This window comes from Microcoleus sp. AR_TQ3_B6, from assembly GCF_036702785.1.
Lineage (GTDB): Bacteria > Cyanobacteriota > Cyanobacteriia > Cyanobacteriales > Microcoleaceae > Microcoleus.
Window position 1 is genome coordinate 59,077 of the sequence record NZ_JAUBVJ010000013.1, and the last position, 57,671, is coordinate 116,747.

Annotated in this window: 46 protein-coding genes (1 of these 46 running past the window's edge); 29 read left to right on the forward strand and 17 right to left on the reverse strand. The window is 47.0% G+C overall.

Annotation, left to right across the window (positions count from 1 at the left end; translation table 11 throughout):
• Positions 1-82: 82 nt before the first annotated feature.
• Positions 83-259, forward strand: coding sequence for a hypothetical protein (locus QUB56_RS09250; protein ID WP_332954854.1), 177 nt, complete (start codon positions 83-85; stop codon positions 257-259).
• Here QUB56_RS09250 and QUB56_RS09255 read toward each other — a convergent pair.
• The gene (locus tag QUB56_RS09255; protein WP_332954855.1) at positions 246-1,622 is read right to left on the reverse strand and encodes a cytochrome P450; all 1,377 of its coding nucleotides are present in this window, start codon (positions 1,620-1,622) and stop codon (positions 246-248) included. The genes QUB56_RS09250 and QUB56_RS09255 overlap by 14 nt on opposite strands.
• Positions 1,623-1,760: 138 nt before the next feature.
• Entirely contained in the window at positions 1,761-2,366 is a 606-nt protein-coding gene (locus QUB56_RS09260) for a hypothetical protein (RefSeq protein WP_332954856.1), read from the reverse strand.
• 830 nt (positions 2,367-3,196) lie between these two features.
• Between QUB56_RS09260 and QUB56_RS09265 the strand changes: the two genes are divergently transcribed.
• The 10 genes from QUB56_RS09265 (at position 3,197) to QUB56_RS09310 (ending at position 13,030) form a co-directional block, all read left to right on the forward strand.
• Positions 3,197-3,763 carry a COP23 domain-containing protein gene (locus QUB56_RS09265; RefSeq protein ID WP_332954857.1) on the forward strand — a complete coding sequence of 189 codons (567 nt, stop codon included), beginning with the start codon at positions 3,197-3,199 and terminating at the stop codon, positions 3,761-3,763.
• A 140-nt stretch (positions 3,764-3,903) separates the two neighbouring features.
• Positions 3,904-4,197 carry a hypothetical protein gene (locus QUB56_RS09270; protein WP_332954858.1) on the forward strand — a complete coding sequence of 98 codons (294 nt, stop codon included), beginning with the start codon at positions 3,904-3,906 and terminating at the stop codon, positions 4,195-4,197.
• 31 nt (positions 4,198-4,228) lie between these two features.
• Positions 4,229-4,396, forward strand: a complete 168-nt coding sequence (locus tag QUB56_RS09275; protein ID WP_332954859.1) for a hypothetical protein — start codon at positions 4,229-4,231, stop codon at positions 4,394-4,396.
• Positions 4,397-4,502: 106 nt separating this feature from the next.
• Positions 4,503-5,699: a transposase gene (locus tag QUB56_RS09280; RefSeq protein ID WP_332954860.1), complete on the forward strand. Its 1,197-nt coding sequence runs from the start codon at positions 4,503-4,505 to the stop codon at positions 5,697-5,699.
• 126 nt (positions 5,700-5,825) lie between these two features.
• Positions 5,826-7,064, forward strand: coding sequence for a COP23 domain-containing protein (locus QUB56_RS09285; protein WP_332954861.1), 1,239 nt, complete (start codon positions 5,826-5,828; stop codon positions 7,062-7,064).
• Positions 7,065-7,259: 195 nt separating this feature from the next.
• Positions 7,260-9,500: a phosphoketolase gene (locus tag QUB56_RS09290; RefSeq protein WP_332954862.1), complete on the forward strand. Its 2,241-nt coding sequence runs from the start codon at positions 7,260-7,262 to the stop codon at positions 9,498-9,500.
• A gap of 79 nt (positions 9,501-9,579) precedes the next feature.
• Positions 9,580-10,176, forward strand: a complete 597-nt coding sequence (locus tag QUB56_RS09295) for a Uma2 family endonuclease (protein ID WP_332954863.1) — start codon at positions 9,580-9,582, stop codon at positions 10,174-10,176.
• Positions 10,177-10,339: 163 nt separating this feature from the next.
• Positions 10,340-11,464 carry a DUF262 domain-containing protein gene (locus QUB56_RS09300; protein WP_332954864.1) on the forward strand — a complete coding sequence of 375 codons (1,125 nt, stop codon included), beginning with the start codon at positions 10,340-10,342 and terminating at the stop codon, positions 11,462-11,464.
• Positions 11,464-12,123, forward strand: coding sequence for an MAE_28990/MAE_18760 family HEPN-like nuclease (locus tag QUB56_RS09305; protein WP_332954865.1), 660 nt, complete (start codon positions 11,464-11,466; stop codon positions 12,121-12,123). The genes QUB56_RS09300 and QUB56_RS09305 overlap by 1 nt, the downstream gene beginning before the upstream one ends.
• Positions 12,124-12,631: 508 nt before the next feature.
• Complete coding sequence (locus QUB56_RS09310) at positions 12,632-13,030, forward strand: Uma2 family endonuclease (protein ID WP_332954866.1); 399 nt, start codon at positions 12,632-12,634, stop codon at positions 13,028-13,030.
• A gap of 128 nt (positions 13,031-13,158) precedes the next feature.
• On the opposite strand, the gene QUB56_RS09315 is transcribed toward QUB56_RS09310, so the two are convergent.
• The 3 genes from QUB56_RS09315 to QUB56_RS09325 all read right to left on the reverse strand — a co-directional run bounded on the left by QUB56_RS09315 (position 13,159) and on the right by QUB56_RS09325 (position 18,052).
• Complete coding sequence (locus QUB56_RS09315) at positions 13,159-13,977, reverse strand: methyltransferase domain-containing protein (protein ID WP_332954867.1); 819 nt, start codon at positions 13,975-13,977, stop codon at positions 13,159-13,161.
• A gap of 223 nt (positions 13,978-14,200) precedes the next feature.
• Entirely contained in the window at positions 14,201-16,162 is a 1,962-nt protein-coding gene (locus QUB56_RS09320; protein WP_332954868.1) for a cation:proton antiporter domain-containing protein, read from the reverse strand.
• Between the two features lie 600 nt (positions 16,163-16,762).
• The gene (locus QUB56_RS09325) at positions 16,763-18,052 is read right to left on the reverse strand and encodes a GH25 family lysozyme (RefSeq protein WP_332954869.1); all 1,290 of its coding nucleotides are present in this window, start codon (positions 18,050-18,052) and stop codon (positions 16,763-16,765) included.
• Positions 18,053-18,156: 104 nt separating this feature from the next.
• On the opposite strand from QUB56_RS09325, the gene QUB56_RS09330 reads away from it, so the two are divergent.
• From QUB56_RS09330 to QUB56_RS09345, 4 genes are all read left to right on the forward strand, one after another.
• Positions 18,157-18,651: a DUF427 domain-containing protein gene (locus tag QUB56_RS09330; protein ID WP_332954870.1), complete on the forward strand. Its 495-nt coding sequence runs from the start codon at positions 18,157-18,159 to the stop codon at positions 18,649-18,651.
• A gap of 921 nt (positions 18,652-19,572) precedes the next feature.
• Entirely contained in the window at positions 19,573-20,106 is a 534-nt protein-coding gene (locus QUB56_RS09335; RefSeq protein ID WP_332954871.1) for an O-acetyl-ADP-ribose deacetylase, read from the forward strand.
• A 274-nt stretch (positions 20,107-20,380) separates the two neighbouring features.
• A complete protein-coding gene (locus tag QUB56_RS09340) occupies positions 20,381-21,499 on the forward strand; it encodes a diguanylate cyclase (protein ID WP_332954872.1) in 1,119 nt (372 codons plus the stop codon).
• A gap of 43 nt (positions 21,500-21,542) precedes the next feature.
• Positions 21,543-21,734: a hypothetical protein gene (locus QUB56_RS09345; protein ID WP_332954873.1), complete on the forward strand. Its 192-nt coding sequence runs from the start codon at positions 21,543-21,545 to the stop codon at positions 21,732-21,734.
• A 468-nt stretch (positions 21,735-22,202) separates the two neighbouring features.
• Here the strand turns inward: QUB56_RS09345 and QUB56_RS09350 are convergent, their stop codons facing one another.
• Positions 22,203-22,442, reverse strand: coding sequence for a helix-turn-helix transcriptional regulator (locus QUB56_RS09350; protein WP_172186452.1), 240 nt, complete (start codon positions 22,440-22,442; stop codon positions 22,203-22,205).
• Between the two features lie 150 nt (positions 22,443-22,592).
• On the opposite strand from QUB56_RS09350, the gene QUB56_RS09355 reads away from it, so the two are divergent.
• Positions 22,593-22,724: a hypothetical protein gene (locus tag QUB56_RS09355; RefSeq protein WP_332954874.1), complete on the forward strand. Its 132-nt coding sequence runs from the start codon at positions 22,593-22,595 to the stop codon at positions 22,722-22,724.
• A 16-nt stretch (positions 22,725-22,740) separates the two neighbouring features.
• A complete protein-coding gene (locus tag QUB56_RS09360; RefSeq protein WP_332954875.1) occupies positions 22,741-22,932 on the forward strand; it encodes a hypothetical protein in 192 nt (63 codons plus the stop codon).
• 190 nt (positions 22,933-23,122) lie between these two features.
• On the opposite strand, the gene QUB56_RS09365 is transcribed toward QUB56_RS09360, so the two are convergent.
• Positions 23,123-24,139, reverse strand: a complete 1,017-nt coding sequence (locus QUB56_RS09365; protein WP_332954876.1) for a methyltransferase domain-containing protein — start codon at positions 24,137-24,139, stop codon at positions 23,123-23,125.
• A 571-nt stretch (positions 24,140-24,710) separates the two neighbouring features.
• Here QUB56_RS09365 and trxB point away from each other — a divergent pair.
• The 5 genes from trxB to rpoD all read left to right on the forward strand — a co-directional run bounded on the left by trxB (position 24,711) and on the right by rpoD (position 32,010).
• Entirely contained in the window at positions 24,711-26,081 is a 1,371-nt protein-coding gene (gene trxB, locus QUB56_RS09370) for a thioredoxin-disulfide reductase (protein WP_332954877.1), read from the forward strand.
• 167 nt (positions 26,082-26,248) lie between these two features.
• Positions 26,249-27,133, forward strand: coding sequence for an ABC transporter permease (locus QUB56_RS09375; RefSeq protein ID WP_332954878.1), 885 nt, complete (start codon positions 26,249-26,251; stop codon positions 27,131-27,133).
• A gap of 187 nt (positions 27,134-27,320) precedes the next feature.
• Positions 27,321-28,535: an AAA family ATPase gene (locus tag QUB56_RS09380; RefSeq protein ID WP_332954879.1), complete on the forward strand. Its 1,215-nt coding sequence runs from the start codon at positions 27,321-27,323 to the stop codon at positions 28,533-28,535.
• A gap of 45 nt (positions 28,536-28,580) precedes the next feature.
• Positions 28,581-29,186 (forward strand): DUF4276 family protein, encoded by a 606-nt coding sequence (locus QUB56_RS09385; protein ID WP_332954903.1) that lies wholly within the window; start codon positions 28,581-28,583, stop codon positions 29,184-29,186.
• Between the two features lie 1,657 nt (positions 29,187-30,843).
• Complete coding sequence (gene rpoD / locus QUB56_RS09390; RefSeq protein WP_332954880.1) at positions 30,844-32,010, forward strand: RNA polymerase sigma factor RpoD; 1,167 nt, start codon at positions 30,844-30,846, stop codon at positions 32,008-32,010.
• A 214-nt stretch (positions 32,011-32,224) separates the two neighbouring features.
• On the opposite strand, the gene QUB56_RS09395 is transcribed toward rpoD, so the two are convergent.
• From QUB56_RS09395 to QUB56_RS09405, 3 genes are all read right to left on the reverse strand, one after another.
• Entirely contained in the window at positions 32,225-32,377 is a 153-nt protein-coding gene (locus QUB56_RS09395; RefSeq protein ID WP_332954881.1) for a chlorophyll A-B binding protein, read from the reverse strand.
• Positions 32,378-32,503: 126 nt separating this feature from the next.
• The gene (locus tag QUB56_RS09400; RefSeq protein ID WP_332954882.1) at positions 32,504-33,916 is read right to left on the reverse strand and encodes an ATP-binding cassette domain-containing protein; all 1,413 of its coding nucleotides are present in this window, start codon (positions 33,914-33,916) and stop codon (positions 32,504-32,506) included.
• Between the two features lie 233 nt (positions 33,917-34,149).
• Positions 34,150-36,708, reverse strand: coding sequence for a DNA topoisomerase (ATP-hydrolyzing) (locus QUB56_RS09405; RefSeq protein ID WP_332954883.1), 2,559 nt, complete (start codon positions 36,706-36,708; stop codon positions 34,150-34,152).
• A 1,471-nt stretch (positions 36,709-38,179) separates the two neighbouring features.
• Here QUB56_RS09405 and QUB56_RS09410 point away from each other — a divergent pair.
• Positions 38,180-38,575, forward strand: a complete 396-nt coding sequence (locus QUB56_RS09410; protein ID WP_332954884.1) for a response regulator — start codon at positions 38,180-38,182, stop codon at positions 38,573-38,575.
• 477 nt (positions 38,576-39,052) lie between these two features.
• Positions 39,053-39,451, forward strand: coding sequence for a response regulator (locus QUB56_RS09415; RefSeq protein ID WP_332954885.1), 399 nt, complete (start codon positions 39,053-39,055; stop codon positions 39,449-39,451).
• Between the two features lie 304 nt (positions 39,452-39,755).
• Here the strand turns inward: QUB56_RS09415 and QUB56_RS09420 are convergent, their stop codons facing one another.
• The 7 genes from QUB56_RS09420 to rpsT all read right to left on the reverse strand — a co-directional run bounded on the left by QUB56_RS09420 (position 39,756) and on the right by rpsT (position 52,788).
• Positions 39,756-43,886 carry a DNA-directed RNA polymerase subunit beta'' gene (locus tag QUB56_RS09420; RefSeq protein WP_332954886.1) on the reverse strand — a complete coding sequence of 1,377 codons (4,131 nt, stop codon included), beginning with the start codon at positions 43,884-43,886 and terminating at the stop codon, positions 39,756-39,758.
• Between the two features lie 361 nt (positions 43,887-44,247).
• Complete coding sequence (locus QUB56_RS09425) at positions 44,248-46,122, reverse strand: DNA-directed RNA polymerase subunit gamma (protein ID WP_332954887.1); 1,875 nt, start codon at positions 46,120-46,122, stop codon at positions 44,248-44,250.
• A gap of 83 nt (positions 46,123-46,205) precedes the next feature.
• Positions 46,206-47,294 carry an HNH endonuclease gene (locus tag QUB56_RS09430; protein ID WP_332954888.1) on the reverse strand — a complete coding sequence of 363 codons (1,089 nt, stop codon included), beginning with the start codon at positions 47,292-47,294 and terminating at the stop codon, positions 46,206-46,208.
• 142 nt (positions 47,295-47,436) lie between these two features.
• Positions 47,437-50,823: a DNA-directed RNA polymerase subunit beta gene (gene rpoB / locus QUB56_RS09435; RefSeq protein ID WP_332954889.1), complete on the reverse strand. Its 3,387-nt coding sequence runs from the start codon at positions 50,821-50,823 to the stop codon at positions 47,437-47,439.
• Between the two features lie 58 nt (positions 50,824-50,881).
• Positions 50,882-51,298 carry a hypothetical protein gene (locus tag QUB56_RS09440; RefSeq protein ID WP_332954890.1) on the reverse strand — a complete coding sequence of 139 codons (417 nt, stop codon included), beginning with the start codon at positions 51,296-51,298 and terminating at the stop codon, positions 50,882-50,884.
• A gap of 113 nt (positions 51,299-51,411) precedes the next feature.
• Positions 51,412-52,191, reverse strand: a complete 780-nt coding sequence (locus QUB56_RS09445) for a TatD family hydrolase (protein WP_332954891.1) — start codon at positions 52,189-52,191, stop codon at positions 51,412-51,414.
• Between the two features lie 294 nt (positions 52,192-52,485).
• A complete protein-coding gene (gene rpsT, locus QUB56_RS09450; protein ID WP_332954892.1) occupies positions 52,486-52,788 on the reverse strand; it encodes a 30S ribosomal protein S20 in 303 nt (100 codons plus the stop codon).
• Positions 52,789-53,673: 885 nt separating this feature from the next.
• Here rpsT and hisD point away from each other — a divergent pair.
• From hisD to QUB56_RS09475, 5 genes are all read left to right on the forward strand, one after another.
• Positions 53,674-54,987 (forward strand): histidinol dehydrogenase, encoded by a 1,314-nt coding sequence (gene hisD, locus QUB56_RS09455; protein WP_332954893.1) that lies wholly within the window; start codon positions 53,674-53,676, stop codon positions 54,985-54,987.
• A 342-nt stretch (positions 54,988-55,329) separates the two neighbouring features.
• A complete protein-coding gene (locus QUB56_RS09460) occupies positions 55,330-55,758 on the forward strand; it encodes a universal stress protein (RefSeq protein WP_332954894.1) in 429 nt (142 codons plus the stop codon).
• A 94-nt stretch (positions 55,759-55,852) separates the two neighbouring features.
• Complete coding sequence (locus QUB56_RS09465; RefSeq protein WP_332954895.1) at positions 55,853-56,731, forward strand: hypothetical protein; 879 nt, start codon at positions 55,853-55,855, stop codon at positions 56,729-56,731.
• Positions 56,732-56,746: 15 nt separating this feature from the next.
• Positions 56,747-57,100 (forward strand): STAS-like domain-containing protein, encoded by a 354-nt coding sequence (locus QUB56_RS09470; RefSeq protein WP_332954896.1) that lies wholly within the window; start codon positions 56,747-56,749, stop codon positions 57,098-57,100.
• On the forward strand, positions 57,100-57,671 hold the 5' portion of the coding sequence (locus QUB56_RS09475; protein WP_332954897.1) for a hypothetical protein. The gene runs 34 nt beyond the window's last position; the window shows 572 of its 606 coding nt (coding positions 1-572); its start codon is at positions 57,100-57,102; its stop codon lies beyond the right edge, outside the window. Before QUB56_RS09470 ends, QUB56_RS09475 begins: the two co-directional genes overlap by 1 nt.

A 57,671-nucleotide genomic window follows, 5' to 3' on the forward strand; every position in this document is an offset into this window, starting at 1 on the left:
GAGATATCAAGAGGACTATTGCAATCACCCACTTTTGCTTTGAGGCTGTGTTTGCAAAGCTCCTAGTATTTTAGACTGAAAGTTGAAAATTCAGAGGGTGCGATCGTTACAGGTGAAGGATTATAGCTATTTATCTGTAGCGGGTGCTACAAAAAATGGTGGCATTGGCGGACGATCGCAGATTCTCCCTAAATTGTTGGCACTCAAAGCTGAAAGTTCGATCGCCCGCTGCAACTGCTGCGACTTTAAACCCCACTAGCAACAGGTTCACGCTTCTGCTGCGACATCCGCCGCCCCAGCAGGGCCATCCGCACGCCGCCGGCAGGCCCTATAGTCACCCCTCGGCGTTTGGCCTGTACGGGCTTTTTCTGGGCCAATACGAGGTCGAAATCCCGCAAAATGGTTGCCAGCACCAGTTTCATCTCCAACTGCGCCAGCGCCAAGCCGATACAGCGGCGGCTGCCGCCTCCAAAGGGCAAATACTCGTAAGGCGAGAATTGCCTCTCCAAAAACCGTTCCGGTTTAAATTGCAGGGGTTCTGGATACAAATCCTCCCGTCTGTGGGTCAAATAAATCGAGCCGAAAACAACCGTGCCCGGTTCGAGTTGATGTCCCATCAGTTCCACGGGCGTGAGAACTTCTCGCGCAAACGTCAGCATTGCCACCGGATAAATTCGCAGTGTCTCCTGACAAACTGCACTCAGGTAAGGTAAGCGGAAAATCGTCATGGGGTCGGGATTTTCCCCCAAACTGTCCAATTCTTGCAGCAACTTCTGGCGCACCGAGGGCAAGTGGTGAATCCAGTAAAACGCCCAAGCTAGGGCCGTTGCTGTGGTTTCGTGGCCTGCAAACAGCAGCGTCATCAACTCGTCGCGCAATTCTTCATTGGTCATTGGTTGCCCGTTTTCGTCGCGCGCGGCCATCATTAAGCTGAGAATGTCGGTGCGGTTGGCGTCTGGTTGCAGTCTGCGTTCTTCTATTTCGGCATAGATTAGTTCGTCAATTTTTCGCTGCCCCTGTTTCATTCGTCCCCAAGGACTCCAAGAACCCCAATCTTGCTGCATCCAGTCGAAAAATAGCATACTCGATCGCAGGGGAGAGTTGGTCATATCGAGGACTGAGGCAAGTAGTGGTCTGAGTTTTTGTAACCGCGGCCCGTCATCAAGGCCGAAGACAGCTTGCAAGATTACCCGCATGGTGACTTCCTGCATGGCGCTGCGGGCTACAAAAGGTCGATCGACCGACCACTTGCTGGCAACATCTTGAGCGATACCGCAAATTAGTTGGCCGTAATTCCGCATCCGTTCCCCGTGAAAAGGTGGCATCAATAATTGGCGCGATCGTTTGTGCCTTTCTCCTGAGACCATAACCATGGATTGTTCTCCCAGCATGGGTTTGAGAATACTATTCAGGCTGCCTGGAGCGTGAAGCGCGTTGCTGGTGAGCATCTCCTGGACAGCTTGCGGGTGGTTGATCATCACCAATGGCTCCATGTTGCCAAATTGAGCTGTGAAAATGTCGCCGTATTGCTTGGCACATTTATCCAGGTATGTCAGCGGATCGCTGATCCATTGAATTAGCTGCACAAAGCGGGGGGTTTTGGGGCCGTTAGGTAGTGTCATAGGAATTACCGGGGTTTTGGTCACAGGACTTAGCAGCATCAACAAATCTCAAAGGGTTTGAAGGTTTATTCAATCCCTCCCAAACCTTTTTTTTAAGGAGAGAAGTGCGTCAGTCCCATCTCCAATAATTTTAATAGCTTATTCTCTAACCGTGTTCAAAATGTCCTTCCCAAGCTCTGTAAAACGCACAGTTTTAATTTGCCAAGGAGCATAACTGGTTAAAGTTTGGCGCACGCCCCCGAACAAACCTAACATCTGACAACTCGACAGATTTTGCAATTTCTGCCGCGAATTTCCGGAGGCTCGCAGATCGACGGTAGCTATTCCGAGACGGCGATCGATCCTGAGCCGATAACCAACCAAACCAAGACTATCGAAAATCTGCTGCTTTAACACTTCATTAACGGCCAAAGACATTAACTGGTTGTCTGGGCCTGTAACTGTTTCCGGCTTCAGATTTTGACACAGATTGTCTACCTTATAAACCCTAACGGTGACAGCCTTCTCCGATCCTACGGAACTGCCTAAAACTGAGGCAACAGAGTTAAAGGGCTGGGGTGCTTGAGTCGATCGATCGTCAATTTGATTTCCCGTTAGCTGTAGGTGTCGCAACGGACGGGCGCTTGCTGGGCGTTGGCTCTGGTTTTCGGCCGAGTTAGCTGCATCTGAGCTAGAAAAACTGCTAGCGCCGAGCAGAATTAATCCAGTTGCTAAATACCCCAACTGTTTGCAGATACGGTTCATAGTTTTTAATACTATACGAAAGCTCAGTGTATAGAGGGGAAATTTTGGTAGTATCAAGCACTTAATCCCGAGCGCACTCACTTAGAAGTATTTCTGGCAGTACGGAGAAGAAAACAAGTTAAGAGTGCTTGTTAATACTTTTATTTTAGTGTGAGATAACGTAAGAGGGTATTACCGCTCAAGCGTCCCCCCCTGCGGTACCCGTATGTCAGCATATCCAGCTCTCGACCGAGTTCGCAAGTGATATAAAATACCTTGTCAGTTGTGTGATGTACGCTTGCAACTCGATTCATCCCAACGTCTGAGGTGCAAAGCCTCTTTCTAGTTGGCGAAAGCCTGAGTTTGATTAGAAAGCCTGAGTTTGATTAGTAGTAATCAGCACATAATTCAGACTTGGGCGCGCATTTTAAGCTCGCCTTCGGAGCGCATTCCCTGTAACGGAGCCGAAAGCCAAGTTACAGCGAATGCGCAAGTCCCGAATCATATCAGGACTTACGCATCAAGACCAAAGAAACCGGATTTTTAACCAGGGCTCACGGCTGCAACGAAGTGTTTTCGTAAAAAAACCGGTTTCTAGGCAAGTCGCGAACCAAATAATTCCGAAGTCAGCGGATCTGTAAGGACTAAGACCAACGGGCACTCTCAAATCGACTTGTAGGGTGCTCTACTACTTTGATTAGGAACCGATTATCAATGGTTTCGGATTGTATAGCACCTTACTAATTGTGACACTTGCGTCCAGGACTGTGTGATGACCTAGCGCTTCAAGGGTGTTATCACAGGATTGGGGAATTTTTGTGTCGAATCCCATCAAAAAGAGTGAAAACATCATGAAACAACAATTATGGACAAAAGTTTTGGTGGCAACAGCTTGCGCCCTCAGCGGGCTGACGGTTGCTTTTGAACCGAGTTACGCTCAGCGAGCACCGCGGGAAAGTGGATTTTGGTGCAGCACCTCAACCGGTGCGCCGGTGACGGTGTACAAAAACCCTCAAGGTGCTATAGAGCCTTGGATTGAGTGGACTTCTAATTATTTCTCCGGTTCAGGTTACGATCCGGTAACTCGCTGTCAATTAGTGAGTCAACGCCTCGAAACCTATCGCCGCCAACGGGTGCTCAAGTATATTACTGCGGGCCAGATGAACGGCCAAAATGTCATTTGCACGGCGAATCAAGTCAATGGGCGGTGTGAAAATTTGATTTATACCCTCAGACCCGGCCAAGACCCGATCGGCTCTTTGTATAATTTGTTGGCTTGGCGCCAAGGATATGTCGGGATGCCCTCCTTTGATGAAAGCAGTAAAATTCCTTACATTGATGTCACAGGAAAGCTAGAGGAAAACACTGCTGATGAGGCGCAACTACCCCCTTTTTCCCCGTTCTCGGGACTGCCTTAAAGATTGGTAAATTTTCAATCCCATCGCCAATTCCGGGGGTTGAGGTGGAAAACTTGGCGCGTCAAACAACGGTACGCATCCAGACGGCGCAATCTTCGGGTTCGGGGACGATCGTCCGGCTGTAGGGGCAAACCTATAGGGTGCTGACTAATTGGCACGTGGTGGCGATCGTCCGGGGCGATCGGACAATTGTCACCGACGACGGCCTCCTCCACCGACCGCTGGGAGTTCCGAGGCGGCTGGACGATACCGATCTGGCGATCGTTGAGTTTCTGTGTGCGATCGAGTATAAAGTAGCACCGAGCCGGCGCCGAGCCGGCAGCGGTGGGAGAGCCAGTGCGATCGGCCCGATTCCCTGCGGGTGTACAGGTGTGGGCTGTAGCGCGGGGGTTCGTAGAACTGCTGCTGCCCACATCTTTGCCTCAAGGTTCTAGCTTGGGCTATAACCTTGAGGTTAAAAGCCGTATGAGTAGCGGCCCGATTTTTAATGCCAAAGGTTTCTTGGTTGGGATGAACGGTCGAGGCAACTATCGAGATCCTGATTTTGAAGTCTATGCTTTTGAAGATGCAACTGAACCGACAGCGGAATTGTTAGAGGTGATACTAAACGGCAGTTTTATATACTTTTGGTGACATTAAAAATATATTGGACAAAAAAACACGGTTTTCTTGTCTTTCGTGGGCTGTGACTGGTAAAATAAGTATCAGAAGAAGGCAGTCCTGACTCGCTCCCCAGCCTATGTACGCCCTCAAGCTAGAACTAAAAGTCAACAATTGTGAACGTACAAGGATGGCGCGACACGCCGGTTACGCTCGATTTTGCTATAACTTAGCTCGTACCCTTTACTTGGGCGTGATGGATATCAAAGTTAGGCGTACTCGAAAAATTGCCCTCATCAAAAAAACCTTCACAAACTTCATCAAAAAAGAACCCGAATATCAATGGACTAAAACTTTATCATCCCGCGTCGATCAAAATGCTTTCATTGCCTTCAATAGCGCCCTAGAACGTTTTTTTAAAGATAGAGGTGGCTTTTCTAATTTTAAACGCAAGAAATCCGGGAACTCCTTCACTGTAGACATCAGCAATGGATCAGTATTTCTGATAGCTGGCAATCGGATAAAAATTCCTACAATGGGAACGTTTCGCCTGAAAGAAACTATCCGGTACAACTGTTGCTCTCAAACATTTACAATCAGTCGCACTGCGGATAAATGGTACGTCAGTTTTACAATAAAAGCCGACAAAATCCCCCCTTTGTATCACTCAGTCTCCGCCCCGACAGGCAGAGATTTAGGAGTTTCTACCTTTGCTACTTTGAGTGACGGTACGGTATACCAACTGCCCTATTCCCTAAAAACAGCGAAAATCAAGCTACGGAAACTACAGTACCGCAATAGAAACAAGCAATTAGGCAATAGAAAACTTGGAATTAAATCCTCGAAAAACACTCAGAAATTTTATCGAAAGCTTACCAAAAAACACGCTGATATTGCTCAGAGGCAACGACATTTCTTGCAGAAAACAACGACAGAAATCAGTCAGCAGTATGCCCACATCCGCATCGAAGATTTAAATATTTGTGGGATGCTGGCAAATCACAAACTGGCTGCTGCAGTTGTAGACTCAGGATTTTATCAATTTCGACGCTTTCTCACTTATAAATCTCCTTTTTACGGCACTATTGTCGAACTGGTAGATAGATGGTATCCCTCATCTAAAACTTGCTCAAGGTGCAGCCACCTTCAACCGATGCCACTTCAAGCGCGAGTGTTTGTTTGTGAGGCTTGTGGTAACAATTGTAATCAAGACTTGAATGCTGCGATTAATTTAGCATCAGTCTCAAACGATCGAGTAAGGGTGCGTCGTCCTGAATTAACGCCTGACCAGGAGAAGGAGCCGACTCCCTACGCAGACACAGTTCGTAAGTTTTAAGTGTCCGAGATGTCAGTCTTGTCCGCTTTATGTCAATCTTATGTAGCAGAAGATGGTTAAATCCAGTTGGGTAATTCCTATCAGTATATATTTGCAATTCGTCTCGTCTCATCTAGGGAGTTAGCGATGTATTCGTGGGGTTTGCGGTTTGACGCGCTGACAATCATCTTGACCGGTGCAGTAACGGTGGCTGCGGTGGTCGGTCAACAATATGCTGCTTGTGCCAAAACAGCCCAAGAAATTGCCCAGCTAGCGATATTAACAACGGTGGAAGTCAACAATACGCTGGGTTCTTCTGCTAGCGGCTCTGGAGTAATTATTGCTAAACAGGGGAATATTTACACTGTTCTAACGACGAACCACGTAGTAGCAAGCCTCGCCCAAGAATACAGCATTCGCACTCATTTAGAAAAAAATTATAAAGCAATCAAAATACAGCGCATTCCGAAAAATGACACGGATATAGACTTGGCATTGGTACAGTTTCAGAGCCGAGAACAGTATCCAGTAGCCCCAATGGGGGAGTCGAGACGTGCTGTTGTCGGTTCTACTATTTACGTTGCTGGCTATCCGCTGCCCATCGCCTCTGGATCTGAAAGACAACTCGAGTTTACTAGTGGTATTGTATCTTCTCGCCTTGGTCGCACATCATTGGGGTACGGACTGCGCTATCAAGCTGTGACCAGGCGCGGTATGAGCGGCGGGCCTGTATTTGATGCTGATGGGAGAGTTGTGGGAATTCACGGTCAGGGAGATACTGTCGGCACAGTGAGGAGCCAGTGGAACGGTCAGATTGAGGAGATTAAAACCGGGTTGAATTCAGCGATTCCGATCGATGCTTTTACGGCGTTGCTATCACAAACTAAGCCTAGGGGGTTTGATATTCTCAGCAATATTTCTATCAGCCGCGGCTCTAGCCAAAGCCAACAAAACCTCGGTCAGGGGGGCTTTGTGTGCGATACATCCACGGGAGAGCCGGTGACTGTGTATCAAAATCCCCAAGGGTTTAGGGAGCCTTGGATTCGCTGGAATTCTAATTTCTTTTCTAGTTCTGGCTACGATCCTCTGACTCGCTGTCAACAAGTGACTCAGCGCCTGGAAAATTACAAGCGCAACCGACAGCTAAATTATGTCACTGTCGGTGTGGTAAATAACCAGAAAGTGATTTGCACGAGCAGTCGCGTTAACGGCCCCTGCGAAGGTTTGATCTACACGCTCCGTCGCGATCAAGATCCTGCTCCTGCACTCAGCAGTTTTTTTGTTTGGCTGGCGAATCAAAAGGCTAGACCTTCTCTTTTTGAAAGCAGCACTGCGATTTATATTAATGTCGGGGAACGGCTGGGGTTAGACATTAGCGAACCCTAATTGGTACTCAGCAAGGATTTTTTTCCGGCTCTCACGCCCTGATTTGTTTCGGGAAAAGTGGGGCGCTCTCAGCTTAAATTTTGAGATATTTTATTTATTTATCATGCGATATAGCAGAAATAATGATTTTTTGCAACAAGGAAGCTATAAAATTACTGTTACATTAATCAAATCTAAATTTTTCAGGTATAAAGCATGACTGCAACTACGCCGAAGGCAACGTCAGCAATTCCCAGTTTTTGCGAAGGAATCCAGTATTTCTCCGAGAGTGTGCCGGGTTTTGAGACTTACGGGAAAGCACCTGCGATCGCCGAGGGGAGCAAGTCGATCGCCGATCCTGCCGATCCCGTCGCCGTCTTTCAAACGATGCTGGGAGCAGACGCCCTGCGCTACCTGACGCTGCAAGTCACCGCCAGCAAGGCATCGGGACATCCGGGGGGTTTTGCTAGCCAAGCTGAGGCTTATGCCGCTTTGGTGATGCTCGGACACAAGAACATTGTCACTGAAGTCGGCCATCACGCGCCGGGATTTTACAGCGCCATGTTTCTCGATCGATCTTTGGAGGATATGGGAATTGTTAACGTGCAGCAAATGCGCGATAAATTCCGAGAAAAAGACGGTTTGTTAGGACATCTTTCCGGTTTCATTCCCGGCCTTTTAGCACCGGCCGGCCCCCTCGGACAAGGGCAGCATTTCGCAATGGCTGGAGCGCTATTGCACCGCGAAAAACTGTTTGCTTTCACAATGGGCGACGGCGGCATGGGCGAACCCTATCCGATGAGCAGCATGGCACATTTCCACACAGCTTATCCCAGCGTTACTAACTTTTTGCCTGTGTTGGTTTGGAACGGATATTCTCAGGAACATCACAGCATGGTTTCGACTAAAACTAATGCTGAAATGATTGCTTATTGGCAAGGCAACGGTTTTGAAGAAGTTATCTTAGTTGATGCTAAGGAATTTGACGATCAAAATCAACCGGAAGATTATGTTGACAGCACTGCTTTTTCTTTCGATCAGCGCATGGCATTTACCAAAGCTGTTTTACAAGGAGTTGAGAAAGCGGCAAAATCGGCTCTCGGCGGCAAATTAACTGCGTTTATTATTAAACAGTTGAAAGGTGCTGGCGTCCACGCGCGCGGAGCAAAATCTCACAACCTTTATCCGAAAGATACCCTGGATGCTCCGCACATTATCAGTGCTTTAAAAGAGCGCGCTTTGACTGCTGCTGCTTGGGAGTTGGTGCGGACAAATTGCGAGCGTGCGGGCGGCGGGCCGGCGGCGAAAACAGTTGTTACTGAGTTTACATTGCCGCTGCCAGATTTAGGCGAATTGCCTTTGGAAGAATTTGCAGTTGCGGGAGAACCGAAGATTTCGACAACAGCAATGGGGGTTTTGGTAGGGAAAGTTGGCGAGCGCGATCGTACTTTTCTTGTCACTAATGCTGACGGCAATGAAGCCTCGGCAATTGCCAATATCAACCAAGCTCTCAAAATTATTCACCCGACGACAGATGACCTGTACAATCAATCGCCCAACGGCCAAGTTTACGAACCTTTGAGCGAAGATGCTTGCGCTGGTTTAGCCGTAGGTTTATCGCTATTCGGAGCGCGGAGTTTGTGGTGTTCCTACGAATCTTTTGCCATCAACGGTTTACCAATTTGGCAAACTGTAACCCAAGCAATGGCAGAATTGCGCCGTCCAACTCCGGCAACTGTCACCTTATTTACAGCGGGTGCACTGGAACAAGGCCGCAACGGTTGGACCCACCAGCGGCCGGAAATTGAGGCTTATTTTGCGGCGATGATGCGGAACGGAAATGTGTTTCCTTTATTTCCACCGGATGCTAACAGCATTCAAGCTTGTTATGAGTGGGCTTTGACTGCTAAAAATAAGGGAGTTGTGATTACTGCAAGCAAGTCGCCGCTGCCAATTCGCACTACTCTTGAACAGACTCGCCAAGGTTTGCAAGACGGTGCAATAGTGCTGCACGAAGTCGATTCCCCGCAAGCTTCCCAGAATCAAGGGGGGAGCAAGAAAGTTGTGTTTGCAGTTGTCGGCGACATGACGTTAATGCCAGTGTTTGAAGCGGCGGCATTTTTGGAAACAGAAGGGATTGGAGTGCGGATTGTTTCTGTTGTGAATCCCCGGCGTTTGTACCGTCAAGGCGATGTTGCTTGGGATACTTGTTCGGAACCTGACGGCGGCTTTTTGAGCGATGAGAAATTTGCCGAATTGTTTGGGGGAGATGCCTTGATTGGCGTGACAGGCGGCGCTTCTGGGATGTTGGAACCTGTGATGCTCCGCAGCAATTGCAAGCGGGATACTTTCGCTTGGAAGCGGGGGGAAACTACTGCTAGTGCTGGTCAGTTGATGGCGTTTAATGGGTTGACTGCTGAGGCGTTGACTAAAAGGGCGATCGAGCTAGTTCATTAAGTTAGAATGTGAGTGAATGCCCCTGCCTGGTTTGTCCTGGGTAGGGGCTAGTAATATTTAAAATAGGATGGTGATACCTGTGACTGCACAACTTTTAGAAGAAAGAGGTACGCTTGCGGAACAGCGATTGCTTCTCCCCGGTTATTATACTTGGGAGCAATTTGAGGATCTCGAATCTTTGATGGCAGACTCTCCGGGTTTGCGGATAACTTATCTTGATGGGTGGATCGAGTTTATGACATTGGGCGAAGCACATGAAAGCTTTAAAAAAGCGATCGCTATATTACTGGAAGCATACTTTTTTGAACTCGGAATTGAATTTTTTCCTGTAGGGAGTGCAACTCGTAGAGACCGGGCAAGAGATGTATCATTTGAACCAGACGAGTCTTATTATATAGGTTCAAGAAAAGAGCATCCCGATTTAGCCGTGGAAGTAACTATTACTAGCGGTAGCACAAATAAACTAGCTAAATATCTGCGACTTCGCATTCCCGAAGTTTGGTTTTGGGAAAATAATCGGCTTGCTGTCTATCGGCTGCGCGAGGATGATTACGAGCAAGTTTTAAGAAGTGAGTTTTTGCCGGAGTTGGATTTAGAATTGTTGGTACGCTGTGTTTTAATGCCTTCAATACTTGAGGCAAGACAGGAGTTTATTAAGGGGATTCTGCCGCAGTAATTTGGTTGATTAATAAGACTAACGCAACAAATCCCTTGATATGCTATAATTGCAGGGTTAAACACTGACTTTTTGTCAACCGCCACGCAACACAGTAGAATAGCTAAGTATTCCTATTCTACAGAAATGGTTATACATAACAAAATTTAACACACCTTGAACTATGTCCCTGCAAGATGAAATTGATAAAACAAGGCAAGAAATTCGGACTGATGGCTACTCAATGTCTATTGGAGAGTGGATCAGCCTTTATGAAAATAGTGAGATCGATATTCATCCAAATTTTCAGAGATTTTTCCGTTGGTCAGATCATCAAAAATCAACCTTCATAGAATCAATTTTGTTAGGTATACCTATTCCACCAATTTTTGTTAGCCAAAGAGATGATGGTGTTTGGGATGTTGTAGATGGTGTTCAGAGACTATCAACAATATATGAATTTGTCGGTATTTTGAAAAAAAATGAAGCAGAAAAAGATGAAGAAGAAAATAATAATGCAGAGCCAGTAGCTTTACAAAAAACTACATATTTAGCTTCTTTAGAAGGTAAAAAATGGGACGATCCAAATGACAAAGATAATTCTTTAACTCAAACACAACGTTTATTGATTAAGCGCTCAAAAATTGCCGTCAATATTGTTGAGAAAGAAAGCGACAAAATGATTAAATATGAGCTATTTCAGCGACTGAATACAGGAGGTTCAGTTGCTACACCTCAAGAAGTAAGAAATTGCATTCTTTTGATGTTGAATCAAGATTTATATCAATTGATGCGTTCACTTGCCGATTATGAATCATTCAAAAAATGCACCGCTTTAAGTGATAAACTCTATGAAGAACAGTATGATATGGAATTAGTATTACGTTTCATACTTCTATTTGATAGGGATGAGAAAAGCGTTAAAAAATTGGGTGGTGATATTCACGTTTTTCTAACATACGAAATGCGTGAAAGGGCTTCTAATAAAAAGTTAGATTATCACCATATAGAAACTGCATTCAAAAAAACATTCGATCTTCTGAATGAAACTACAGGTGATGATAGTTTTAAGAGATATAAATCTGAACAAAAAAGGTTCCTTGGTGGTTTTCTATTATCCGCATATGAAGTGGTAGCGTTGGGAATCGGATATAACTATAAAAATCTACCTCAAACAAACCAAATATCTGATCGTATAAAAAGTATTTGGTCACATCCAACTTATAAAAAATGGTCGGGAGCAGGGGTGAATGCTGCAATACGTTTACCTTACCTGGTTCCGCTTGGTAGACAAGTATTTTCCCCCTAATGAGTATCCGAACTCCTGAAGAATTAAGTGATAAACTTTCAAATGATCTTGCTTGGCGAAAGAAGGAACTTTCAGAAGTCAAATCCTTGGTAGAAGCGAAAAATGTTTCTCCTCAAAGGCATAGTGCATTGATCCGGAGTGGAATATGTATTCTTTATGCCCATTGGGAAGGTTTTGTCAAATTAGCATCAAACAGTTACCTAGAGTATGTTGCAATGCAAAAGCTTCGCTACGATCAGCTTAGTAGCAATTTTCTGGCTCTGGCAATGAAGACAAAATTGAACGAGGCTAAAGACACAAATAAACCCTCATTATATATACCTGTTTGTGATTTCTTCCTTTCTAACTTAAATACTAGATGCTCTTTGCCATACAAAGACAAAGATGCAATTTCGACTGCATCCAATCTGTCTTCTGACATTTTGAAAGAAATAACTTCTACTCTGGGAATAGACTTTTCCGTTTACTCTACTAAGGCCGTACTAATCGATATTAAGCTTTTGAAAACAAGAAATGAAATAGCACATGGTAACTATTTGACGGTTGACAGAGAAGAGTATATAGAGTTACACACAGAAATTATGGGAATGCTTGATATATTCAGCAATCAAATTCAAAATGCTGCTGTAAATAAGGATTTTATGCGGAATTCACCTTAGATAAGTTATTTTTTTATACTGGTTTGAAGCTTAGTCGCGGATGTACAATCGCCAAGGCCCGCATTTAGTTGATTTCACATTGAATTACCGATACAACCAGATGTACGATCGAGCATAAGGGCACAGTTGAGCCGACGCCGACAACCATTGGCTCTCACAAAGAGCCTTTGCGCGATCGGCTCCCAGGATTTGTTAGACTTGTAGGTGTAAAGTTACTAAGCTCAGAAATATGAACACTTATAGCTTTGATAGGATTCTATAGCTAGTCCAAGAAGTGTCTGAGGAGGAGCAAATAACTTTAATCGATTTGATTAAAAGATGACGCATAGAAAAACGGAGAGATGAGATTGCTCTCAATATCGCTCGGATCAATTAGTAATACCTTCAGGGGCAAGTATTCCGAGGGACAGTAGATGATGTGATGACAGAGTTAAAGCTATGAGAACCCTCGTATTAGCATCTTCATTCAAACGAGTATTCAAATCCTTAGTTCGACGAGAACCTGAGATTGGAGGGGAAAATAGCGACTCAACTCAATTTATTGGCTGTCGATCGCTTTTACCCTTCACTGAAAACTCCTAAGCTGAAAGGGAAGCTATCTGGAGCATGGGCTTGTACTGTAAAATATGACAGCCACGAAAAACTCAGAGTCGATCGGCGCAACGGAGTGCAAGAATATCTCCTTTGGCGAGTTTATAATTGCGAATTAGAGGGGTTTCACTTGAGGGATGGCGAATACGTGCAGCTTGAACCTGATGGTGACGGGATAATTTGTTCGGAAGTTTTTCCGGGTTGGCAGTTGGATCAGTTTGCTTTGTTGGCTGGGGATTTAGCGAGAGTGTTAGAGGTTTTGCAGCAGGGATTGGCTGCGCTGGAATATCAGAGTTTTGTGGAAAATTTATCTTGAATTTATGAGACAAGATTGCAAAAGTCCTTTTAATCAAATGTTCGGACGGGCTAGAAGCCCATCCCACAATAAAAAAAAATTGTGGGATGGGCTTCTAGTCCGTCTTAGTTATTTTTGCAAGATGTATATTAATGTTTTTCCCCGCAAGCCATTAGCCAAAAACTCATCATTAATCGTCTATCGCCCGCAGCTAAAAATTCATCCCGCGAAACCAGATAGCTTTCTATGTCTGACTCTGAAATCAATCCCTGTTTGACCATTTGTAAAATGGGCCCGGAGTCCAGCAAAGGTTCAAATGCTTCAATTCCGATAATATCGCTGTGGCTGACAGCCACTTCTAAATCAACGCTAACAAATCCAACTTCTTTCAGAAGCCGACACAGATGTCGTCCAAAGTATGCATTGCCACCCCGCAATGCCGTTACCTGGTTTAATTTCTTCCTGAGATTCTCCACTGACAAAGGTGGATCTGTCAGCCAAAACAGATCCCCATCGGCATCGATAATTACCAGTTTTCCCCCAGGCTTCAAGATGCGGAATATTTCTCTAGCTGCTGCGACGGGATCGGGGAGGTGAAGGAACAGCAAACGGGCGAGCGCGAAATCAAAACTGTTAGCAGGTAAGCCCGTATCCCCAACCGATGCTTGGACGTGATTTACTCGCTCGCCCGCTTTTTGGTGCAAATATTCTGCTGCTTTTTCCTGCAGTACGGGGTCAATTTCTACCGCTGTTATCGAACTGTTGGGCAGCAATTCTACAAGTTTTTCGGTGAAGAATCCCGGCCCGCTACCCGCTTCGATAACATTCATGCCGTCGGTCAAGCCGAACCACTTTAAAGTGCGCGCTTCCTTGGCCCAACTGAGGTTAACTTGAGCTTTTAACCGCTGGATTTCTGTCTCAATGTCTCGATTGAACGTGCTTGCTTGATACGAACCTTCTGCTGTCATAAAATTATCGTTTTTCTTGCTGGACGCCTAGATTTTATACCATTTTTCCAATCGTGCACCAGTAATCTTCGGGTGCGTCGCTCGCTCGCTCCCTAAATTTAATCGACTTTTCTTTCGGCGACGCACCCTACACATTGAGTGGACGAAACAAACCCAACAATTCTATTGTAGCAATTATTTTTCAGGCTTGGTATTAGCGCTGGTCAGACCTAGGATTAATCCCCTACCTAGAAACTGGCGGCTGCAAAATTTCCTCTTCCTTGGCTATTACTGATTTTTCTTCTAAAACCTGCTCTAAAACCCGAGGAGGAATCGGCACTTCTTCAACTACCTGATGCTTTTCCAAAGTCAAACGAGACTGCGACGAACCAGACAATCTTTTCAACAATTTTGGTGTCGGATCGTACAGCAAATAAATAATTCGATCGCCTGCTTGCCAAATCTGGGCCGCCGGCACTACTTGCAAGTACCCCTGCCTTTCCAGCAGCAGCGGCGCCAACTCCCCGGCTTGAACCAAAGCTTGCAAGTGAGCAATCTGAAACTGCAATCCCTCACTTTTTAACTCAGTTTCTCCCAATTTTACTTCGCCATCGCTCAAATATTCGTTCCAATCCTTCAGCGACAAATCGGAGACAAAAGCTTGATTGATTTTAGTCTGATTTGCAGGCGTATTTGCTTGCGGATCTTTGGGGAATATTGCCAAAACCCTCGGGGGTGCAAACTCTTCGGCCGCTCGCTGAGCTAACACTAAGTTTACCTCGCCGTTGTTAGTCATTGCCAGAAAAGTTCCCATCGAATCGAGTCCGGCTTCTTCTAACACGCTGTGGTCGAGAGCACTGCTCAAAAACACCCGCAAACCCTCTCGTTCTGCTTGGGCGCAAGCTTCCGGGTCGGTGTCGATAATTGCCACCGATTCTCCGCGTTCTTGAAACAAGCGAGCAATTAATCTGCTCAAAGGATTTGACCCCACAATTGCAGCACCGGTTGCGGATTTTGAGGTGATGCCCAAAAGTTGAGCGATCGCTCCGGCGGTTAGTCCCTGGACGAAAACTGTCATAATAATTGTTAGGAAAACTAAGGCTTTAATCGAGTCGCCGCCGTTGATTCCCCGCTGGGTGAGCAAAATTGCAAATAAAGATGCGATCGAGGCTGAGACAATTCCCCTCGGCGCTACCCAAGAAACAAATAATTTCTGCCGCCAATTCAGTCCGCTGTTCCAAGTACACAGCCAAACGTTGATCGGCCGCACTACCCACATTAAAGCTAAAACTGTAAACAAACTTCCCCAACCGAGGGCGACCACACTAGCGAGGGATAAATCGGCCGCCAGCAGCACGAACAGCATGGAAATAGCCAGGACTGTTAGTTGACCTTTAAACCTCCTCAGCAGCCTTTCTTCCGGCACAGCAGCGGCTCTGAGGACGATGCCGGATAGGACGGTTGCCATCAGTCCCGATTCGCTGCGGATTTCTTCTGCTAAGCCGAAAAACCCCCACAAACTGGCTAAAACTACTAAGTTTTTGAGGTCTTCGGAGAGAAATTGCGATCGCTTGAGAATGAATCCCAGCAGCCAACCTCCCGCAACCCCGATGACTGCGCCAACGAAGAGTCGCACGATTAAATCTCGGAACAAAACCAGCAAATCAGCATTGCCGTTCAAAATAATATTCAGCACCAATACTGCCAGAATTGCCCCGACAGGATCGATTAAAACGCCTTCTGCTTCTAGCAAGGCGGCGACTTGTTTGTCAACGGATACTTGTTTGAGCAAAGGGCCGATTACCGTCGGCCCGGTGACGACTACTAGAGAAGCATACAGAAATGCGATCGGCCAGGGAAATTCCCCCAACCAGTGTGCGGCCATTCCGCCGCCAATTAGCGTAATTAAAGTGCCTACTGTAACTAAATTGCGGATGCTGCCGGAAAGTTTGCCCAAATCTCGCAATTCCAAATTCAAGCCGCCTTCAAACAGAATTAACGCTACGCAAAGCGATACCATAACTTCCAAACCGCTGCCCAGCAGATTGGGGTGCAGCACTCCCAAGCAGTCTGGGCCGGCTAAAATGCCAAACAACAGCAAAAAGACGATCGCCGGAACTTTCAGATAAGCGGCGAGAACTTGAGCGCTGATGCCACAGATGACGGTCATGACCATCAACTGGGTGATGTTAAAGGGGATTTCCATAGATATAATTGTTACAGGCTGCCCGCTAAGTTTTAAATGTACGATCGCGGGTAATTGCAGTGCAGGCGCTATTTTCGGCGCAGCTTACAAACTCGGCACGGCCCTGGATTTTTCCCAATAAGATTAAAAACCTTGATAGTGGCTATAACTTTATCAGATAATTCTCTTGGCGTCAAAGATGGCAGTAAGCTGTAGCTAAGCGAGAGATTGTCTGTTATGTTCGAGAGTCAGATGGAGATGCGGGGAGAGAAGGAGAGGATTTGACGAGTTTTGATGTGGAGTCAATCTCAAATCTCAAATCTCAAATAGCAAGATTTGGCGGCTTTTCAATTACCGAGGGGTCAAACCCCCCGATTCATTTGTGGAGTCAATCGATTTTAGATTTTCGATTTTAGATTTTCGATTGACCCCACGGATAAATGCTCTTTCTTGAGGATTTTCGATTTTCGAAAAGGGATTGATTCCACGGATAAATCACGTGGCGGGTACCACCTTTGAAATTCGCTTGTCCATCTCCAATCTAAAAAACTCTAAAATCGCCAGATTCATTTGTAGAGTCAATCTAAAATCTAAAATCTAAAATCTAAAATCTATTATCTATTATCTATTGGCATTCTGCCACCTGCGAAAAAACTCCGATAGAATAGCCGGCGAAATTCGCCCTTCCAGCCAATCTAAAGCCTGATTTTGGTTGGGTGCTGCCCGATAAAATTTGCACGCATCTATCAGCCGAATCGGAGAATTTACGACAGTAGATTGAGAGCGCCACTTTTGTGCAAACTCGGCAATAACAGCCGGAGAAAGTTGTTTTTGCAGCCAATCTAAAGCTTGGTCTTGTTCTGCTAAACCGCGATAAAATTTGCCGACATCTATCAATCGCAAATTAGTGTCTTGAGGTAAGGTAGTTGCCCGCCATTTTTGAGCAAATTCCCCTAAAACAGAGGTAGAAACTTGACTTTGCAGCCAAATTAAGGCAGTATCTTGGCTAGCGCTAGCTTGATAAGACGAGAATACCTGAGTCAGCCTCACGCCTGATATGGGAGCGGGTGTCGGAGCGGGTGTCGGAGCGGGTGTCGGCCGCGGACTGGGTGTCGGCACTGGAGTGGGGACAACTACTTTGGGAGATTTTCGCATCAAAGCCGCCCAGGTTTTGATGCCTGCAATGCCATCGGCATTGAAACCTTGAGATTTCTGAAACGAGATGACCGCCGCAGTAGTAGTCGGTCCAAATTTACCGTCCATCGCGCCTTGATAGAAACCTTTAATTCTTAATTCCTTCTGGATGTCTGCAACTTTATAACTGACGGTGCCTTCTCGGACGCTTTCAAAAATATTGGTATCTACATTGCCCGAGACGCCGGACACGGTTCCTGTGTCGCTGTATTGCCAAAAAGTCCAAGTTTTCCAGCCGCCGGGAACCCAAGGTTCCTCAGCAGTGGTATAGTGAGCAATCCACAGTGGGTAATCGGCAAACCGTTTTGTCCCCAAGTTGTCCCAGAAACCGGGATAGGTGTAGATAATCGGCCGCATCAAGGTGGCTTTTTCGACTGCTTCTAGCCAAATTGCGGCTCGATCGCACAATTGATCCCCACTCAAACCGCCTGTAGTTTCCAAATCCAAGACTGCTGGCAAATCCCCCGCTTCGAGTTTTACAGTTTTCAAGAACAAATCTATTTGTCCTTGAACGCTGCTTGCAGGTCGAAAAAAGTGGTAAGCACCGCGTTGAATCCCCGCCGCTTTCATAGCCGCCCAATTGCGGGCGAAAGTTTGGGAAACTAACGTTGCGCCCTCGGTCGCTTTGACAAAACTGAAGACAATACCTTCCGTGGCAACTGCTTGCCAATTGACATTGGGCTGGTAGTCGGAAACGTCTATACCGCGAATACTCATATTACGGAGAGTTGAGAAAAGCTGGTTTGGTCTGAACGATTAAGGCTAGATTAAATTGTAATGCTAAGTCGCTAAGTGTTTTTTTTTCAGTGGAGATTGTGCGAATGAACTTCCAGCGAATAGAGCCCGGCCCTGGTCAAGAGTCTGTTTGGGATTACCCGCGTCCCCCTCGCCTTGAGGAATTGACCAAACACGTACAGATTGTTTTTAATGGAGTGACGATCGCGGACACGCGCCGCCCTCAGCGGGTATTGGAGACAAGTCACCCTCCTGCCTACTATATCTCCCCCGAGGACATCGAAATGCAATATTTGCACAAAACTTTACGGGGTTCTTGGTGCGAGTGGAAGGGACAAGCCGGTTATTACACTGTGACGGTAGAGTCGAAAGAAGTAGTAAATGCTGCTTGGTTTTATCCCAATCCCAATCAGGTTTTTGCAGCTATTAAAGATTATGTGGCTTTTTATCCCAGCAAGATGGATGCCTGTTATGTGGACGGGGAATTAGTGCAATCTCAAGCAGGAGATTTTTACGGCGGCTGGATTACCAAAGATATTGTCGGACCGTTTAAGGGAGAGCCAGGAACTTGGGGGTGGTGAGGGAATGTTGAGATTGTTTCCTTCCTCGCAACGCGAAAGCGGTTTTGGATTTTGAGTTGAGGACTGGCGCAGACACCTGGTTTATAGGAGAAAGAAGAGGTGGGACGGGGATAAATCTACCAAGCAACGAGATTTCATACAGCAAGTGCGTCAGCAAGGCCGATTTGACTCGAGTTTATGGAAAATGTGAGATTTACTCCACAGATGTATCTAGGAGATTGAACTCGGCTCTAAAATTTTTGCCTGTCCACGACTCCTGTCGGAAACTTGTATCCGTTTTTGGGCGGGGTCAGTCCTAGTAATTATGAACCTGCCCCTTCTTCGCTAATTTTTTTTCTCCAGCATAGCTGCTCCTGATACTTTTAATCCCGACAATTTCAGATATCCTGAGACCACCCATATCTAACAATCCTATTGCTAGGAAAGGTGGTATCCCATCCCACATTGCAATCGCATAACGATAACGATTTGTTTTTTTGTTGAGGACACCCGTGGACATTGAGGAATACTTTCGACTAAGGCACGTCTATATCTGCTAGTATAATCTGCTTTTCACTATTAGTAGCAATGTGGCTACAAGTTGTTTTTGTCCACTATTTTTTGTCCACTATTGAGAAGCAAAACTTTTAGTTATTGAGATGTTTTTTGCATTCATGACAGTCTAACAGAAGATATGCTGATTATTCCGAGAATATCTGATAAAAACTTGTTCAGTTAATTGCTGCGACTCTCTTCTCTCGATCTGTATCCTGTGTGTCAACAGCGGTTCATAAAAAAAAGTCTCGTTCACAAATCGGCAGAGGATTGCCGTACAAACGGCATATCAACTCGGCCGTCGGGAGTTTGGAGAGTTGGGTTTGTATTGCGCGCCCTACTTGCAATTTGTTAAGCTAGATTTGAAATTTAAAATTTTGAATTGTGATGTTAGACCGGATAACAGTCATTGAAGGCGATATTACAAAGCAAGAGGTAGATGCGATAGTCAATGCAGCCAACGAATCTCTTTTGGGAGGCGGTGGTGTTGACGGAGCAATTCACCCGGCGGCCGGCCGCGGTTTGTTGGAAGAATGCAGAAAATTGAATGGCTGTGCGACTGGTGAGGCTAAGATTACTGGCGGTTACAGCCTTCCTTGTCGCTGGGTAATTCACACCGTCGGCCCCGTTTGGAAACTTGGCCCCGTCTCGGAAATTGGTACGCGTCGAGAGGATGAGCTGTTAGCTCGAGGTTACCGTAACAGTTTGAGTTTGGCCCAGCAGTACAAAATCCGCACAATTACTTTTCCGGCTATCAGTACGGGCCTGTTTTGTTTCCCCATAGACCGTGCAGCCAAAATTGCCGTATCTGAAGTTCAGCAGTTTCTCGCCAATCATAGCTCTATCGACCAAGTGATTCTGGTTTGTTTTGGCCAATCCGCATATCAGTGCTATTTGAATGCCGCCCAGGATATAGCTTAAGTCGAGCGAACTCCTATATCTCCCAGCTTTTACGAAATAGGAGTGCATCTTGCCCATAAAAATCAATACTAAAAATCTTAGTAGTGATTTAATCATTATATTATTCAGTGAGTAAGAATGAATAAAGTAAATACACCCCTGACACGAACACAGAAGTCTGATACTGCTAACTCGTGTCCTCAACAATACAGCCAATGGTACTATATTAAGCTAATATCAGCCACTAGCTGACTGTAGGTTTCTTGCTGCTTTATTGTTTATTTGGATCTGCGCTGTGTCTGTTGAATTTATCGCGCCATATAACTCACCGCAAAAAACACCAGAAAATTTATCTTTAGAGTCTACTCTTAAGGATCTGGCTGTATTCGATTTTCAGGTTGAAGCCTCATCTCTCGCCAAAGACGTAGCTCGGTTGTTTCAAGCTCACCCGCTGCTTCCGGGAGTTATTTTGACCCTAAATGGCGAATTTTTAGGGATGATATCGCGTCGGCGATTTATGGAACGTATGAGCCGTCCTTACGGAGTAGACATATTTGCTGACAGACCGATTAAAGCCTTGTATCAAATAGATCAAACCGAGCTTTTAATTTTACCCGGAATAGCCTTAATTGTCATGGCAGCTCAGCGAGCCGTGCAGCGGCCGCCGGAACTGCTTTACGAGCCGATTGTTGTGCAGTTAGAACCTCAAGTTTACCGACTTCTAGACGTGCATCAAGTGTTGGTAGCTTTATCTCAAATTCACCAACAAGCTACTTGGTATATTAGCGAACTTTATTACAATTTATCCGTTACGCAATCCGAGCTAGAAGCAGCTAATAGTCAATTAAAAGCAGCTAATTCCGAATTATATCGCCTGGCAAACTCAGATGGCTTAACTCAGGTCGCAAACCGCCACTGTTTTAATGAATACTTAGAGAAAGAATGGCAACAATTGGGAGAAGCAGGAGCAGAACTATCTTTAATTTTATGCGATATTGACTTTTTTAAGAAATACAACGATACTTACGGACATCAGGCGGGAGATGCTTGTTTGCAACAGGTAGCAAAAACTATTGTTGAGGCTGTAAATTACGCAGCAGGCGAAGTTTCGGAAGAGACGATGGTAGCTCGTTACGGAGGTGAAGAATTTGCGGTAATTTTGCCTGGGATTGCACCCGACCTTGCTGTCTCGATTGCAGAGGAAATTAGAGTCTGGGTGAAAAAACTTGAGATTGAAAATATTAAATCACCAGTGTCTTGTTGGGTTACACTGAGTTTGGGAGTAGCTAGTACGGTTCCTCGACCGGAAACTTCAAAAAAAGATTTGATTGCAGCAGCAGACCGTTCGCTTTATCAAGCTAAAGATGCAGGGCGCGATCGAGTAATTTTAGATGCTATCAAATTAGATAAGTAGAAGAGGTTGAGTTCAGGAATTTTTGGCTTATGGAATTGCAGGAATGGCAAAAATTGAGCGAATAAAAAAATATCGCTACTCAGAGGAAGTAGCAGCACATCGGCCGCAGTTAATTGTGGCGATAGATAGGGATTCGATCGCGGTAAGGATGGTTTGGTTGCGGCTTGGCAAATTATTAGCAAGACGCAGGAAGACATCGCGACTGAATTGGCGGCTGAAGGACTCCGTGTGCTAACTTTCGACTAATGGGAGTATGCCTGCGGTGCAGGAAGCACAACTTTATTTCGCTGGGGAGACTTCCGTCCTAACGATTTCTACGCAACTAACAATCTAGCCGACTGGAAACTCCACTTGCAGCCCAACCTTTTCGGACTCCACATCGCCCAAAATCCTTAGGATTGCGAGATAATTAGCGACAAACATACAGTCCGAGACACTGATGGCGGATTCTCGATTTGCGGTGGAACGGGCTTTTTTCTTGGTTGGTTACCGCTAGCAACTGCCTACTGGCAACCCGATTTATTGGAGTGGTTGGATGAAGGCATTAGTGGCAATTTCATGCGCCGCGTAATTCCATTGCCCTAAGCCTAAAGTAGCTCTTTAAGTTGTTGCCAGAGCGAACAAGCAAACCTGATGTTCGACATCGATCGCCCTTTTAAATTTTACAGTCTTGGCGCTCGCCGAACCAAAGTCATCGTTTCCATTACAGATTATCTGGCAAATCGCCTATCGACCTGCCGATGCTAGCCAGCAATTTCTCCAAAGCTTTCATCTGCTTGACGGTGAACGTCGGCACATTCTTTCCCAACTCCCAACGACTGATTGTTTGCGACGAAACGCCAAGCTCTCGGGCCAAATCTTCCTGACTCATCTCCAGTTCTTCTCTGAGCTTCTTCAAATGCGACTCTTCATCTTCTGGTCGCGGAACGGGCTTTTTCGGCATAACCTCGATCGCACATTTTTTATATAAGATGCTTAAGCATCTTGACTAAACAATAAATTGATTAGACAATATGTTTAATAGCCAGTCCAGAACCGTGGAAAGTACAAGGACTGGCTGTAATACCCCTTTGGAAAGGAGCATGAATCGATTATGCCTTATAAACAGCGTCTGAATTCCTGGATTATTGTTCGCCTGCTGCCCAATTTACAAAGAAGCGTCGTGGGTCGGTTTCGCAGTTGGTCGGATGCAGACGGCCAATCGATTTTAGATTTTAGATTTTAGATTTTAGATTGAAGCATTGACCCTACGGATAAATTCTGGGGACAAGTTTCATCGGATACAGGTTTTTTATTTCACCGGTCCTGAGTCTGCTTTCGGAATGAATCCGGGGGCTTGTATCCTGGATGCTTTCGGTCAGATCCACATTTTGCGGCAGTTACTGGCCTCCGATCGCCTAATAGTCGTGTTCGATCCGGGCGATCGCTCCTAGAGCAGTTAGTCCGGTCGGCAGAAACCGGGTTTTTTATCAAAATACTGCATTTGAGGCTTTAACACTCGTGAAAAACCCAGTTTCTTTGGTATTTATGCGTAAGTCCTAGGAGTTTTGAAGCGATTGGACAAGTATTTAGCTTGAATGTGCAATAGTGCGTATAAAATTTGATCGGGCGATCGTCCCTTTTTTACACAGTCGCGCACCAAACTCGCTCTGCCGTCCAGTGCCTATCTGAAGATTCATAAATCCTCAATCCTTCCAATCCGGCAGTTTCCACCATCATCTCAACTTCAGGCAGCGTAAAAGCCGCTTGCAGCGAATCGCTGAACAATTGTTTCTGATGCGAGTTGCAATCTCCCGCATACATCTCCACTAAATTATGCTTAATTTCCTCATCCATAGGTCGGAATAAATCGCGCAAAAATATTGCTCCGTTCGGTTTTAAGACTCGCTTAACTTCGCGCAAAAAGGGCAGCGGATCGGGCAAATGGTGAATAATGCTGTTAGAAATCACCATGTCAAAATAACTGTCTGGATACGGCATAGCTTTAGCATCAATCAGTTCCAGCTTAATTTGCAATCCAACTCCCGCCTCGGACACATTTTCTGCGCCAACTTTCAGCATATTTGGCGACAAATCAATGCAAGTCAACTCCCAGGTCGGACGCAGTTGACAAATGGCGATCGGGATTCTCGCGGTACCAGTCCCCACATCTAAGATTTTCCCAGACATCGGCCCCAAGGCGATCGCACTGTTAGCAAAAGCCGCATTCACCTCAGAAAAATCCATCGAGTCGTACTCAACGGCTTCTTCCCAAGAATCCATAACCTCCGGTTCTAGAACACGCTGCATAAAAGTTGTCTCCTTATCTAACATTTCCAGATGCCGGCTGAGTTTTGCCTCCAAAATCTCGACTAACTCAGGTTCCATATATTCGTAATTGTCCGGGATTTGCAGACAAATAACAATCTTGCCATTGAGACTTTCGGGAAATTTGCTGCGAAGTCGATCGCCATGCCTCTTCTCCATCACAAAAATCAAATCCGCCCAGCCCAGCAAACCCTCAGTTACTCTAACTCTTGCACCTTTTTCAGTTCCAGCCGATCGCACACTGTAGCCACCAACCTTCCGGCAAATCCTCTCAGCAGTCAAACTTCTCCGCTTATTCCGGCTGCAAACAAACAATATCTTAATTTTATCCACCAGTTTAAAAAGCCAAATTCCATCTTATCTGCGTTAATCCGCGTTAATCCGCCGACATCTGCGGTTAAAAAAAGTAATCCAAAATTCCCCCATCGCACCTGCCATATCACAAAAACTCTAAATTGTCAAATCGACCTAAATTTTGCTGACAATTCTTAACTCATAAAATGCGTAAATTGCATAAAAATTTGTAGACATTACATTTGCTGAGTAGTAGATTTTACGAATTTAAAAGGTTTCAGACTACAAAGCCAAAATTAGTCATAATGCCCCTGGAGTATCAAAATCCGATAATAGCTCAAACGGCGCAAATACGTCAAATAAATGAGAATAGAATCAATAGTCAAGGATAGTAATTTTGGGAATTGTCGGGGAGTGATTGAACATTTAAAACAAAAATAACTATTCTATAGTTTTTGCTTATCAAAGCCGCTTGACTTGTCCCGATCGCCCTTTTCCCCTCAAAAATAGTAAGAATGGTCGATCGCCCAATAAATAATCGAATCAACCCCAAGCTAGAACTCTGCTACAATTAGTAAAGCGAAGTCGTTATGAGTTTAATTAAATAGCTATGACCAACCAAACCGTAGAAAACCTAGTAATTATCGGCTCAGGCCCAGCAGGCTACACAGCAGCCATCTACGCCGGGAGAGCAAACCTGAAACCCGTAGTCTTTGAAGGCTACCAAACGGGAGGCGTCCCCGGCGGTCAACTGATGACCACCACAGAAGTCGAAAACTTTCCCGGCTTTCCCGAAGGCATCACCGGGCCCCAACTCATGGATCGGATGAAAGCTCAAGCAGTGCGCTGGGGTGCGCAATTATACACAGAAGATGTAATTTCGGTGGATTTGAGCCAGCGTCCGTTTACAGTGCGATCGGAAGACAGAGAAATCAAAACCCACACCATAGTAATCGCTACAGGTGCGACGGCGAAAAGGCTGGGGCTGCCTAGCGAACACGTATTTTGGAGTCACGGCATTTCTGCCTGTGCGATTTGCGACGGCGCTACCCCAATTTTTAAAGGAGTAGACTTAGCTGTAATCGGCGCAGGCGACACCGCAGCGGAAGAATCTATTTATTTGACAAAATACGGCTCTCACGTACACATGCTGGTGCGGCGCGATCGGATGCGCGCCAGCAAAGCCATGCAAGACCGAGTGCTGAGCAATCCCAAAATAACCGTGCACTGGAACACCGAAGCACTGGATATCTTGGGCGAGGCGGGCGGCAAAATGGACGGGGTGAGAATTAGAAATATCGAGACCGGCGCCGAGAGCGATTTGCTGGTGAAAGGATTGTTTTACGCGATCGGTCACACTCCCAACACTCAACTGTTCCAAGGTCAGCTAGAACTCGACGAAATAGGTTATATCGTGACCAAACACGGTTCGGTAGAAACCAGCGTCGAGGGAGTTTACGCCGTCGGCGACGTGCAAGACCACGAGTTTCGCCAAGCAATTACCGCCGCCGGCAGCGGCTGCATGGGGGCGATGCTGGCAGAACGTTGGCTCTCACTCAACGGTTTAACCCAGGAATTCCATCAAACCCAGGAATCCGAGCAACCCACAGCAGCGCCGGAAGCTCCTCAAGTGCGCAAAACCAGCGAGAACTTTGATATCAAAGACACCCGCCACGAAGGAGGTTATGCTTTGCGGAAGTTGTTCCACGATAGCGATCGACTGATTGTAGTCAAATATGCCTCTCCTAGTTGCGGCCCTTGCCACAGTCTCAAGCCAATTTTGAGCAAAGTAGTAGATGAGTTCGAGGGCAAAATCCATTATGTGGAAATTGACATCGAAGAAGATCCAGAAATTGCTGAAAATGCTGGCGTGATTGGTACGCCGACGATTCAGTATTTCAAAGACAAAGATTTGGTGGCTGAGCTCAAGGGAGTTAAGCCCAAAAGCCAGTACCGCGAGTTAATTGCCAGCAATTTGTAGGAAGGCAAATTAGCTAAGACTTTTTAACCGCAGATATCTGTGGATGAACGCTGATGTAATCTTATCTGCGTTCATCCGCGTTCATCTGCGGTTAAAAAGTCTTCTTATGGTTTCCGGTAAATATTGATATGCTGATGAAAACAAATCTGACGCACTAATTATTAGTTATGGCTCAAAGCCGCCTCGGACTGCCGCGATTTCTCAACAGTACCTCACCGTCAAGCCTGTCCATGAAAATGATGTGGGCAGGTTTGACAATAACTGCCGTGTTTATACTGGTAGCCACCTTGTCTCCAGCTATGCAAGCTTGGGGATGGCTGCAAAATCCTACCGATGCTTTGATTAACCCCATCCACGAACCGCCGTCGGCGAATTATTGGTTTGGTACTACCCGCAGCGGCTACGATGTGTTTTCCCGCACGCTGTTTGCTTCTCGGGCCGCTTGGCAAGTGGTGATTTTAGCAACATCTTTGAGTTTGTTTATTGGTGTGCCGCTGGGTCTGGTTAGCGGTTATTTGGGCGGTAAGCTCGATCGAGTGTTGTTATTTTTAATGGATACAATTTATACTTTGCCGGGGCTGCTGCTTTCTTTGACCCTAGCGTTTGTAGTGGGAAAAGGAGTTTTGAATGCTGCGATCGCCCTGAGCATTTCCTACATCCCTCAATACTACCGCGTCGTCAGGAATCACACCGCCAGCGTCAAAACCGAATTATTTGTCGAAGCCGCCCGAGCAATGGGCGCTGACACTTGGACCGTGCTTTCGCGCTACCTGTTTCTGAATGTGATTCAGAGCGTACCTGTGCTGTTTGCGCTCAACGCTGCCGATGCAATATTAACATTAGGAGGTTTAGGATTTCTCGGATTAGGGCTTCCCGAAACAACTCCCGAATGGGGACACGACTTGCGTTTAGCTTTAGATGCGCTACCTACTGGCATTTGGTGGACAGCTTTGTTTCCCGGTTTGGCAATGACTTTAATGGTAGTGGGACTATCTTTGGTGGGGGAAGGATTAAACGAATTTGTGAACCCTCGCCTGCGGAATCAGCAGTAATTTGGCTCGCGGTCAAATTAAGTTCGCCGCCAGGACTTTAGTTTTTTCTTCTTCTTCTCTATTCTTCCTTCGCGCACTTCGCGTCTTCGCGGTTCGTTAAATAGGTATTATTTAATTGCTTCCGGAGTCAATCAATCAGTGGAGAAATTAGGCTCAAAAAAACCGAGATTATAAGTGAGGAGGTGAAATGATGAAAAATATTCCCCGTATAGAATATCTCAAAGTCCAAAATTACCGTGCTTTGCACAATCTTGAACTCAAACATCTCACCCCCTTAACTGTATTCTTAGGTCCCAACGGTAGCGGAAAGTCAACTATTTTTGATGTTTTCGCTTTCCTATCCGAATGTTTTACCGAAAGCCTCAGAAAAGCCTGGGATAGACGGGGCAGATTTCGAGAATTACGCACCAGAGACAGCGAAGGCTGCATTATCATTGAATTAAAATATCGAGAGACATCCGCATCGCCTTTAATTACCTATCATCTCGCTATAGATGAAGAAAATAATCGTCCCTTCATTGCTGAAGAATGGTTGCATTGGCGACGCGGACAATCGGGAAAAGGAAAACCCTTTCGTTTTTTAGACTTCAAAAAAGGGGAAGGACAAGTCATTAGTGGCGAAAGTCCTGATGAAGAAGGCGAAAGGATAACCGAAAAACTAGAATCATCGGAATTTTTAGCAGTAAATACATTAGGACAATTTGCCAAACATCCCCGTGTTAGCGCATTAAGACGTTTTATTACAGGCTGGTATTTATCATATTTAACTGCAGATCATACCCGCAGCCTTACCGAAGCAGGTGCACAGGAAAGATTGTCCGCCACAGGGGATAATTTACCAAATGTTATCCAATACCTAAAAGAACAACATCCCCAACGGTTAGAAGAAATATTAAAAACCCTTTCCGTTCGTATTCCACGCCTCGAAAAAGTCGAAGCCTCAATCATGCAGGATGGCCGACTTTTGTTGGAAATTAAAGATGCTCCTTTTTCTCATCCAATTCTGGCAAAATTTGCCTCGGATGGTACGTTAAAACTATTAGCTTATCTAACAGTCTTATACGATCCTAGTCCCCCCCAATTAGTAGGAATAGAAGAACCAGAAAATCATCTACATCCGCGCTTGTTGCCCCATATAGCAGAAGAATGTCGTGCTGCTTCTGCTAATACTCAATTAATGGTGACAACCCATTCTCCTTTTTTTGTGGATAGTTTGAAGCCAGAGGAATTGTGGGTATTATATCGAGATGAAAAAGGTTTTACTCAAGCAAAAAGAACCGCAGATATGCAGAGAGTCAAACAATTTATGGAACACGGTGCATTACTGGGTTCGCTATGGATGGAAGATTTCTTTGATGTGGGAAATCCGCTTAAAAATGCGGGTGCACCGCAAAAATTTTAAACTGAAAATAAAGAGAAGGTGAGCACTTTGCCTCTTGTTTTTTTTGTGGGAGAACCATCCCTAGAATTAGCTTTGGCCGAGCTTTTGCCGAAAATATTGCCATCAAATGTTACCTCTAACATTCATGGTTATGGAGGAAAAGATGAATTTTTTAAGAAAGTGCCTAATCGTTTGAAAGGTTATCAACCATCGCTTCCCCCAGATTGGAAAATTGTTGTTTTAATAGATGAAGATCGAGAAGATTGTCTTAAATTAAAAAAGCAACTAGAAGATATGGCAATATTAGCCGGATTAATCCCTAAATCTTCCTGTCAAAAAGATAAATCATTTCAAGTCTTAAATCGAATTGTAGTTGAAGAATTAGAAGCGTGGTTTTTCGGCGATGTTGAAGCAATTTGCCAAGCTTATCCTAAAGTCTCTGCCAATTTAGCTAAACAAAAAGGGTATCGCGACCCCGATGCTATTAAAGGGGGTACATGGGAGGCTTTGGAAAGAGTCCTGCAAAAAGCTGGATATCATCTGGGAGGACTACAAAAACTGAAAGCCTCTAGCGAAATTTCTAAATATATGAATCCTGAATCAAATCGCTCTAAAAGCTTCCAAGTATTTTATCAAGGTTTATTAGAAATCATCGATAGTAAGCAGGTATAATCAACTTTATAGACAATTTTCGCTCTCGTCCTTGCTAAGCTAGGAGCACGATCGATGATTTAGATCTCAAACCTAGAGCCGCGCTTTCGGAGGACACGCTGTAAATAAATGTAACAAAACTTTGAGCGATCGCACCAGCGTCCTACCCCTCCACATCTTGAAGCGCATCCTGCAGCTTATGCTTTCTCCAACAATAGCAAGCACATCGCTAACTGGGTAAATTTTTCTTCCCTTGCAGAGTTATCATCGGTCGGAAGTTGCAGCAACGCCCGCTGTGGCTTTTGTTCCGTCTGCTGGAAATTATCAAGACAATTCGGGAATGCTACCTCAAATTGATTGAAGGGCTTTATCGAATCTTCACACTGTCACGATATATTTAAAGGAACCGTGAAGTTATACTTCGGGAAGATGGCGAATTGTGTTTTTTGTGACACAGTGCCAGAGCCCAAGTGCGAGCTCAAAGCCAACAAATTTTAGAGCAGTTGGCAGCCGAGAGTTGCGCGGTGGGTTAATTCTCAGTAGAATTTATCCGGGTGGTTTTTGCGGATGACGCGACAAACTCGTGTCGAACTGCTTAAATAAGAAAGTGACGTTAAGAACTTAATGTGATTTAACGTCAAAATTAAACCCAATTTCTGAAAATTGAGCTAACTTAACAAAGAAAGCCCCTGTTGCACAACTCAACCCGCAACGCTTCATTTGGGGTCAGAGTCGGTTTCTAATCCAGAGTTGCCGGCTTAAAACTAAAGCTACGAGCTTTATTCAATCGCAGATTGCGTATGATTCAATTCAGGGAAACAGGGTAATGATGGGTGTATCTACACGGATTGTATTGGTCCCAATTCCGGCAAGTCAAAAACTGTCTGCTAACTGTCTGGCCAACTACGCCGCAGCCGTTCACCCAGATATGCGCAGAAAACAGCGCCGTTTGATCGTGCGAAAGTTTTTGCGGGCAGTTCTCAGGATTTAGCAGATCGAGACACGAGTCCCTATTGTCAAGCTAAGCTGACAGAGTTTTCCTAGTTCTTGGCAAACAATGGAAAACAACTTCCATTTTTTGTGAGAAAGGCTACAATCGGGAAGGTCTTTGCAAGATCCGATTCTCCCGGTTTGGTGCTTCGACCCTATGCTGTTGCATTTGAAGCAGCAGATCCGCATCCAAAATGGCGAAAATTTGCGGTGCAACTGTCATGTCTGACAACCAGAGTAAAGCACTAGGCGAATCAAAAGTTCGACACCTCGAACACAAAAGTTAGAGGGCTCCGTGCCGGAAAACTTGTACGGGTAAAAGATCAAAGTACCGAGTTAAAAAGCCAGTATTTTTTGAGGTGCGGTCGCTCGCATTTCATGGTTTGCTTCTGGGGGCAAGGTATCGCAGATGATGTGGTAACTCGCTCCGAAAGAAAAAGCCGCAGGCTCAATCCCAAGTCGCGATGTTAAATTTTGCGATCGATTGAATGCGATCGCGGCTTCAAACGCGAACTCGAACTTTGACTCATAAAACTGGTGCAGTTTCGGTAACAGATTCAGCTAGCAGACAGAAAATCCCACTATTTTTTCCTGCGGGAATGTCAATACTGGCTAACTTGTCTAAACTACAAACAGACACTATTCCACTGTTATTTATTCTTTAATTCAGGAGCATGAGGAAGACGGCATGATCCAGGCTAACACCGTACTCGAAAACACAATCACACCCGAAATGGAAACAATCGAGTTGCTTCGGACCGCCGAAAGCGTTCTACCTGAGAGCGAGTTGGAACTCTTTATCGACGAAGAAGACGATCGAGAAGAATTCTTAGACTCTCAATCTGAGGAGGACACTAAATCTGGCAAAGGCGCCAAAGCCCGCCGTCGGGCACAGGCTAAGAAAAAGCATTATACTGAAGACTCTATTCGTCTTTACCTGCAAGAAATCGGTCGGATTCGACTGCTGCGAGCTGACGAAGAGATTGAACTAGCGCGCAAGATTGCAGATTTGCTGGAATTAGAGCGAGTTCGAGAACAACTGCTCGAAGAGTTAGACCGCGAACCTAAAGACAGCGAATGGGCTAATGCTGTAGATATGGCACTCCCTGCATTCCGTCACCGACTCCACGTCGGTCGGCGCGCCAAGGAGAAAATGGTGCAATCAAACCTGCGTTTGGTGGTATCGATCGCCAAAAAATACATGAATCGCGGTTTGTCTTTCCAAGATTTGATTCAGGAAGGCTCTTTGGGTCTGATCCGGGCCGCTGAAAAATTCGATCACGAAAAAGGCTACAAGTTTTCTACCTACGCAACTTGGTGGATACGTCAAGCCATCACTAGGGCAATCGCCGACCAATCCCGCACTATCCGCCTGCCGGTTCACCTTTACGAAACCATCTCGCGGATTAAGAAAACTACCAAGCTACTGTCTCAGGAAATGGGTCGCAAGCCTACGGAAGAAGAAATTGCTACCCGCATGGAAATGACGATCGAGAAGTTGCGGTTCATTGCTAAGTCCGCACAGTTGCCCATCTCTCTAGAAACTCCGATCGGCAAAGAGGAAGACTCGCGTCTGGGAGACTTTATTGAATCTGACGGGGAAACGCCAGAAGATCAAGTCTCGAAAAACTTGCTCAGGGAAGACTTGGAAAGCGTTTTGGATACTCTCAGCCCCCGAGAACGGGATGTATTGCGGCTGCGTTACGGCTTAGATGACGGACGGATGAAGACCTTGGAGGAAATTGGTCAAATCTTTAACGTCACCCGCGAGCGGATTCGCCAAATCGAGGCTAAAGCCCTGCGTAAGTTGCGCCATCCCAACCGGAACAGCATCTTGAAAGAATATATCCGCTAGAGTAATTTTCTAGCATCACCCAAAAGAGTGATTCGCACTCTTTTTTTGGGGTGGGGAACTCCCCGCCCCCGGTTTGAACTATAGCTGTTAAATTTTGTGCGGCTAACTGCGCGGAGCAATTGCTGTTTGCTGCCCAAATTGCTCTGCCAAAATGTTGGGAGTCCGTAACGGAACTCCCAAGCTTTGCAGTGTCACAAAAGTCTTAACTAAAAAATTAGATCAGGCCCCAAAAGTGAAGCACGCCTTGACCGGAAACCAATTCGATGATGACAGCGGCAGAGAAACCAATCATCGCCAAACGACCGTTCCAATTTTCGGCTCCTTCGCTGAAGCCCCAGTTCCAAGCGTTGCGTTTTTGTTCTTGCATAGTGCGAACTCCTTTCGTTAACTTTTGTAAGGCTTATGTAAATAAATATAACAGTGACTTGAAAAAAGTGCAAGCTTGTGTACCATGATATCGGTCACAAGGGTCGATCGACCTTGATGATTTTGCCTAACGAGGAAAAATAGCCAACTCGGTATCGGGGTCAAACAAGTGAATCTTGTCATGGGCGATGGCCAACCAAAGCTCCTCGCCAACTCGGACCGATCGCTCAGGAGGAACCCGCACTTGCATCCGCACGGCCGGAGCATCCGTCAAACAGACCCGCAAATAAGTTTCGTGTCCCAGAGCCTCTACAATTTCCACTTGTACCGAAAGATTTTTCGTAGCAGGGGGGTGAATGCTCAGATGTTCCGGCCGAATGCCCAAAATTAGCCCTCGTCCGTCATATTGTTGTAGACTTTTTGCCCAAATATCGGGTAAAGTAAAGCGAAATTGCGGGTGATAAATCAACAGCGGGGCAGTAAATTGCACCGACAAAAAATTCATCGGCGGAGAACCGATAAACTCAGCCACAAACAGATTAGCCGGCTTGTTGTAAAGCTCTAGAGGTTGAGCTACTTGCTGAAGCTGGCCGACCTTCATAATAGCAATCCGATCGCCCATAGTCATCGCCTCAGTTTGGTCGTGAGTTACATAAATAGTTGTAGTTCCCAACTGTCGCTGCAACTGTACAATTTGCGATCGAGTTTCGGCCCTCAATTTCGCATCAAGATTCGATAGCGGTTCGTCCATCAAAAAAACTTCAGGATTTCGAGCCATCGCCCTACCCAAAGCTACCCGCTGCTTTTGCCCTCCGGAAAGTTGTTTCGGCAAGCGATGTAAAAGAGATTCTATTTGCAATAATTCAGCTACCTCCCGCACTCGTTTTCCTACTGCCTTTTCCCGTTCCGACAAATAGCGCAAACCCGGAGGAAACTTGCGAGTTGCTCCTCCTAAAAAGTCCTCAAACAAAGGATAAACTAGATGATTTTTAAAAGAATTAGAAGCTAAATAATTAATAAGATCTTCTACCTTATTCCTAATTTTTTCTATATTCTGGATGCTTCCTTCTTCTCCTTGTATCTTCCCCCTTCTTCCTTCTTCCTTCTTCCTTCTTCCTTCTTCCTTCTTCCTTCTTCCTTCTTCTTTCTCCCTTTCCGAGCGTCGCAATCCAAAGGCGAGATTATCGTAAACTGTTAAGTGAGGATAGAGAGCATAATTTTGAAATACCATAGCGATATCTCGGTCTTTAGGAGGCAAATCGTTAACCAGCCGATCGCCCACCCAAATATTGCCGGCCGTCAAGACTTCCAAACCAGCGATCGATCGCAGCAAAGTGCTTTTTCCGCAGCCCGAAGGCCCCACCAGCACCATGAACTCGCCGTCTTCGACCGTCAGGTTAATGCGTCGCAAAACGCTGTTAGACAAAGGGCGATCGGCCACAGGCGAGACACTTTCGGCGACGCTGTTTGCTTCTTTTTCCTGTTCTCCTTGGCGGAGCGGAAAACTTTTGTAGATATTTTCTAATACAACTTGCGCCATCAAACAATTTTAGATTTTAGATTTTAGATTTTAGATTGGGCATGGGTATGGGGTAGGGGGCATTGGTAATTGGGGTATTCCAGGAAGGAGGAAGTTCGGCAACGAGCAGTATACAGGATTTAAATGATTTAACGAATTGATGTTGAATTCAGAAGTCAGAGGTCAGAAATCAGATTAATTCCCAATGCCCAATGCTCAATGCCCTGCGCGGGCCAATGCCCAATGCCCAATGACTATTGACTGCTCATAACTTTGATAATTTTTTCACCCGGATTGAGGTCAAAAACTCGATCGCCTGCAGCATCTTTCCCCCAAAAAGCTATAGCATCAGTAGCCGAGCGCAGTAGACGGCCAGAATTAGTTAAAAGTTTAACATCCGTATCAGGAACAGCGCGCAGCAAGCCAACTAAAGCATCTTTAGGCTCTGCGAAGCGAAAAGCTTGAGTGCCAATTTCGCCGCGGTTAGTAAGTCTGACAGAACCTGCAGGCATTCGTTTTGCCCAACCCAACTCGGAAAATAGCACCAGACTGTCGTCCGGGTCGAGAGTGATGCAACCCACCAACTGTTCCTGCTTCCGCAACCTGGTTACTTGAAAACCCTGGGCGGTGCGGCCCATTGGTGGCAGTTGTTCTTCATCGATATCAAACCGGAGGACTCGACCTCCAGAAGTTGCGATCGCCACTTGCTCGCCGACTTTACCCAGACTCGCGCAGCGCAGGCGATCGTCCTCCTTGAGTTTAACAACAGTAACGCCGCGATTAGTCAAATCAGCAAATTCCTGCATCGGCAAGCGCTTAATTTTGCCTTGCTGAGTCAGAGTTACTAAATCCGCCGCCTCCGAATTTTCCGGCAAAATAAAGTGTGCGACTGTGATTTCCGACAAAGCCGAACCGGCACTTTCTTTAGTAGCACTCGGCGACAACAAACTGACGATCGGCGTTCCCCGGTCTTTGCCGTTAATTGTAGGAATATCAGCTACTTTCAGCGGGTAAGCTTTGCCGTTAGGAGTTAAGACGACCACAGTGCGATCGGTTTTTGTCAGCTTTGCGGTCACAATAAAATCTTCATTTTTTTCTAAAGCTGAAACTGATTTTTCGCGACTTTTCGACGAGCGCGGACGTTCCCCCGCCGCCCGGCGCCGCACGTACTGCTTGTGCGTAAATTCAACAAGAGTTTCCTCTGCCTCTTTTGAGGGCAACAAGTTAGGGGCAACGGTTGCTGCCGACAACGGCTTCAGTGCAGAATTTTTCTTACTTGAAACTTGTGGTTCGGCGTTTGGGGCGCGTCCCGCTGCCCCATTGACGAATTTAGTGCGGCGTTCGTCAGCGTACTTGCGTTTGAGCGATCGAAATTCCTTCTTCAAAGCCTTCAAAAGTTCCCGCCTGTCACTCAACAACCGCTGCAATTCTTGAATATTCGCTATCAACTCATCAAACTCAGACTGCAAATTTTGCCTTTCCAAACCCGTCAGCCGACGCATCGGCATCGCCAAAATCGCATCAGCTTGACTTTCGCTCAAATTGAGGCGAACTTGCAAAGTTTGCTTAGCAGTAGTACCGTCAGGAGAATTTCTGAGAATGTCGATGGCAGCATCGAGATTTGTCAAAGCCAACATTAAGCCTTGGACAATGTGACAGCGGCGTTCCGCAGCCTGCAACTCGTAATTGTAGCGGCGGGTAAGAGTCACTTCCCGGAAATCCAGAAATTCCTGCAACAATTGTCTCAGCGTCAACTGTCGGGGTTGACCGTTGACAATTGCCAGCAAAATCGCGCCAAAATTTGTTTGTAGGTCTGTTTGTTGATAAAGACGAGCCAGAACCGCTTCTGGGGTAAATTCCCGCTTGAGTTCAATCACAACTCGAATGCCTTCGCGATCGCTCTCATCGCGCAAATCAGCAATACCATCGAGTCGGCCGGCATTAACCAACTCCGCCACCTTTTCAATCCAAGCCGCCTTATTTACCTGAAACGGAAACTCGGTCACGACGATCGCCGTTTTACTGCGCACCTTGCGATTCCCAGGCACCTCTTCTACCCCCGCCACACCCCTCACCGAAATGCTACCTTTACCCTTAGTGTAGGCATCAACAATGCCCTCTGTAGCGACGATTTCTCCCCCGGTCGGGAAATCAGGACCAGGAATCAGTTGCAGCAACTTCTCGTCCGAGAGTTCCGGGTTTTCAATCAAAGCAATTAAACCGTCTACCACCTCGCCCAAATTGTGTGGCGGGATATTAGTTGCCATGCCCACAGCAATGCCAGCACAGCCGTTGAGTACCAGAAACGGCAGCTGAGCAGGCAGCGCCGTCGGTTCCTGCTGCGAACTGTCAAAGTTAGCAGTAAAATCAACAGTTGCATCGCCGACTTGGGTAAGCATCGCTTCGTGGGCGATCGGTGCCAGCCTAGTTTCCGTATAGCGCATAGCAGCCGCCGGATCATTGTCCACCGAGCCGAAATTGCCGTGACCCGCCAGCAAAGGATAGCGGCTCGAAAACTCCTGAACCATGCGCACCAGAGCGTCGTAAACCGATTGGTCGCCGTGGGGGTGATATTTTCCCAAAACATCTCCGACGACCCGGGCGCACTTGCGGTAAGGTCGGTCTGGCGTCAGACCGAGTTCGTGCATCGCGTACAAAATTCGACGGTGAACCGGTTTTAAACCGTCGCGGACATCAGGCAAAGCTCGCCCGACGATCACACTCATGGCATATTCGAGGTACGATTGCTGCATCTCGGCGTGCAGAGCCGTAGAAATTACTTGCCCGGAAAGTAGGTTGAGTTGTTTAGCCATGAGTCCTTGTGTCCGTTAATTCCTGAGTGAAGACAGCCTCTGTCAATAATGCCGAGGTTGCCTGCCTCGAGTGAAAAGCGTTTGCCACAGGCGAACCGAAATTTCGGTCCCAGCGCCCTGTTGGAGAATAAAAATAAACTTAACTTGTGAAAGCAGAATCAGAGTGCCGAAGACGGGCAACACTTGCCTCTTACTCTCCACTCTTACCCTAACCTCTATGTTGCCTTCATTTGCGCCTACCTGTCTATTTACCTTCAGCCCTGAGAAGGTTGATTCACAGGAGAACACGGAATGCCAGAAGCTCAGAACGTAGTGAGGCTTTAGCCGTTCCTAGGAAAGCGTCACTAGGGACTAAAGTCCCCGCCAATCTATGATAGAATTTATTTGTAATTAGGAATAACCCTCTACGCGAAAAAATATTCTATTCAGGAAAAAAAGCTGATTGCTCTCGTCTCGGTACAGCCGTAGCGTGGAGCAATCAGCAAGGGTAGAAGAGGGATCGTACCGTATTTTGGCAAGCCTGAAGGACTCCGAAAGGATTAAAAATAAAAGTAAGCGCAATTGCAATACCTCTTGTACTGGTACTTGTGTAGAGCTTGTAGACACCCTTGGATTGCGAGTGAAGTCCAATTTTGGGGCTATTAAAGAATCGAGCGTCGCGGTAACTCGCTGAGAGTGTCAAAAATGCCGACATTGAAGAATTCAGCAGTCAAAAGCTCTCCTGGCGACCTTTCCTAGTCTGACAAACGCTGGATGAACCGAAGCGTCGATATTTTAAGCAGTCTCGACGATCGGTCAAAACTGAGAATTAGGAATCTCCAACAACCCCGCTAGATTCGCTACTCCGCATGCTGCGGCGGGACTATGTGAATAAACATGGCTTGATTCTAAGAGCAGGAAAGAAATTAATTGTCACACCTCGCCGACTCTAATACCAGTTTCAAACAAGAATGCAACTGTAGGTCCGTACTCCAAACCCATATCCAGTAAGTCCCCATCTAAAATCTAAAATCTAAAATCTAAAATGGTAGAAGCCGGAGGCTTGACCGAAAGAGAGGATACTATAGTCGTGGACGCACTGGTAGTCAAAAACCGAGTTTTTTCATAGCAATACTTTGTTATAACCCCCCGAAACGATCAAAAACCCGGTTTCGAGGCGTCGTCCAGGCGTCCAGGATTGTACGAGAAACATGCTACCTGAGAATCAGGAGACTCTCGCCAGTGTCAGGTCTAGTTATAAAAAACAACTAAACTGTATGTGTGTAGTAGTCTAAATGATGATGGTACTGGATGCTTCTAGGCATCTGTACACCCTCTCAGAGCTAGTGGCTCAAGTATATACATACCGGTTTTGCAGGGTTCCCGGCTCATGGCGCTAAAAACTCTGCATTTTTGACGGGGAATGTAGTGCCCGTGCCGTGTTCCTCTTTGGACTACAGTCACAAAGTTTCTATACTTCCCATATTTATTTATGAAAACCGTTCTGATTGTAGAGGACGATTTGGTTAATGCTCGGGTTATTTCCAAAATTTTGACTAAGCGGGGGAGCTTAGCGGTGAAGCACACGGAAAATGTTGAAGAGGTGATGCAGATTGCTGCCAACGGCGAAGCTGATTTGATTTTAATGGATGTGTCACTTTCGCACAGCGTGTACCAGGGCAAATCTGTTGACGGCATTAAGATTACTCAACTGCTCAAAGCTGACCCGCAAACGGCCTCCCTGCCGATTATTTTGGTGACTGCTCACGCGATGGCCGGTGATAAAGAAACATTTCTGGATCAAAGCGGTGCCGACGGTTACATCTCTAAACCTGTGGTAGACCATCAAGATTTTGTCAATCAGATCAAGGCTTTGCTGCCTGATTGAGTGAACCATACATCAAGAAGGAAGAAGAAGGAAGAAGGAACAACGAACAAGGAAGAAAGAATTGTTTGTTGGAACCAACAAACAATTAAAACTCTTGAAGTACAAAGTTTTCTTGAATTCTGACTCTTCCTTTGGACCTCCCGATCGCACAATTTTATGTGTTCTGATGTGTAATTAGTGAGGAAAAACTAGAAACCTGCTACCTGAGAATCAGGAGACTCTCGCCAATGTCAGGTCTAGTTATAAAAAACAACTAACCTGTATGTGTCTAGTAGTCTAAATGATGATGGTACTGGATGCTTCTAGGCATCTGTACACCCTCTCAGAGTTAGTGGCGCAAGTATATACATACCGGTTTTGCAGGGTTCCCGGCTCATGGCGCTAAAAACTCTGCATTTTTGACGGGGAATGTAGTGCCCGTGCCGTGTTCCTCTTTGGACTACAGTCACAAAGTTTCTATACTTCCCATATTTATTTATGAAAACCGTTCTGATTGTAGAGGACGATTTGGTTAATGCTCGGGTTATTTCCAAAATTTTGACTAAGCGGGGGAGCTTAGCGGTGAAGCACACGGAAAATGTTGAAGAGGTGATGCAGATTGCTGCCAACGGCGAAGCTGATTTGATTTTAATGGATGTGTCAGTTTCGCGCCTCGTGTACGACGAGAGCAAATCTGCTGACCGCATTAAGATTGCTCAACTGCTCAAAGCTGACCCGCAAACGGCCTCCCTCCCGATTATTTTGATGGCTGCTAGCCCGATGGTCGGTGAGCAAGAAACATTTATGGAGCAAAGCGGTGCCGACGGTTTCATCTCTAAACCTGTGCAAGACCATCAAGATTTTGTTAATCAGATTAAGGCTTTGCTGCCTGATTGAGTGAACCATACATCCAGAAGGGAGAAGAGGGAAGAAGGAAAAAGGAAGAAGGAAGAAAGAATTGTTTGTTGGAACCAACAAACAATTAAAACTCTTGAATTACAAAGTTTTCTTTAATTCTGACTCTTCCTTCTTCCTTTGGATGTCCCGATCGCACAATGCTATGAGTTCTGACTTTTAATTAGTTAGGAAAAATTTGAGATTTTTCAAATCATGAGAGCGAAGTGTGCGTTGCGGCGAGGAACCAACCTATCCTCAAAGCTCGCAACGCTGTTCGCTCATTTATGCAATCTCAAAACTCTTATTAGTCTTCGTCCTCATCGAAATCAAAACCGATATCATCATCATCGTCAGGATCGGCCCCCAAGGCATCATCCTCTGTCTCAGCGACAAAATCGTCCTCATCAACCTCAACTTCCTCAAAATCCTCATCAGCCTCAAGGTCAGACCCGCGCCCCATCTCAAAACCAGTGTCGAGCGTATAAGCGCGGCGCGCCGTACGGTCATCAAGTACCACATTTTCCTGCAAATCGTTGATGTCGTCATCAAACACAGTACCGTCAAAAGCAGCATCCTGAACCCCAGCATCCTCATAGGCATTGAACCCAGTACCCGCAGGAATCAGGCGGCCGATAATCACATTTTCCTTCAGCCCCCGCAGCCAGTCAGACTTACCTTCGATCGCAGCCTCAGTCAACACCCGCGTAGTCTCCTGGAAGGAAGCAGCGGAAATAAAGCTATCAGTATTCAGCGAAGCCTTAGTAATCCCCAGCAACACCGGAGTATAATCTGCCGGCGCTCCACCAGTAATTGACATCGCCTCATTCACCTGCTCAACCTGCCGCAATTCCACCAACTCGCCCGGGAGCATTGTAGTATCGCCGCCATCTTCCATCCTTACCTTGTTAGTCATCTGGCGGACGATTACCTCGATGTGTTTATCAGAAATATCCACACCTTGAGACTGATACACCGACTGCACCTCATTCACCAAAAATGTCTGCACCTGTTGGAAACTCTCCAAAGCCGCCTCAAAAGTAGGCTTCCGCTCTTTGAGCACCTGGAAGAACACCTCTAGAATTTCGTGAGGGTTAGCAGGCCCGTCGGTTAAAGGTTCGGCGACGCCCACACGCTGTCCGTCGGACACGATCGGGTTTTGACCGGGTAACAAAGGATACTCCTCTATCCGGCCATCATCCTCTATCACCGCCAGTTCCACCACATCGTCATCGGTAACTACTCGAGCTGTCCCCGGCCGCTTGGCTAAAATACAGGCTTCCTTCGGCTTGCGCCCTTCGAGCAGTTCCTCAATCCGTGGCAAACCCTGAATGATATCCCCAGTCTTTGCTCGCTCAAATACCAGAATCACTAAGTTGTCGCCCCGCTGCACTAAGTCGCCGTCGTCTACGTGCAGCACTGCACCGGCGGAAACCCGGTAAGGACGAGCTACCCTGAGCAAGAGTTTCGCTGATTCTGTTTCTGATGCGGGTATCACCTTCACAACTTGGCCGGACTCTTCGAGAATAACCCCGGGAGCAATTTCGGTACCAGCCACTAGGAGTTGACCCGGACTTACGTCCGGTGTGCCGGCGACTGAGATTTCTATAGAATCGGCATCTCTCATCACCAACAGTCGGCGCACGGGTTCGTTAATTCCCTCGCGGATGCCCCGAACGATGCCGGCTTCTTTGCACAGAATCTCGGTGCGGGCGACTACTGCTCCGGGCGCGATTCTCTGTCCGTCTTCGACTAAGAGCCGGGTGTGGGTGCTGCCCTGTGTGGGGTCAGCAGATACGTCCCGCCGAATCACTAGGGATTCTAATATCACTAGCTGCAAGCGGAATGTCTTGGAAGCTCGATCGCTCCCATCGGCTACTGTTATGCCGGACTCTTGCGAGGCTGTAAGGTCTTCTGGCGAACCCCAAGCGGGTCCGGAACCGTCTGCCCCAAAAGCTATTGCATCGTCCTCATCGGGCAGCAGCTCGATATCTGCGGCCAGTTGCGGAGCTCCGGTACCTATTTCTAAAATAAGCTGAGTCCGCAGCAGTTCTAATCCTTCGACTGATTTGACTCGCTCCCCATCTTTATAAGGCAGTCGCTGTACTGCTTTTAAAGAGATTGATTCGTTGAGCGCGGTCTGAGAAGGTACTGGGGGCTTGTCGGGTACGGCAAATTCTACGACTGGTCGCAGCAGCAATGCTGGGCCTTCGGGTGTTTCGATATACTCGGCATAGCCCAATTCTTCGGCAATTAAGCCTGGGAAAATTTCTTGACCGGCGTTGACTATTTGACCTTCTCCGAATGTTAGCGGCGGGCGGTCTACTACATGGAGCGTGCCTGGTTTGATGACTATTTCCCGGAGGATGTCGTTTTTTTGAGTGATTTCTACGGCGCCGCTGGTTTGGCAGAAAATATCTTTGACGACTTCTGTACCGGCTTCTACGTACTGACCGTCTTCGACTAGCAGCAGAGATATATCTTTGTTCACTTCGTGGCACTCTTCTGGTATCCAGAGCAGGGTGCCGCCTTTGACTACTTCGTAGCCTAGTTTGGCTTTGCCGCGTTTGTGGACTTCTACGCCGCCGTATTTGACTATGCCGCCTGTTGCTGTGCGGTAGCTGTCGTCGAGCAGTTCGGCGACGACTTCTCCGTTGATGACTTTGCTCCCGGGTGCGGTTTTGAGGGAAAACCGCTGTTTTGAGGCTGTTTCGATTGTGTAGTGGTCGCGGCCGCCTGCGCTTTCGGCTCGCACGACTGCTTGGTCGAGCAGGACTTGGGCGGTGATGATTTCGATTTCTCTGGGGTCTGCGATGCGGACTACGCCGCCGTGTTCGGAGATGAGTTTGGTTTCGGCTATGACGCTTTCGGCGGGAATGCGAGAGCCGTTTTTGACTGCTGGTTCGGCGCCGGGGGGCAGGTTGTAGACTTCTCCTGAGAGTATCCAAATCAGCCCGCCTTTGCTGGCTGTGCGGGTTGTGTTCCCTTGGCGGTCTGTTTTTTCTTCTGGTACTAGGTCTGCAAATTTGGCTTCTCCGGCTAGGTCGGAGGCTACGTCTGTGGTGACTTTTTCTGTTGTTTTGCGGGCGGCGCGACCGACGATGGGCACTTCTGCTAGAACTTGACCTGGTATGGCGCGCTGTCCGTCTTTGACCATTAAGGTTGAACCCTGGACGATGGCTAGTTCGATTTTGAGTTTTTGATTTTTGGCGCCGGATTTACCTTCTTCAAAGCCGTCGCCTTCAAATATGAGTTTGCCGTTGTTTTCGGCGACCAGTGCTTCTTCGCCGTGTCTGGTGCGGAAGGCGCGGGTTCGCAGGTTTTTAAATTTGACTGTGCCGGGGAAGGGTGCGCGTTCTTGTTTGGCGACTTCTCCGGTGAATACGCCTCCGGTGTGGAAGGTGCGCATGGTGAGCTGGGTTCCTGGTTCGCCGATCGACTGAGCTGCTATTATGCCGATGGCTTCTCCCATGTCTACCATTTTTAGGTGGGCGAGGCTCCAGCCGTAGCAGTGCTGACAAACTGAGCGGGTTGATTCACAGGTCAGGGGCGATCGTAAATATACTTCTGTGACTCCTGCTTTACCTATTTCTGCTGCTAACTCTTCGGTTATTGCTTGATTTCGGACTGCTTTTTCGCTGCCGTAAGCTATGATTTCCCCGGTTTTGGGGTGGACGACATCTTGGGCGAAAACGCGCCCTAGGAGTCTGTCTTTGAGGGGTATGAGCACTGTTGCTCCGTCTGTCATGGGCCGCACTCGAATTCCCCGCTGGGTGCTGCAGTCTACTTCCCGGACGATGACATCTTGGGATACGTCTACTAAGCGACGTGTGAGATAGCCTGAGTCTGCGGTTCGCAATGCTGTATCTACTAAGCCTTTGCGCGCTCCGTAGGAGGAAATAATGTATTCGGTGACGGTGAGTCCTTCGCGGAAGTTGGTTTTGATTGGCAAGTCGATGATTTCTCCTTGGGGGTCTGCCATCAATCCGCGCATTCCGACTAGCTGCCGCACTTGAGATATGTTCCCGCGCGCGCCGGAGAAGGCCATCATGTAGACGGAGTTTAGGGGGTCTGTGGCTCGGAAGTTTTTGACTACTTCGTCTTTGAGGTCTTCTGATGTGCTGTTCCAGGTGTCGATTACTTTTTGGAAGCGTTCGACTTCGGTGATTTCGCCTCTGGTGTATTTTTGTTCTGTGATGCGGATTTCTTCTTCGGCTGCATCTAGGAGCGATCTTTTTGACGGGGGCACTTGTAGGTCGTCTACGCTAATCGAAACTCCCGCTCGTGTCGCAAAGCGGAAACCCAAATCTTTGAGTTTATCTGCCATTTGGGCTGTACGCGCCGTTCCGTAGTGCATGAAAGACCAAGAGATTAATTTTTTGAGCTGACCTTTGTCAACAACTCGATTGCGAAAAACAATTTCCTTCTTTTCTGTCATTTTTCTGAGTAGTGGTAATTGGTAATTTTCGATTGGTAATTGGTAATTGGTAATTTGGGATTGGTAATTGGTAATTGATAATTGGTAATTGATAATAAGTAGAGCTGCACAAAAAAACAACAACTATCTTGTAGGGGCTGATTTAGCGTATAAGGACGAGTTCTAAGCGAGAAGATAAATGCACTCACCCGCTCTCCTGTAATGTTTATTTTCCCCTACCTACTTAATTGGTAAAATTGGTAATTAGTAATTTTTCCGGCTTCGACCGCTATTATTTATTAGCGATTATTTGTCAGTTATTACCCATTACCTGTTACCTCTTACCCATTAACTCTTACCCCTTACCCTCCCCAATTAATTTCTAATTGTTAATTACCGATTCTATCGTTTGGTGATAGATAATCCTGCCCGGAGTAGTGCGAATAAATTGATTGATCAACTTGCCCTCTGCGTCTTCCCGAACCCGACGGAACTTGTATTCTTTCGTCACTATACCGTCGGTAGAGCGTTCCACCTTCAGCGGTTCTCCCTCGGGTTCTGCGTTTTCTATGGGGCCTTGAAACCTCACCCACACATAAGAGTGCAAGTCAACGACTCCTTGTTCGTAAGCTACAACCGCGTCGGTGAGGTTGGAGAAATAGTGACCGGATCCTTTTTGAGCGTCAGGATTTTCGGCTGTCAAGTAATAGCAACCGAGCACCATATCTTGAGAAGGAGTAACGATCGGTCTTCCCGTTGCCGGCGACATAATGTTGTTAGAAGCCAGCATCAGCAAGCGCGCTTCCGCCTGAGATTCCAGAGACAAAGGCACGTGGACGGCCATTTGGTCGCCGTCAAAGTCAGCGTTAAAAGCCGGACAGACTAGCGGGTGAAGCTGAATGGCCCTCCCGTCCACCAAAATCGGCTCAAAGGCTTGAATCCCCAAACGGTGCAGCGTCGGCGCCCGGTTCAGCATCACCGGGTGTCCTTCAATCACCTCCTGAAGCACGTCCCAAACACTGGGATCGTTGCGCTGGATCAGTTTTTTGGCAGCTTTGATGTTGTTGACCAATCCTTGGCGGATCAGGCGGTGGATGACGAAAGGCTGGAAAAGTTCGATCGCCATTTCTCTCGGCAAACCGCACTGATGAATTTTCAGTTTCGGTCCCACCACAATCACCGAACGCCCGGAGTAATCAACCCGTTTCCCCAGCAAGTTTTGCCGGAAGCGGCCTTGTTTCCCTTCAATGATGTCGGACAGCGACTTCAGCGGGCGGTTGTTTGCGCCCACCACAGTCCGGCCCCGGCGACCGTTGTCAATCAGCGCATCCACAGCTTCTTGTAGCATCCGCTTTTCGTTGCGGATGATAATCTCCGGCGCCAGAATTTCTTGCAGTCTCGCCAAGCGGTTATTGCGGTTGATGACTCTCCGATAGAGGTCGTTGAGGTCACTGGTTGCAAAACGCCCGCCGTCTAACTGCACCATCGGCCGCAAGTCCGGGGGAATCACCGGAATCACATTGAGCACCATCCAATCGGGATGAGAACCCGTAGCGATGAAGTTGTCAATCACTCGCAAGCGTTTAATCAACTTCGCCCGTTTTTGACCTTTAGCATTAGCAATATCTTCCCGCAGCTTTTCCGCTTCAGTTTCTAGCGGAATGTTTTGCAGCAAAACTTGCAAAGCTTCAGCACCAATCCCTACTTCTACACCTGTGAGTGTGGAATCTTCGCTGTAAAGTTCGTCTTCTATTTCCAGCCAAGCATCTTCTGTGAGCAATTGCTTGTATTGCAGCTTCTCTGCATTACCTGCATTGAGGACAACGTAGGCATTAAAATAGACGATTTGTTCTACATCTCGCAGCGGCATATCTAACAGAATTGCCATGTAACTCGGGATACCTTTTAGATACCAAACGTGAGCTACTGGAGCTGCTAATTTAATAAATCCCATGCGATGGCGGCGGACGCGAGATTCAGTGACTTCAACACCGCATCTTTCGCAAACAATGCCTCTATGGCGAACTCGTTTGTACTTCCCACAATGACATTCCCAATCTTTTGCAGGCCCAAAAATGCGCTCGCAAAACAAGCCATCCATTTCAGGTTTTAATGTCCGGTAATTTATTGTTTCTGGTTTTGTCACCTCGCCGGTTATCTGACCGTTGGGTAAAGTTCTCTCTCCCCACTGTCGAATTCTTTCTGGTGAGGCTAATCCTATCTTGACGTAATCAAAGCGTTGTTCTACCTTAGCCATTTTGACTCCAATTGATGATTTACAGTCGATTATTTGTGGTAATTTATTTTTTGGGTGGGCTTGTTTTGCGGCTTAAATCAATTTTATTCTCCTCTATATGTGACATTCCTTTTGATATCAGAAATGACATTTCTGGATACCCCCAATTCCTGAGCAATTTTAGCAATGGATTCTCCGGCTTGAATTCGTTCTCTGATTTCAAGAGCTTGAGCAAAAGTAAATTTGCGATCGAGATGTCCACCCATGCGAGGAAGTGGAACCTGTTGAGCTGCTTCCTTCCAAGTGACGTGATATTTAATATCGTGTATGGTTTTGCGGCCGACACTGTATTCCTGTGCTACATCCTTCATCCTCTCTCCTGCTGCTAGCTTTTGTCGAATTTCTCGCACCTTTTCCCAATCTAATTTGGCATTGGAAAGAGGATGACTTTTTCCTTGAGTGCGTCCTTTCTTAGAAGCATCTAACAAATTTTGAGTGCGAGTACCAGCCCAAAGGTGTTCTGGATTGATGCAACTGGGATTATCGCAGGTATGACAAGCATCCATCGAAGCCGGAAGTTCGTATCCTAATTTCTCTGCTAAAACAGCACGAGTCACTGATTTTGATTTTCCATTTTTCAAGTACCTGCCATAACCTGGACCGTCTTTTGAACCTTGGAAAATGATGCAGCCGCTGTCTTGAATTTCTCCTAAAAAATAGGGTAAAACTGTAGTGAAGTTATCGGGAATATTTGTCTGAAGTATCTTAGTAATAGTTTCATGTTGTACTCCATACTCTTTTGCTAGGTGGTTCTTGATGGTTCCAGATAAATATTTAGTCTGAATTTCCCGCAGTTGTTCGATCGAGAGTTGGCCAATACCGGGAATACTTTTGCGTCTGGGAGTTTTGCGATCGCGCCCAATCATCTGCCCGGTATTCTCAGCAGCAGTACCTACTACCAGATGTGCCGGGTTGATGCAGCTTCGATTGTCGCAGGTATGGCAACCAAAATAACCGGAACCGAGGAACCCTGCTATTTTCGATTCGAGGACTAAACGGTGGACTAATACTGTTTTGCCATCGACCCACTTGCGCGCGTAACCGTTGCCAAACTTGCTCCCTTGCCAATTAATACAGCCAGTCGCCCGGTCAACTTCTCCTTGAATTCCTGGGACAACTGTTACAATATTCATGTTCAGCGTCTCTCCTGTTTAGAGCGTTGATTCGCCTCAACAGTGTTCGTACCACTGCTGAGGCATTTTAATTTGAGATTGTCGATTAAAGATTAAAGAATTGAATGCTGTCAAAAAATCTTTAATCTTTAATCTTTAATGCCTAATCCTCGTCGAGTTCGTCACGAGAAAGCGATTCGTAAGTAGGCCGGGAGGGCGATCGCTTGCCCCCAGCATCCGCCATCAAATCCACCTCAACGTGCTCGCTGCCCTCGTCGGACGTATTCACCTTGTGCACGGCAATATCCAAGCACAAAGACTGCAACTCCCGCATCAGCACCTTGAAAGATTCCGGCGTACCGGGGCGCGGAATGGCTTTGCCTTTAACAATGGCATTCAGCGCTTCATTCCGCCCCTGCATATCGTCTGACTTGACAGTCAGCAACTCTTGCAAGGTGTAAGCTGCGCCGAACGCTTCCAGAGCCCAGACTTCCATTTCTCCGAACCGCTGACCCCCCTGCTGCGCTTTGCCGCCCAAAGGCTGCTGCGTTACTAGGGAGTAAGGGCCTGTGCTGCGGGCGTGGATCTTATCGTCTACTAAGTGCACCAGCTTCAGCATATAGGCGATGCCGACTGTGATCGGGCGATCGAACGGTTCCCCGGTTCTGCCATCGTAGACAATGGTTTTGCCGGGGTGCTTTTCGTTAAACACCCAAGGCTTGCCGGTTTTTTCCCTGGCTTCCTGCAGCTTGCCGTGTACGGTTTCCCGGGACTTTTCAGCGCCGTGCATTTCATCAAAAGGCACCATCTTGAACCGCATGGACAGATTTTCGCCGGCCCATCCGAGCAAGCACTCAAAAATCTGACCTACGTTCATCCGCGACGGTACGCCTAAGGGATTGAGCACTATGTCTACGGGTGTTCCGTCGGGTAAGTAGGGCATATCCTCCATCGGCAGAATCCGGGAGACGATGCCTTTATTGCCGTGGCGACCGGCCATTTTGTCGCCTACTTGAATTTTGCGCTTTTGAGCTACGTAGACGCGGACGACCATGTTGGCGCCGGGGGGCAGTTCGTCGCCCTGTTCGCGGGTAAACACCCGCACGTCTACGACGCGGCCTTTTTCGCCGTTAGGGACGCGGAGGGAATTGTCGCGCACGTCGCGGGCTTTTTCGCCGAAGATTGCTCTGAGCAGTTTTTCTTCGGGCGGTTGGTCGGATTCGCCTTTGGGGGTGACTTTGCCGACTAGGATGTCGCTGGCTTCTACCCAGGCTCCTTTGCGGATGATGCCCTGTTCGTCTAGCTGGCGCAGGGCGTCTTCGCCGACGTTTGGTATTTCGCGGGTGATTTCTTCGGGCCCGAGTTTGGTTTGGCGGGCTTCGATTTCGTATTTTTCAATGTGGATGGATGTGTAGATATCTTCGTACACTAAACGCTCGCTGATGAGCATGGCGTCTTCGTAGTTGTAGCCTTCCCAGGGCATATAAGCTACGAGGATGTTGTGACCCAGGGCGAGTTCTGCTCCTTCGGTGGAGGAACCGTCGGCGAGCACTTGACCTGCTACGACGCGATCGCCTTCATAAATCAGCGGACGCTGGTTTAAACAAGTATCTTGGTTTGAGCGTTGATATTTTTGCAGTTCGTGTTCGATGCAGCCTGCGTATTTTTGCTTCCAAACCGAGGGCTGTTTGACTTTGAGTTCGTCGTATTCCCGAATCAGGAAATGTTCTTCGCTGGAGTTGGATTCGGCATCGCTGGCCAGGGGTTTGACAATTATCCGGGTGGCGTCGATGTATATCACTTCGCCGTTAATCCGGGAAACTACGACCATCCCGGAATCTCGCGCGGCCTGAGCTTCTAAGCCGGTGCCGACTAGGGGCCGTTCTGGTTTCAGTAGCGGCACTGCTTGCCGCTGCATATTTGAACCCATTAGAGCTCGGTTGGCGTCGTCGTGTTCGAGGAATGGAATCAGGGATGTGGCTACGGAGACGATTTGCACGGGGGAAATCGCCATGTAGTCCACCTGCATGGGTGTGGTGGTGGTAAATTCTTGGCGGTAGCGGACGGCTACGGTTTCGCCTAAGAGGTTGTTGTTTTCGTCGAGGCTGATGTCTCCGGGGGCGACGCGCAAGTCGTCTTCTTCATCGGCTGTCATGTATACGGGGGCTTTGTCGCGCAGCACTTGTCCTTTTTCTACTGGATAAAAAGGGGTTTCGATGAAGCCGTAGGGGTTGACGCGGGCGTGGGTTGCTAAGGAACCGATTAGACCTGCGTTGGGACCTTCTGGTGTTTCGATCGGGCAAATCCGGCCGTAGTGGGACGGGTGAATGTCTCGCACTGCAAACCCGGCGCGTTCGCGAGTCAGACCTCCTGGGCCTAGGGCGGAAAGCCGGCGCTTGTGCGTCAGTTCTGCTAGGGGGTTGGTTTGATCCATGAACTGGGATAGCTGGGAGGAACCGAAGAATTCCTTGATTGCTGCTACTAGGGGTTTGGGGTTGACTAGAGATGCGGGGCTGAGGGAGTCGGCGTCGGATACGGTCATTCTTTCGCGGATGATCCGTTCTAAGCGGTTGAGGCCGACGCGCACTTGGTTTTGCAGCAGTTCTCCGACGCTGCGGACGCGACGGTTGCCTAGGTGGTCGATGTCGTCGGTGGACCCGATGTCGAATTCGAGGTTTATTAGGTAGTCGATCGCTGTCAAGATGTCTTGCGATGTCAGCACTCGCATGGTGTCGGGGACTGTCAAGCGCAGTTTTTTGTTGAGTTTGTAGCGGCCGACTCTGCCTAAGTCGTAGCGTTTGGGGTCGAAGAAGCGGGAGTGCAGGAGCTGTTCGCCCCCGGCTACGGTGGGGGGTTCGCCTGGACGGAGTTTGCGGTAGAGCTCCATCAATGCTTCTTCTTCGCCGAATTGTCCTTCTTTTTCGATCGTTTTTTGGAAGTATTCTGGGTGCCGCAGGGAGTCGTAGATTTCGCCGTCTGTGAGTCCCAATGCTTTGAGCAGCACCTGGGCTGATAGTTTGCGGGTTTTGTCTATTCTGACCCAGACTAAATCGTTTTTGTCTGTTTCAAATTTCAACCAAGCGCCGCGGTTGGGGATGAGCGAGGCGTTGTAGGAACGGCGACCGTTTTTGTCGGTTTCCGATTTGTAGTAGACGCCTGGCGATCGCACGATTTGGTTGACGATCACCCGTTCGGCGCCGTTGATAATGAAAGTGCCGCGTTCGGTCATCAAGGGCAAATCGCCGATGAAGACTTCTTGTTCTTTAATTTCCCCTGTTTCTTTGTTAATCAGGCGGGTGGGTACGTACATTTGCACCGAGTAGGTGCTGTCCCTGCGCTTGGCTTCGTCCACGTCGTATTTTGGGCGCTTGAGTTTGAAGTCTTTGCCCATGAAGTGGAGTTCCAGCTTGCCCGTGTAGTCTGTAATCGGGGAGAAGCTGTCGAGTTCTTCGATCAGTCCGGCTTCTAGGAACCAGCGGAAACTTGCCCGCTGGATTTCGATCAGGTCGGGCAAGGTGAAGGCGAATTCTGTGTAATCTTTAGTGGTCATGGGTATCCTTTTTCCGCAGTGGCTCTAGCTTTTTACATGGCGCCAAGGCTTGGCTTTTTTACCTTGTTGCGTTTTTTTGATTGATTGTGTGAGAGAATTTATATGATGTTTTCGATCGCCTACCAACTGCTACAACGGTTAGTTTTGCGGGTTGCTCGCAGTATTTTTGTGTGGATTTTGGTTTCGATCGAGATGCTTTTCGCTCCGATCTCGTGGTGGGCCAGGGGAAATTCCCTACACTTTTGACTCCTAAAATTGACTTGACAGCTATTGCCAAATTGCTGAGGTTCCAAGTTTCTTCTGATGTGTAAGTTTGAGGTATTGCGTGAAGTTTTTGGCGATTCCGAAGGTTAGCGTACTCGCGTTGTGTTGGCCTCAAGCGGGCGACATCGCCGTCGCGGATACTAAGCCAACGCCCGATCGGTCGGTTCTTTTTATTATAGGACGCAAATCCGATCGCAGCAGGCAACGCCAAAAGAATCTCAAATAAAGGATGAATCCGGTTTTTCGGGCAGGATATAAATGTGATTGTCCCTCTCCCTTGCCGCTAAATCGACCTGTTTTCCTCGTTTCTCTGTTTTGAATAAGCTAAACTGAAAAGCCGAATAGCTGACAGGCATTTTCGGTTGTCTGCTGGGACAAAGTTAAGAGAGAAACTCCTCTCAATTTAGCAACTTGCTCGGCTACGTAGTAGACGTAGGCTGGTTCGTTGCGTTTTCCCCGCTGGGGTACGGGGGCGAGAAAAGGGCAATCTGTCTCGACTAGGATGCGATCGCTATTTACCATACAAGCTGATTCTTGTATTTGCAAGGCTTTTTTAAAGGTGACTGTTCCGCTAAAACTGATGTAGAAACCTAGGTCTAAAAACCACTGGGTTTCTTCGGGCGTGCCTCCCCAGCAGTGCATGACCCCGCGCACTGGCCCGCGTGTTTGCCAAAAGTTTCTCAGCATTTGGGCCATTGGGGCAGCGGCGTCCCGACAGTGGATAATGACTGGTTTGTCAAGTTGCTGGGCGATTTCAAGCTGTGCCTCAAACACTTTAAACTGGTGTTCTCGATCGTCAGCTTTATAAAAGTCCAGTCCGGTTTCGCCGATCGCCACTACCCTAGAGTCCGAATTCGCTAGTTCCCTAATCTGGCTCGCAGTCTCATCTTTCCACTTGTCGGCATCTAAGGGGTGGAGTCCCACCGCAAAGGAGACTTCTGCGAACTGATTGGCGATTGCTTGAATGCCAGCAAACTCTTCTGGCTCTACACAAGAATGAACCAGCCGAACTACACCAGCTTCGCGCCAGCGTTCTCGAATGGCTTCTAACTCAGATTTGTAGGTCTCAAAGTTGATATGAACGTGAGTGTCGATGAGCTGCATGGGGGAAGCAGATTAGAGGTGATACGGGAGAATCCCTGTGGGTCAGGTATGAGGGATCGAAAAAGCGAGATTAGGAGACTGGGAGACTGCGAGGAAGTGGGATTGTGGGAGAGGGGGGAGGGTGCGAGTGGGAAAAATCTTTCTTCTTCCTTTTTCCCTGAGTATCCCTCCGCTAAATCCCGTACACAATCCGGTTCCAAACTTCACGCTTGACTTCTTCCTTCAACATTTATCCCTTAAATCCGTCCTATCCCGTACACAATCCGTTGCCTTTCTTCCTGCTGTCTTACTGTCTTAAGATGCTACCGATGATACTTCGTGTGGCTTGAGAGTTCTTGCCAAACGGGACTTTTTGCGAGCGCCGTTGTTGCGGTGGAGTACACCTTTTTTGACAGCTTTGTCGATTTTGCTGTAGGCTTCAGACATTCGCTGTTGGACTTCTTGCATTAATTCAGGGCTCGGAGCGGCAGCGTATTTGTCAACCGCCGCAAAATACTTCTTCATCAAAGTTTTGACCGCTGACTTGTAAGATTTGTTGTACAAGCGGTTACGTTCGGCGATTTTGACTCGTTTGACGGCGGACTTAATATTTGCCATAGTTCAGTTGCTGGAAGTAGGTATTCATTGATACACCCTAGTCTCAAGACAGTCTCAAGACACGGGGATTTGGAAGGACAACCTTTTCGGGAGCGATCCGCAAAAAGCTTGATTTTAAAAGGCTGAGTCAGACAGCCACCCTCCACTCGCTCAGTTCAATCTGAGTCTGTGGCTATTTTTTGGCGATCGCCCGCGCAATAATTTTTTATTGACTTATTTAACGGCCCATTTTTTGCCCCTGACGATACCCAAAGGTATGACACGGATGTTACGGAGGCCTTTTGCGTGGTTTCCACCGTCACCAGTTAAAGTCACGGTTTCTGGCGCCCAATTTTCCAGTATACAATAATTTGGCGTTTTTTTATAAAAAAATGATCGGGTGTTGGAAAAACTAATATAGCATCTATTCTGCAAAGAATGTGATTCCCTGAAAAATCCAAGTTAAGCTATAACAAAGAGTACGGGTTATTGGGGCTTCGGCAAGAAGCACTTACCGCAGGTAGAAGGCAGAAGGCAGAAGGTAGAAGGTAGAAGGTAGCCGGAGTAGAAGGTAGAAGGTAGAAGGCAGAATCAACATTCTCCCGCTTGCACACTCTCCCCCTCACACACACTCGGGCTCGGACACTCTCCCCGTCTGATATCGAACCCTCTCCCGCAGCACCCGGCTCTCTGGCGCACAATTCCTCAGAAAGGTTGTGACTTGTCCTCGGTGTTGCAAAATCCTCGACAGAGATTTAAACGCTGCACTGAAGCCTTTGAAAATGCCGCGAGTCTCGCGGTTTAAGCTTGTGGACTGGTGGTGGCCTACTTCAGCAGGAGACAGCCACAAAAATCCCCAATTGTCAAGCAAATGTTAGTGAATTATAGACGGCATTCCTAATCTCCATGCTGCGAATCATTACTCAGTGGGTTGAGGCACAAGCTGAACTGCGACGAATCTGCGATCGCACCCATGACGAACTTGTCGTTCACAAAGAAGCCACCGTCCGGGAGGTGCTGCAAGCTGTAAGGCGCAGAGGCGATCAGGCTGTGCTGCACTACACTGCTGAATTTGACCGCATGACCCTAAATGTGGAAGAATTACGGGTCAGCGGCGCCGAATTGGATGCTGCTTACCAGCAGGTGTCGAAAGAATTATTAAATGCAATCCGCACAGCTTGCAAACAGGTAGAGGCGTTTCACCGACAGCGCGTCCCGAAGTCTTGGGTGCAGTTTGGTGATGACGAGATTGTTTTGGGCAAACGCTACACCCCGGTCGATCGAGCGGGAATTTACATTCCTGGCGGTCAGGCGTCCTATCCAAGCTCGGTGATCATGAATGCGGTGCCAGCCAAGGTCGCCAAGGTTCCGAGACTGGTGATGTGTACTCCCCCCGGACAGGAGAAGAAAATGAATCCTGCAGTGCTCGTAGCGGCTCAGGAAGCGGGAGTTGATGAGATTTATCGGGTAGGCGGGGCGCAGGCGATCGCAGCTTTGGCCTACGGTACGGAAACTATTCCGAAGGTGGATTTAATTACTGGGCCGGGGAATATTTACGTCACCCTGGCTAAAAAACTGGTTTACGGGACTGTGGGGATCGATTCTCTGGCTGGCCCGTCCGAGGTACTGATCGTAGCAGACGGTTCGGCGAATCCTGTACACGTAGCTGCGGATATGTTGGCTCAAGCTGAACATGATTCGATGGCGTCGGCAATTTTGCTGACGGCGGATTCGGTGCTGGCGAGGAAAGTGGTGGCCGAGGTAGACAGACAGTTGGCAAATCACCCGCGCCGAACTTTAACAGAAAAGGCGATCGCCAACTATGGTTTAGTTGTAGTAGTTGATTCGCTCAAAGCGGCGGCGGAACTCTCTAACGAGTTTGCCCCGGAACACTTGGAATTGCAAGTTGCAGATCCCTGGGCTTTGCTCGACCAAATTCGCCACGCTGGGGCGATTTTCTTGGGCTGCTCGACGCCGGAAGCTGTGGGCGATTATTTGGCTGGCCCGAATCACACTTTGCCGACTTCTGGGGCTGCTCGCTATGCGTCGCCCCTGGGTGTCGAGACTTTTATGAAGCATTCGAGTTTGATTCAATATTCGCCTGCTGCACTTAAAAAGGTGGGTAGGGCGATAAATGTGTTAGCCGAAGCTGAAGGGCTTCCTTCTCATGCTGATTCGGTGCGACTGCGGACTGAAAATGAGGGAAAGAGTGAGTTTTAGATGGTAGATTTGAGATTGGCGATCGATATTTAAGTAGATGAGCGACAAAATACATAATTAGTCAAAAGCCAGTGAAACGCAGTAAAACGAAGCAATTCGCTGGCGATTATCCTAGCTTTACATTCTGTGACAAGCGGCCGAGTTTATTTCCACGTACATACTGACGCACTCCGGGCTTCACAAACCCGGTTTCTTCAAGTATCTTGCTGAAATGATGCAATTATGTTAGGAAACCGGGTTTCTACCTAGGTAATGATGATGTTGGTGGAAAGCGCGAAATTGTTGAAAGTAGGCGACAATCAACGAGAAATTTAAAGTCTAGTATCTGAGATTTAAACGTGCATGGTATTAAATACAGTTTTGGTAGCGATCGACAATTCAGAGTTAGCGAATCAGGTATTGCAAGTTGTAGGACAATTTCAGCTAGAACCGACGGCAAAGGTGATTCTAGTTCATGTTGTCAGTTATGGTACGTCGGATTTTGACGCGGTTGTCGATCGACCTCACCCTCAGGGAGATGAGATTGCTTACCGAGAAGTGGAGAAGTTACTGCAATCTTATCAGGAAAAGTTGCCTTGCCAGAGCGAGTTAGAAATTGTTTCCGGACAGCCAGCAGAGGAAATTTTGCGTTTGGCTAATATTTATAAAGCCGATTTAATTGCGATCGGCTGTCGCGGTTTGACTGGTTTAAAGCGGATTTTGGAGGGTTCGGTGAGTGCGGAGGTTGTCGCTGAAGCTCCTTGTTCGGTGTTGGTGGTGCGGGCTAGGTAGGTAGGGGGAATTGAACCGCAGAGGTTGACAGTGCGATCGGCTGATTGATATTTTACTAAATTTCTTTCTGGATCAAGCCTTCCATAGAATAATTATGAGCGTGACTCTTAACATCCCTACAATCAATGATGCTCTGAACGATTTTGACAATCTGTTTCAGCTTTTGGAGCAACTAAATGAGGATTGCTCAGAAGTAATTATTGACTTTTCTAAATGTTTTTTTCTCAGACAAAATGCCGTAGCTTTTCTGGGAGGATTGATTCGTATCATTCAATCCCGCTCGATAAAATTAAACATTAATTGGGATAGTATTCATAATAACATAAAAATCAATCTTGAACAAAACGGATTCATGTATGCTTTTTGTGAGAATAAAGAATCTTGGCAGGGTAATTCTATCCCTTATCGAGAAGATAAAAAACAAGATAAAGATGGCTTGGTTGACTACCTAGCAGAAAAATGGCTAGGACGAGACTGGGTTGATATAAGTCAAAAATTGCAAAACGTCATCGTAGGAACCGTTTGGGAGATATACGCTAACGCCTTTGAGCATGGGCAAACAGAAATCGGAGTCTTTAGCTGTGGACAGCACTACCCTAAAAAAAAGGAACTTAAACTCACTGTGGTTGACTTCGGTGTTGGGATTCCCAAAAATGTCCGCCTATTCCAAAATCTCCCTGATTTACCAGCACACAAAGCCCTAAAATGGGCATTTGAAGCCGGAAATACCACCAGACGCGGTAATGTAACTGGGGGCGTTGGACCTGACTATCTGAAAAGATTTGTAAAGATGAATGGAGGAAAGTTGGAGTTTTTCAGTCACAATGGGTATGTCCTGATTAACAAAGATGAGGAAACTTACCAAAATCGCCCAACCTTTTTCGGAGGGACACTGGTTAACATTACTCTCCAATGTGATGAAGCCATTTATGTGCTGGCTTCTGACACCGACGGCGACGCCCCACTTTTCTGAGGGAACTTCTGAAATATGAAATCTTACAAGATTGGCACTTTGATTGGGAAAACTTGCATGACACCCGATGACGGTATGAAGGTGTATGAGTTGACATACCCCGAACTACGGGCAGAGCACGCTGTGGAGCTTGACTTTGCTGGTGTAGAGATTTTTGCATCTCCGTTCTTCAATTTTGCCATTGGACAGCTACTTAGGGATATCTCCCCAGACACTTTAAACCGTCTGCTGAAATTTTCTCATCTTAATAGTGTAGGCAATCAAATACTCAAACAGGTGATTAAGAACTCAAAACGCTACTACGCAGCAGATGATGCAACCCGCAATGCAATTAATGAAATTGTCAGCCAACAGGTGGGAAATGTATAATGGCAGTCCAATATGCAGTCAAGGCTGAGGTAGTTAATATCCAGTTTGACACACCTCAAAAAGATGACATTTTTCTGGTAGATACTAATGTCTGGTACTGGCTGACTTACACTCAAGCCAGTACCTCGGCGAAGAGCTATCAAATAAAGGATTATCCTGCTTATTTAGGAAAAATTATTCCTGATCAAGAAAGGCTTTTATATTGTGGGCTTTCTTTGGCAGAGTTAGCACATACTATTGAACAAGCGGAACGAAAAATTTTTTCGACTACAATAACACCAAAAGACTATCGCCATAACGAGCCAACAGAGAGAGCTAACGTAGTAGCTGAAGTTATAACCGCTTGGGGTCAGGTAACATCTATGGCTGGACCGACTGATGTAACTATTGATGAAACTACGACTAAGGAATCTTTAACTAGATTTCAAACTCAACTTTTAGATGGCTACGATCTGCTAATTCTCGAAGCAATGGATAAAGCAGGGGTAGTTCAAGTAATTACTGATGATGGTGATTATGTGACTGTTCCTGGTATCAAAGTTTTTACTGCTAACCTCAATGTAATTACGGC

Bases quoted from the DNA above. Each gene is read 5' to 3' on its own strand.
- QUB56_RS09255 (WP_332954855.1), bottom strand. From the start codon at position 1,622: ATGACACTACCTAACGGCCCCAAAACCCCCCGCTTTGTGCAGCTAATT.
- QUB56_RS09260 (WP_332954856.1), bottom strand. From the start codon at position 2,366: ATGAACCGTATCTGCAAACAGTTGGGGTATTTAGCAACTGGATTAATT.
- QUB56_RS09265 (WP_332954857.1), top strand. From the start codon at position 3,197: ATGAAACAACAATTATGGACAAAAGTTTTGGTGGCAACAGCTTGCGCC.
- QUB56_RS09275 (WP_332954859.1), top strand. From the start codon at position 4,229: ATGAGTAGCGGCCCGATTTTTAATGCCAAAGGTTTCTTGGTTGGGATG.
- QUB56_RS09280 (WP_332954860.1), top strand. From the start codon at position 4,503: ATGTACGCCCTCAAGCTAGAACTAAAAGTCAACAATTGTGAACGTACA.
- QUB56_RS09285 (WP_332954861.1), top strand. From the start codon at position 5,826: ATGTATTCGTGGGGTTTGCGGTTTGACGCGCTGACAATCATCTTGACC.
- QUB56_RS09290 (WP_332954862.1), top strand. From the start codon at position 7,260: ATGACTGCAACTACGCCGAAGGCAACGTCAGCAATTCCCAGTTTTTGC.
- QUB56_RS09300 (WP_332954864.1), top strand. From the start codon at position 10,340: ATGTCCCTGCAAGATGAAATTGATAAAACAAGGCAAGAAATTCGGACT.
- QUB56_RS09305 (WP_332954865.1), top strand. From the start codon at position 11,464: ATGAGTATCCGAACTCCTGAAGAATTAAGTGATAAACTTTCAAATGAT.
- QUB56_RS09315 (WP_332954867.1), bottom strand. From the start codon at position 13,977: ATGACAGCAGAAGGTTCGTATCAAGCAAGCACGTTCAATCGAGACATT.
- QUB56_RS09320 (WP_332954868.1), bottom strand. From the start codon at position 16,162: ATGGAAATCCCCTTTAACATCACCCAGTTGATGGTCATGACCGTCATC.
- QUB56_RS09325 (WP_332954869.1), bottom strand. From the start codon at position 18,052: ATGAGTATTCGCGGTATAGACGTTTCCGACTACCAGCCCAATGTCAAT.
- QUB56_RS09330 (WP_332954870.1), top strand. From the start codon at position 18,157: ATGAACTTCCAGCGAATAGAGCCCGGCCCTGGTCAAGAGTCTGTTTGG.
- QUB56_RS09335 (WP_332954871.1), top strand. From the start codon at position 19,573: ATGTTAGACCGGATAACAGTCATTGAAGGCGATATTACAAAGCAAGAG.
- QUB56_RS09345 (WP_332954873.1), top strand. From the start codon at position 21,543: ATGGCAAAAATTGAGCGAATAAAAAAATATCGCTACTCAGAGGAAGTA.
- QUB56_RS09350 (WP_172186452.1), bottom strand. From the start codon at position 22,442: ATGCCGAAAAAGCCCGTTCCGCGACCAGAAGATGAAGAGTCGCATTTG.
- QUB56_RS09355 (WP_332954874.1), top strand. From the start codon at position 22,593: ATGCCTTATAAACAGCGTCTGAATTCCTGGATTATTGTTCGCCTGCTG.
- trxB (WP_332954877.1), top strand. From the start codon at position 24,711: ATGACCAACCAAACCGTAGAAAACCTAGTAATTATCGGCTCAGGCCCA.
- QUB56_RS09375 (WP_332954878.1), top strand. From the start codon at position 26,249: ATGGCTCAAAGCCGCCTCGGACTGCCGCGATTTCTCAACAGTACCTCA.
- QUB56_RS09380 (WP_332954879.1), top strand. From the start codon at position 27,321: ATGATGAAAAATATTCCCCGTATAGAATATCTCAAAGTCCAAAATTAC.
- rpoD (WP_332954880.1), top strand. From the start codon at position 30,844: ATGATCCAGGCTAACACCGTACTCGAAAACACAATCACACCCGAAATG.
- QUB56_RS09395 (WP_332954881.1), bottom strand. From the start codon at position 32,377: ATGCAAGAACAAAAACGCAACGCTTGGAACTGGGGCTTCAGCGAAGGA.
- QUB56_RS09400 (WP_332954882.1), bottom strand. From the start codon at position 33,916: ATGGCGCAAGTTGTATTAGAAAATATCTACAAAAGTTTTCCGCTCCGC.
- QUB56_RS09405 (WP_332954883.1), bottom strand. From the start codon at position 36,708: ATGGCTAAACAACTCAACCTACTTTCCGGGCAAGTAATTTCTACGGCT.
- QUB56_RS09410 (WP_332954884.1), top strand. From the start codon at position 38,180: ATGAAAACCGTTCTGATTGTAGAGGACGATTTGGTTAATGCTCGGGTT.
- QUB56_RS09415 (WP_332954885.1), top strand. From the start codon at position 39,053: ATGAAAACCGTTCTGATTGTAGAGGACGATTTGGTTAATGCTCGGGTT.
- QUB56_RS09420 (WP_332954886.1), bottom strand. From the start codon at position 43,886: ATGACAGAAAAGAAGGAAATTGTTTTTCGCAATCGAGTTGTTGACAAA.
- QUB56_RS09425 (WP_332954887.1), bottom strand. From the start codon at position 46,122: ATGGCTAAGGTAGAACAACGCTTTGATTACGTCAAGATAGGATTAGCC.
- QUB56_RS09430 (WP_332954888.1), bottom strand. From the start codon at position 47,294: ATGAATATTGTAACAGTTGTCCCAGGAATTCAAGGAGAAGTTGACCGG.
- rpoB (WP_332954889.1), bottom strand. From the start codon at position 50,823: ATGACCACTAAAGATTACACAGAATTCGCCTTCACCTTGCCCGACCTG.
- QUB56_RS09445 (WP_332954891.1), bottom strand. From the start codon at position 52,191: ATGCAGCTCATCGACACTCACGTTCATATCAACTTTGAGACCTACAAA.
- rpsT (WP_332954892.1), bottom strand. From the start codon at position 52,788: ATGGCAAATATTAAGTCCGCCGTCAAACGAGTCAAAATCGCCGAACGT.
- hisD (WP_332954893.1), top strand. From the start codon at position 53,674: ATGCTGCGAATCATTACTCAGTGGGTTGAGGCACAAGCTGAACTGCGA.
- QUB56_RS09460 (WP_332954894.1), top strand. From the start codon at position 55,330: ATGGTATTAAATACAGTTTTGGTAGCGATCGACAATTCAGAGTTAGCG.
- QUB56_RS09465 (WP_332954895.1), top strand. From the start codon at position 55,853: ATGAGCGTGACTCTTAACATCCCTACAATCAATGATGCTCTGAACGAT.
- QUB56_RS09470 (WP_332954896.1), top strand. From the start codon at position 56,747: ATGAAATCTTACAAGATTGGCACTTTGATTGGGAAAACTTGCATGACA.